Source organism: Streptomyces sp. NPDC059452 (genome assembly GCF_042750035.1).
GTDB lineage: Bacteria > Actinomycetota > Actinomycetes > Streptomycetales > Streptomycetaceae > Streptomyces.
Genome location: NZ_JBHYVE010000026.1, coordinates 1 through 57,671 on the forward strand (window position 1 = coordinate 1; position 57,671 = coordinate 57,671).

The 57,671-nt window shown below is 74.3% G+C and carries 24 protein-coding genes and 3 pseudogenes (1 of these 27 running past the window's edge); 19 read left to right on the forward strand and 8 right to left on the reverse strand.

Annotated elements, in window-relative coordinates:
* Nucleotides 1–54 precede the first annotated feature (54 nt).
* Complete coding sequence (gene trxA / locus ACFW9Z_RS28280) at nucleotides 55–453, reverse strand: thioredoxin (RefSeq protein WP_384645415.1); 399 nt, start codon at nucleotides 451–453, stop codon at nucleotides 55–57.
* Nucleotides 454–569: 116 nt separating this feature from the next.
* On the opposite strand from trxA, the gene ACFW9Z_RS28285 reads away from it, so the two are divergent.
* The 3 genes and pseudogenes from ACFW9Z_RS28285 (at nucleotide 570) to ACFW9Z_RS28295 (ending at nucleotide 2,531) form a co-directional block, all read left to right on the forward strand.
* Complete coding sequence (locus tag ACFW9Z_RS28285) at nucleotides 570–2,006, forward strand: dihydrolipoyl dehydrogenase family protein (protein WP_384645416.1); 1,437 nt, start codon at nucleotides 570–572, stop codon at nucleotides 2,004–2,006.
* Nucleotides 2,007–2,116: 110 nt separating this feature from the next.
* Nucleotides 2,117–2,356 (forward strand): annotated as a pseudogene (locus ACFW9Z_RS28290) (response regulator); the annotation flags it as partial.
* Nucleotides 2,346–2,531, forward strand: a complete 186-nt coding sequence (locus ACFW9Z_RS28295) for an SCO4225 family membrane protein (protein ID WP_384645417.1) — start codon at nucleotides 2,346–2,348, stop codon at nucleotides 2,529–2,531. The pseudogene ACFW9Z_RS28290 and the gene ACFW9Z_RS28295, both read left to right, overlap by 11 nt.
* Nucleotides 2,532–2,577: 46 nt before the next feature.
* Here ACFW9Z_RS28295 and ACFW9Z_RS28300 read toward each other — a convergent pair whose 3' ends face one another.
* The 5 genes and pseudogenes from ACFW9Z_RS28300 to ACFW9Z_RS28320 all read right to left on the reverse strand — a co-directional run bounded on the left by ACFW9Z_RS28300 (nucleotide 2,578) and on the right by ACFW9Z_RS28320 (nucleotide 8,351).
* Nucleotides 2,578–3,840: a DUF6357 family protein gene (locus tag ACFW9Z_RS28300; protein WP_384645418.1), complete on the reverse strand. Its 1,263-nt coding sequence runs from the start codon at nucleotides 3,838–3,840 to the stop codon at nucleotides 2,578–2,580.
* Nucleotides 3,841–3,941: 101 nt separating this feature from the next.
* Nucleotides 3,942–5,723, reverse strand: a complete 1,782-nt coding sequence (locus ACFW9Z_RS28305) for a hypothetical protein (protein WP_384645419.1) — start codon at nucleotides 5,721–5,723, stop codon at nucleotides 3,942–3,944.
* Nucleotides 5,724–5,851: 128 nt separating this feature from the next.
* Nucleotides 5,852–5,945: pseudogene (locus tag ACFW9Z_RS28310) on the reverse strand (TetR family transcriptional regulator); the annotation flags it as partial.
* Between the two features lie 10 nt (nucleotides 5,946–5,955).
* Nucleotides 5,956–7,179, reverse strand: a complete 1,224-nt coding sequence (locus ACFW9Z_RS28315) for an MFS transporter (protein WP_384645420.1) — start codon at nucleotides 7,177–7,179, stop codon at nucleotides 5,956–5,958.
* Nucleotides 7,180–7,277: 98 nt separating this feature from the next.
* A complete protein-coding gene (locus ACFW9Z_RS28320; RefSeq protein ID WP_384645421.1) occupies nucleotides 7,278–8,351 on the reverse strand; it encodes an alkene reductase in 1,074 nt (357 codons plus the stop codon).
* Between the two features lie 276 nt (nucleotides 8,352–8,627).
* On the opposite strand from ACFW9Z_RS28320, the gene ACFW9Z_RS28325 reads away from it, so the two are divergent.
* The 4 genes from ACFW9Z_RS28325 (at nucleotide 8,628) to ACFW9Z_RS28340 (ending at nucleotide 13,801) form a co-directional block, all read left to right on the forward strand.
* Entirely contained in the window at nucleotides 8,628–11,399 is a 2,772-nt protein-coding gene (locus tag ACFW9Z_RS28325; protein ID WP_384645422.1) for a LuxR C-terminal-related transcriptional regulator, read from the forward strand.
* 157 nt (nucleotides 11,400–11,556) lie between these two features.
* A complete protein-coding gene (locus ACFW9Z_RS28330) occupies nucleotides 11,557–12,129 on the forward strand; it encodes a hypothetical protein (protein ID WP_384645490.1) in 573 nt (190 codons plus the stop codon).
* A 401-nt stretch (nucleotides 12,130–12,530) separates the two neighbouring features.
* Nucleotides 12,531–12,749 (forward strand): DUF397 domain-containing protein, encoded by a 219-nt coding sequence (locus ACFW9Z_RS28335; RefSeq protein WP_384645423.1) that lies wholly within the window; start codon nucleotides 12,531–12,533, stop codon nucleotides 12,747–12,749.
* A gap of 80 nt (nucleotides 12,750–12,829) precedes the next feature.
* Nucleotides 12,830–13,801 carry a helix-turn-helix domain-containing protein gene (locus tag ACFW9Z_RS28340; RefSeq protein ID WP_384645424.1) on the forward strand — a complete coding sequence of 324 codons (972 nt, stop codon included), beginning with the start codon at nucleotides 12,830–12,832 and terminating at the stop codon, nucleotides 13,799–13,801.
* Nucleotides 13,802–13,922: 121 nt separating this feature from the next.
* Here ACFW9Z_RS28340 and ACFW9Z_RS28345 read toward each other — a convergent pair whose 3' ends face one another.
* Both ACFW9Z_RS28345 and ACFW9Z_RS28350 read right to left on the reverse strand, forming a co-directional pair.
* Nucleotides 13,923–14,729 carry an SAM-dependent methyltransferase gene (locus tag ACFW9Z_RS28345; RefSeq protein ID WP_384645425.1) on the reverse strand — a complete coding sequence of 269 codons (807 nt, stop codon included), beginning with the start codon at nucleotides 14,727–14,729 and terminating at the stop codon, nucleotides 13,923–13,925.
* A gap of 180 nt (nucleotides 14,730–14,909) precedes the next feature.
* On the reverse strand, nucleotides 14,910–15,356 hold the full coding sequence (locus ACFW9Z_RS28350; protein WP_384645426.1) for a hypothetical protein: 447 nt from the start codon (nucleotides 15,354–15,356) through the stop codon (nucleotides 14,910–14,912).
* Nucleotides 15,357–16,148: 792 nt separating this feature from the next.
* On the opposite strand from ACFW9Z_RS28350, the gene ACFW9Z_RS28355 reads away from it, so the two are divergent.
* The 12 genes and pseudogenes from ACFW9Z_RS28355 to ACFW9Z_RS28410 form a co-directional block, all read left to right on the forward strand.
* Nucleotides 16,149–17,189: a 3-oxoacyl-ACP synthase III family protein gene (locus tag ACFW9Z_RS28355; RefSeq protein WP_384645427.1), complete on the forward strand. Its 1,041-nt coding sequence runs from the start codon at nucleotides 16,149–16,151 to the stop codon at nucleotides 17,187–17,189.
* A 1-nt stretch (nucleotide 17,190) separates the two neighbouring features.
* Nucleotides 17,191–17,424 carry an acyl carrier protein gene (locus ACFW9Z_RS28360; protein WP_384645428.1) on the forward strand — a complete coding sequence of 78 codons (234 nt, stop codon included), beginning with the start codon at nucleotides 17,191–17,193 and terminating at the stop codon, nucleotides 17,422–17,424.
* Nucleotides 17,421–18,176: a 2-oxo acid dehydrogenase subunit E2 gene (locus tag ACFW9Z_RS28365; protein WP_384645429.1), complete on the forward strand. Its 756-nt coding sequence runs from the start codon at nucleotides 17,421–17,423 to the stop codon at nucleotides 18,174–18,176. The genes ACFW9Z_RS28360 and ACFW9Z_RS28365 overlap by 4 nt, the downstream gene beginning before the upstream one ends.
* On the forward strand, nucleotides 18,173–19,312 hold the full coding sequence (locus ACFW9Z_RS28370; RefSeq protein ID WP_384645430.1) for an alpha/beta hydrolase: 1,140 nt from the start codon (nucleotides 18,173–18,175) through the stop codon (nucleotides 19,310–19,312). Before ACFW9Z_RS28365 ends, ACFW9Z_RS28370 begins: the two co-directional genes overlap by 4 nt.
* The gene (locus tag ACFW9Z_RS28375) at nucleotides 19,309–20,103 is read left to right on the forward strand and encodes a thioesterase II family protein (protein ID WP_384645431.1); all 795 of its coding nucleotides are present in this window, start codon (nucleotides 19,309–19,311) and stop codon (nucleotides 20,101–20,103) included. Before ACFW9Z_RS28370 ends, ACFW9Z_RS28375 begins: the two co-directional genes overlap by 4 nt.
* An 18-nt stretch (nucleotides 20,104–20,121) precedes the next feature.
* Nucleotides 20,122–37,989, forward strand: coding sequence for a type I polyketide synthase (locus ACFW9Z_RS28380; protein WP_384645432.1), 17,868 nt, complete (start codon nucleotides 20,122–20,124; stop codon nucleotides 37,987–37,989).
* Entirely contained in the window at nucleotides 37,893–39,269 is a 1,377-nt protein-coding gene (locus ACFW9Z_RS28385) for a beta-ketoacyl reductase (protein ID WP_384645491.1), read from the forward strand. The genes ACFW9Z_RS28380 and ACFW9Z_RS28385 overlap by 97 nt, the downstream gene beginning before the upstream one ends.
* A 144-nt stretch (nucleotides 39,270–39,413) precedes the next feature.
* On the forward strand, nucleotides 39,414–49,859 hold the full coding sequence (locus tag ACFW9Z_RS28390) for a type I polyketide synthase (protein ID WP_384645492.1): 10,446 nt from the start codon (nucleotides 39,414–39,416) through the stop codon (nucleotides 49,857–49,859).
* Nucleotides 49,860–49,989: 130 nt separating this feature from the next.
* A pseudogene (locus ACFW9Z_RS28395) lies at nucleotides 49,990–53,199 on the forward strand (beta-ketoacyl synthase N-terminal-like domain-containing protein); the annotation flags it as partial.
* Complete coding sequence (locus ACFW9Z_RS28400; RefSeq protein WP_384645433.1) at nucleotides 53,196–55,187, forward strand: HAD-IIIC family phosphatase; 1,992 nt, start codon at nucleotides 53,196–53,198, stop codon at nucleotides 55,185–55,187. The pseudogene ACFW9Z_RS28395 and the gene ACFW9Z_RS28400, both read left to right, overlap by 4 nt.
* 184 nt (nucleotides 55,188–55,371) lie before the next feature.
* A complete protein-coding gene (locus tag ACFW9Z_RS28405) occupies nucleotides 55,372–56,358 on the forward strand; it encodes an LLM class flavin-dependent oxidoreductase (RefSeq protein ID WP_384645434.1) in 987 nt (328 codons plus the stop codon).
* A gap of 138 nt (nucleotides 56,359–56,496) precedes the next feature.
* Nucleotides 56,497–57,671: the 5' portion of an ABC transporter substrate-binding protein gene (locus ACFW9Z_RS28410; RefSeq protein ID WP_384645435.1), read on the forward strand. 481 nt of this gene lie beyond the right edge of the window; only the first 1,175 of its 1,656 coding nucleotides appear in the window; it begins with the start codon at nucleotides 56,497–56,499; its stop codon lies off the right edge, out of view.

The window sequence follows — 57,671 nt, forward strand, 5'->3', positions numbered from 1 at the left end:
GTGCCGGATGGCCGGGGCCCTGGGCGCGCTCGCGCCGTGCGCCGGAACGGGCGGCTACTGAGGCTCCGGCTGCCCCTGCCCGGCCTCCGCCGCCCGCTTCTGCTCCTCGACGGACTTGCGCACCTCGTCCATGTCCAGGTTCCGGGCCTGGCCGATGACGTCCTCCAGGGCCGCCTCGGGCAGGGCACCAGGCTGCGAGAACACCGCCACGTTGTCCCGGACGATCATCAGCGTGGGAATGGACCGGATCTCGAAGGCGGCGGCCAGCTCCTGCTGCGCCTCCGTGTCGACCTTCGCGAAGACCAGGTCGGGGTGGCGCTCGGACGCCGAGTCGTAGACCGGCGCGAACTGTCGGCAGGGGCCGCACCAGGAAGCCCAGAAGTCGATCAGGACGAATTCGTTGTCACTGACGACCTGATCGAAGTTTTCCTTGGTGAGCTCGACGGTGCTCATACTCCAGATACCTCTTCCTGTGCCCGTTCGGACCTGTCCGGCACAACGGTGACTGCACGTGCGGTATTCCGCCTGCCCATGTGGCCGGGGCGCACACGCGCGACGACACTGTTTCCATGACAGACACAGTGGATGCTTCCGAGTACGACGTGGTGGTCATCGGTGCGGGTCCGGTGGGGGAGAACGTGGCCGACCGGGCCCGCGCGGCGGGGCTGAGCGCGGCCGTGGTGGAGTCCGAGCTGATCGGCGGCGAATGCTCGTACTGGGCCTGCATGCCGAGCAAGGCCCTCCTGCGCCCCGTGGTCGCCCGCGCCGACGCCCGCCGCGTCCCGGGTCTGAGCGGCGCCGTGCAGGGGCCCCTGGACGCGGCGGCGGTCCTCGCCCGGCGGGACGAGATGACGAGCCACTGGAAGGACGAGGGGCAGGCCGACTGGCTGGAGGGTACCGGCGCCGACATCCACCGGGGTACGGGGCGCCTCACCGGCCCCCGCGCGGTCACCGTCACCGCCCCCGACGGCACGGAGCACCGCCTCACCGCGCGCCACGCCGTCGCCGTGTGCACCGGCACCAGGGCCGTCGTCCCCGCCCTCCCCGGCATCGCGGAGGCCCGCCCCTGGACCAGCCGCGAGGCCACCAGCGCCAAGGAGGTGCCCGGCCGGCTCGTGGTGGTCGGCGGGGGAGTGGTCGGCGTGGAGATGGCGACCGCCTGGCAGGCGCTGGGCGCCCAGGTGACGCTGCTGGTCCGGGGCGGAGGCCTGCTCCCGAAGATGGAGCCCTTCGTGGGCGAGCTGGTGGCCGAGGCGCTGACGGAGGCCGGAGCCACCATCCGTACGGGAGTCTCCGCGACCGCCGTGCACCGCCCCGCACCGGACGGCCCGGTCACCGTGGAACTGGACGACGGCACCCGGATCGAGGCCGACGAGATCCTCTTCGCCACCGGCCGCGCACCCCGCACCGACGACCTGGGCCTGGAGACGGTCGGCCTGGAGCCCGGCTCCTGGCTCACGGTGGACGACAGCTGCCGCGTCGAGGGCACGGACTGGCTGTACGCGGTCGGCGACGTCAACCACCGCGCGCTCCTCACCCACCAGGGCAAGTACCAGGCCCGTATCGCGGGCGCCGCGATCGCCGCCCGCGCCCGCGACGCGGACCTGGACACGGCCCCCTGGAGGCCTTACGCGGCCACCGCCGACCACGCGGCCGTCCCCCAGGTCGTCTTCACCGACCCCGAGGCCGCATCCGTCGGCCTCACCCTCGCCGAGGCCGAACGCACCGGCAGGCGCGTGCGCGCCGTCGACTACGACCTCGCCTCGGTCGCCGGCTCCGCCCTCTACGCCGACGGCTACAAGGGCCGCGCCCGGATGGTCGTGGACCTGGACCGCGAGACCCTGCTCGGCGTCACGTTCGTCGGCCCCGGCATCGGCGAACTCCTGCACTCGGCGACGGTCGCGGTGGCGGGAGAGGTTCCCATCGACCGGCTGTGGCACGCGGTTCCGGCGTATCCGACGATCAGCGAGGTGTGGCTGCGGCTGCTGGAGACGTACCGGGGCTGAGTCCGAACGACAGGTCCCGACCGGGCGACTCCCCGGGCGGGACTCGGTCTGCGCTGGTGAGTGGCCGTCAGGGCCGGTTATCTGAGCAGGTACGCCTTCACGATGGTGACCTGGTAGGTGTTGCCCCGCTTGTCGGTGAGCTTCGCCTTGAGCGAGACCGAGGTGGATTCGCCGCCGTGATCGACGCCGAGGAGGACATGACGGTCGTCGGCGAGACCGCCGACGGTGTCTCCGCCGTACGGCTCGCCGAGGAACTGGCTCCCGACGTCATCATCATGGACGTACGCATGCCTCAACTGGACGGCATGGCCGCCACCCGCATCATCACCGGCCGAGTCGATGGCAGCCGTCATTCCGTTCCTCGCCACCGCCCCCGTCAGTTTCCTGTTCCTCGTGCTGCCGGACAACGGCGTCGTGTTCGCCATCGCCATCGCCATCGCCATCGCCGTCGGAGCGGCTGTCAACGCCACGATCATCGGCTGGTGCACCCGCACACCGCGCCGGGGCGGGCGCCCGGACCACTGACGGCCCGTGCACTCAGGCGGTGGGAGGCCGGGGGAGCGGACCACCACTACTCGGCGTCGCGCCGCCGACGCGCGCGCTCGAACTCGGCGGCGTCCGAAAACCAGGGGCCGTACTGTCCGAGTGCGGCGCAGCCGCCGAGGACGAAGGCACGCACCAGCTTCCGGTACCCGCCGATCCCGTCGACGAGGCTGTACTCGACCCGGTACTCCGGATCCGCCCCGCCCTCGCCCTCCCGCACCGTCGTGACCCGGGCGATGGAGTCCGCGTAGAAGTGGAGCTGGATCCCTTCGCCCATCTCCTCGTCCTCGATGGTGAACACTTCGTTGTCCGCCGCCGAGCGATCGCCGACGAACTCCCAGAACTCCGTGGTGGCGGTGCGGGGATGTTCCCGGACCCACTTCTTCTCGACGTCCTTGTCGTCGGTGAAGGACAGGGCCGTCTTCCTCGCGTCCCCGCCGAATGCGGCGAGGTCGTCGGCATCCGCCTCGTCGTCCTCGATGGGCGCGCTCCTGGAGCGGCCCGCGGCCTCCGAGCACATCAGGAAGCTCACGCTGCGCACCGCGTCATCGGCGAGCTCGGGCCGCGCACGGCGCACGGCGGCTTCGACCGCCGTCGCCATCCGGTCCCAGTCGCGCTTGTCCGTGGCACGTTTCCCCCGCCGTGGATCGCGGCCGATCCGCATCCCGGCACACGCCTGCTCCGCGATGGCGACAACCCGTACGACCTCGGGCAGCAGCGCGGGTTCGACGGCATCGGGCATCCGTCGCGGAACCGTCGAGCCGTGCGGGTACTGGCCCGTGTACTGCAGAACCGCGGCCCCGAGTGGACCGAGCACCACTCCGCGCTCGGCACGACGGCGGTGCGCGTGGTACTCCTGAGCCCGTTTCCCGTCGGACGTCTCGGTTGCCGCGCGCAGGGCCGCGCAGACCTGACCGCGTTCGAGCAGATCGATGTCGGCCCCGTGGGCGATGAGCCGGCCCCTGTCCCACGGGATGCGCCGGAAGAGCGCGTCGACGTCCGCGGTCGCGGAGAGGAGGACCGGGTCCAGGAGCGCGACAGCGGCGCTCTCGTCGAGCCGGCCCCGGGTCCCGGCGGCGTCGCACAGCGGAAGGACCGCACTCCACAGCAGCAGGTGTCTGTCCAGATGCTCCTGGATCACCGCGAGATGGGCTTCCCCGATCGGGAACGTGAACGTGCGCGGCTCGTGGTTGGCGTCGGCCCCGGCCCCCAGCATCAGCTTCAGTTCACCGTCCTCGCGGATCACGTTCGGGATCCAGCCGCTCCGGCGCGTGAAAACGATGTCTCTCATGGGCCCAGTCTTCCCCACCGGCCGAGACCGGGGACCGGTCCGCCGGGACCGGGCGTCTGCCCCAGCCTCCGGGTCGGAGAGGCCGGTTTCGGAGAGGCCGGTTACGGAGTGCCCTTCATGGCGGCCGCTGGGGACGTACCGGGACTGAGGGTGCCGTCCAGGGAGTCGAGCAGTTCGCCGAGGGTGATCTTCTCCTCGTCGTACGCGAACGTCATGGCGGTGGCGAGGGCCGCCCACCGGTCGCCGCTGCGCCCGCAGTGGTCCAGCAGGATCGGCAGCGCGACCCCCGGCTCATGGTCGGAGAGGACCTCATCGGCCGGGAGCTGGAGCAGGTGGTCGAGCGTGCGGTGACGGGACTTGATGAGGGCCCGGTGGATCTCGGAGCGGGAGAGGGTCTCGTCGAGCGCGGGGGAGTCCAGCCAGGACTGCAGGACGGCAGCCGGGTCGGGATACCGGTCGAGCTCGTCGTCGGTCAGCAGCCGCAGCACACCGTCCTCCTCGTCCTCGACCGGTACGGCCGCCGCCGCACGCAGGAACCAGTCGGGGCCCTCGGCCTTCTCGGCGATCCAGGCCAGCTCGGCGGGGTGCAGGCCGGCGAGAGCGGCACGGACGGCGGCGTGCGGGGTGTGCGGATTGGCCGCGAGGGCGGCCAGCGCCTGGACCCGGCGGTGCTCGGAGTGGCGCTCCAGGAGGGCGGCAGGACGGTCCCGGTCGGTGTCGTCACCGAACACGCGGAGGAGAACCGGGCTCGGCGCGGGGGAGACGACGGCCGGCTGACCCAGGGCGGCCACCTGGACACACACCTCGGCCAGGTGCCCGGGGTCGGCGCCGAGGAGCGCCAGGTCCTGGGCGAGGCGCAGGACGCGGTTGTCGAACGCGTAGTCGTCGTCCCGCTTCTCGGCCGGGCCCAACAGCCGGCCGCGGCGTACGAGGGCATCGGCGGCGGCGCGCAGCTGACCGGTGGCGAGCTCGGCCAGGCGCGGATTGTTCCGGACCCGGTCGGCGATGTGGTGCAGGGTCCTGCGGGCGGTCGCCGCCGGGTCGGGCAGTTCGGACAGCTCGGGCAGGCACAGCGCCGGAAGACAGGCGAGCAGCAGCTCCTCGCTGAGCGCGGGTGCAGGGCCCTCCGCGGCGGAGGGCTTCTCTTCACCAAGATGGGAACCGGTGGCGGAGTGGACCCATGCGTCTTCGCGCGCCTGGATCTCCGCCCGGTCCAGCAGCAGATGACGGACGGCGGCCCCGAGCGTGGGGTGTGCGACGAGCTCCGCCCACCGCTCGGGGCACCTGGCCAGCATCGCCCAGCCGGTATGGCCGCCCAGCTCCAGCGACCAGTCGTCGGAGAAGGAGGGCACGGTCTCCCAGCCCTCTTCACGCCGGGGGAGCAGCAGGAACGCCGCGAGAGGAGCGAGGGAGGCTTCCAGTACGGCGTCGAAGAGGGACCGCGGAATCGGCGGAGCCGGTGCGTCCCCTTTCCCGCGGGTGTAGCGGCCGGGGTCCCAGTCCCGGACGACCTGCTCCAGTTCCCCGGCGGTGAGGCGGGGCAGCAGGGCGATGGCCGCCCCCACCTGTTCCGGGTGCCGCGCCAGTCCGGTGACGAGCCCGGCCCAGACCCGGCGGGTACGCAGGATGGCGGGCAGGTCGGCGACGGTCACCGTGCCCGCGACCGCCAGGGAGCCGATCAAGGTCTCGTCGGCCTGCGCCAGGAGCCGGCCCCGAAGCCGCTTGGCGGACGTGCGGGCCAGCAGCGCGGGCAGCGCGGCCCGCAACGCCTCCTCCCGCCACTGTTCGTCCCGGGAGTCGAAGTGGTGCGGGCGTCGCCCCGCCGGGAGGCACAGGGCGTCGATCACCGTCTTGAGAGCTTCCTCGGGAAGGCTCTCGCTCATCGCGAGATCCCGCCACAAAGGGTACGTACGGGCATGGACCATCGTTGGATCCCCTCCCACTGCCTGACCGGGTGTCACCACCCGGTTGCCATCCGTGGAACGACAGTAAGGCGCACACCGGCCCGGACGGACCCGTTTCTCACTGGTGGGGTCGCAGGGCTCCGCGAACACCGCCCGGAACAGGGCCGGGTGCTCCCGTGCGAACCGTACGTGGGCGACAGCCCCGGGCGGCCTACAGCAGCGAGACGACCGCCGGTCCGAAGGCCGCGCCGAGCAGGTAGCAGAGGTTGAACAGCCCGATCGCCGCCGGGCGTTCCTCCTCCGGCACGGCCCCGGTGGAGTGCACCGCGAAGACGCCCTGGCCGGAGGCCGCCGCGATCGAGGCGAGGGCCTGGGCGAACAGCAGGAGCACCGCCACGACGCTCAGCGAGGCCAGCGCCACCCCGGCGATGCTCAGGGCGACCAGGGTGATGACGACCGGCTGCCGGCCGACCTTCGCCGAGAGGGCGACCACCACCCACGACAGCGCACCGCCCAGCAGCAGGGGCCAGAGCATGGCCGCTCCGATCCGGCCGCTCGACCAGGAGGTGTGGTCGGAGAGGGCTTCCGGGACCGCGAACACCATCCCGAAGTTGACCGCCGCGAGCAGGAACGCCAGGGCCGAGGAGAGCAGGAAGACGGGGCTGCGCACCACCACCGCCGGTACGAACCCCTGCGGCCTGCGCCGCAGATGCCACAGGAGCGCACCCACCGTCAGCACCGAGAGGATCCCGGCGACCGGCGGGTAGTGGGGGACGAAGACCAGTGCCGTGACCACCGCCGTGAGCAGCACCGCGCCGATCCCGTCGAAGGCGGCGGTAGAGGTCGGCCTGCTGGAGACCCGCCGGATGACCACGAGCAGACCGATCAGGCTGATCGCGGGCAGGGCAAGGGTCGCCTGCCAGTTGAGCGCGTCGTTGACCAGCGAACCGGCCAGCGGGGCGGTGGAGCCGACCACCGCCAGCGAGGCGGTGACGAAGCCCATCGAGCGGGCGGAGTCCGTCAGGCTCATCGCGATGGACGTCAGCCCGGCGGTGCCGAGCGCCTGGAGCGCGCAGCCGATGATGACGGCCGGCAGCAGCGGCACGGTGAGGACCAGGAGGGCGCCGAGCAGTACCAGCGCTCCGCAGGCGCTGAGCGCGGCCCGTGCCCCGCGGTGCCGCAGCAGCCCGGTCATCAGGGGCGTGCCCACCGCGATGCCCCAGCCGAAGGCGGTCACGCCCCAGGTGACGGTGGAGGTGGAGGTGGACAGGTCCCAGGCGATGTCCTCCAGGATCAGGGCGGGCCCGGCGATACCGAACGAGAGCGGGCCTGCCATCAACCCCAGCCAGTAGGTGGGGATACGGGCGCCGCCCGGCGCCCGGGAATCCGCGTCCGCGGGGCGGGCGGCGCCCGGCCCCGCGAGGGAGTCACTCATCAGTTCTCCAGTGTGAGGGAGGGGGAGGGGGCGGGCGGTGTTGTGTCTGCGCGGTCCCGGCACACCGGCACCGCCCGGTGTGCCGGGCCGTCATCAGGTCAGGCGGACAGCGTCGGGTAGTCCGTGTAGCCGCGGTGGTCGCCGCCGTAGAAGGTGGTCGGGTCCGCCTCGTTGAACGGGCCGCCGACCCGGATGCGCCGGTCCAGGTCCGGGTTGGCGAGCCAGAGCGAACCGAGGCTGACCGCGTCGGCGAGGCCGTCCCGCAGGACCTCCAGCGCGGCTTCGGCGGTCACGGAGGCCTCCGTACCGGTCCGGTGCGGGTTGAGGATCAGCGTGCCCGGCCATTCGGCCCGGATCAGCTCGGTGACCTCGCGGTGGCCGAACTCCATGATGTGCACGTAAGCGAGGTTGTACGGAGCCAGCGTGCGGATCAGCGTGCGGTACAGCCCGGCCGGGTCGCTCTCGCCGACGCCCTCGCTGGTGGAACCGGGGGAGAGGCGGATGCCCACCCGCTCGGGCCCGATCGCGTCGCCGACCGCCCGCGCCACCTCGTCGGCGAACCGCACCCGGTTCTCCACCGAGCCGCCGTACACATCGGTGCGGTGGTTGGAGCCGTCGGCCAGGAACTGCTGGATCAGATAGCCGTTGGCCCCGTGCAGCTCCACCCCGTCGAACCCGGCGTCCACCGCGTACTTGGCGGCGGCGACGAAGTCCTCCACCGTCCGCGCGATGTCCTCCAGGGTCATCTCGCGCGGCACGGGGTGGTCCAGCTTGCCGCCGGGGGTGTACATCTGCCTGCCGGTGGCGATGGCCGAGGGCGCCAGCGGAAGGGCCCCGTCCGGGTAGAGGCTGGGGTGGCCGACCCGGCCGGAGTGCATGAGCTGTACGAAGATCCGCCCGCCCGCGTCGTGCACGGCGCCGGTCACCACCCGCCAGGCCGCGGCCTGTTCCGGCGAGTGCAGACCGGGGGTGTCGATGTAGCCCTGACCGATCACGCTCGGCTGGGTGCCCTCGGTGATGATCAGCCCCGCCCCGGCGCGCTGGGCGTAGTACTCGGCGGTCAGCGCGTTCACGGAGCGGTCGGCGGAGCGGCTGCGGGTCATCGGTGCCATGACCAGGCGGTTCGGCAGGGATATCTTGCCCAGCCGCAGGGGTGTGAACAGCTCGTCCATGGTCTCTCCAGAGATCGTGATCAACAGCGGTTGTTCTGATCACGACGGTAGGAGCGGAGCTCGCGCGGCGAATCCGTAGGCTCTACTGCTCCGGTTACGTAGACAGGGGGCCGCTCCGGTTACGTAGGCGCGGGGCCGCTTCAGTTACGTAGGCGTGGTGCTGCTCCGGCTGCGTGGGCGCGGTACCGCTCCGGGTACGTAGGCACGAGTCAGTAGCATGGGGCCGTGGACCGATGGCATGCGGGCGGGTCCTCGAACGGGTGGAGGGGGACGTCGGTGCTGTACGGGCGAACCACCGAACAGGAGCGGCTGGAGCGGCTGGTGGCCGGGGCGCGCGCCGGGCGCAGTGGCGCTCTCCTGGTGCGGGGCGAGGCGGGCATCGGCAAGACGGCACTGCTCGACCGGCTCGCCGGGACGGCGGTGCAGGACGACGGGAACGACGCCGGGACGGCAGGGCGGGACAAGAGGAACGACGCCGGGGCGGCGGGGCAGCACAACGCGAACGACGGCGGGACGGCAGGGCGGGACGAGGGGAACGGCGGCGGCGCGCTGCGCATCCTGCGGGTCACCGGTGTCGAGCCGGAGGCGGATCTCGCCTTCGGCGGTCTGGTCCAGCTCCTGTGGCCGGTACAGGAACGCCTGGACGCCCTGCCCGCACCGCAGGCCGCGGCCCTGCGGGCGGTCCTCGGCACCGGACAGGAGCGCGGACCGGACCGTTTCCTCACCGGTCTCGCGGTGCTCACCCTCCTCGCGGATCTCGCCGAGGACGGTCCGGTGCTCTGCCTGGTCGATGACGCCCAGTGGCTGGATCAGGCCACGGCCGAGGCCCTGCTGTTCGCCGCCCGCCGGCTGTCCGCCGAGGGTGTGGCCATGGTGCTGGCCTGCCGGGAGGACGGCTTCGCCGCCCCGGGAATCCCCGAACTGCGGCTGTCCCGGCTGGGCTTCGAGGACTCCTCGCGGCTGCTGGCCGCACGGGGCCGAGCGCCTGCCCTGCGCTCCCAGATCATCACCGAATCCGCGGGGAACCCGCTCGCGCTCATCGAGTTCGACGCCGCGCGGCGCGACCAGCAGCACCAGCACGTCCCGCTTCCGGTCGCGGACCGCGTGCTCTTGGGGTTCCGCTCGCAGATCGGCGGACTGCCGGAACGCACCCGGCTGATGATGCTCGTCGCGGCGGCCGAGGGGCGCGGTGATCTGCCCCTGCTGCTCCGGGCGTCGGAGCTGCTGGGGGTGGGCCTCGGCGACCTGGAGGAGGCCGAGCGGACCGGACTGCTGTACGTCATGGACGGCACCGTCACGTTCCGGCACCCGCTGATCGCCTCGGCGACGTACCAGGGATCGGTGCTCGCCCGCCGGATCGCCGTGCACCGGGCGCTGGCCGAGGCCGCCGAGGACCCCGACTGCCGCGCCCGCCATCTGCTGGCGGTGGCCACGGGACCCGACCAGAAGATGGCCCTGGAACTGGCCGCGGCGGCCGAGCGGGCCCGGGGCCGTACCGCGTACGCAGCGGCCTCGGGGCTGTTCCGGCATGCCGCCCGGATCGCCACCGACCACCGGCAGCGCGCCTCCTGGCTGGCCGACGCGGCCACGCTGGCACTCGCCGCGGGCCACGCCGCCCAGGCGGACCGACTTGCCCAGGAGGCCGATGAGCTGACAGAGGAACCGGCCCTCGGAGCCCGGCTCGCCTCGGTGCGCGCGGCGGTCGTCTTCGAGCTGGGCGACCGGAGCGAAGCCGCCCGCGGCCTGCTGGCCCGCGTCGGGGACGCCGCCACTACGGAGACGGCCGACACCCTCCGTACCGCCGCCGCCTACGGCTGGCTGGCCGGTGACCGGGACGCGGTGCGCGCCGCCGCGGGCCGACTCGCGGCGGGCGGTCGCGCCGATCCGCTGGTCGAGGGGCTGGAACGGCTCTGCGAGGACGACGCCGAGCACGGACTGCCGCTGCTCGCAGGGTTCTTGGCCGGACGGCTCGACGCACCCGACGGACCCGAGGCCGGTGAACAGGCCGTCCGGATGCTCGCGCTCACCTGCGGCGCGCTCCTCGGCGACGACGAGGCGGCGCTCGACCTGGCCTCGGCGGAGGTGCGGTGGTGCCGCTCCCACTCCCTGATCGGTGAACTCCCGTACGCCCTCGGTATCCTGACGGAGATTCAGGTTCTGGCGGGGCAGCATCGGGATGCCGAGGCCGGGGTGGCGGAGGCGGAGGAGATCGCCCGGGACACCGGGACGAGCCGACGCCTGGCCCGTCTCGGCGCGGTGCGCGCACGGATCGCGGCCATCGAGGGGGACGCGCGACGCGTCCGTGAACTCGCGGAGACCACGCCCGGGGGGCCGCACACCGGAGTGGAGTGCGCACGCGTCCTGCTCGACCTGGGGCTGGGCGATTTCGAGTCGGCACTCACCCGGCTGGAGCCGCCGCCGCCCGGCCCGGACCGGTACACCTGGCTGTCCCTCTCCACCGCCGCGGATCAGATCGAGGCCGCGGTGCGGCTCGGGCAGCCGGAGCGCGCCGAGGAGGCGCTGCGCCACTTCGAGCGCTGGACGCGGTCCACGACCACCACGCCCTGGGCACAGGCGGTGGCACTCCGGTGCCGGGCGCTCATCGGTGACCGGCCGGAGCACTACACGCAGGCGCTGCACCTGCACGAGAAGGGCGGCCGACCCTTCGAACGCGCCCGCACCGAACTCCTGTACGGGGAGTGGCTGCGCCGGGCCCGGCGGCGCAGCGAGGCGCGCGACATGCTGCGGTCCGCGCTGGCCACCTTCGAACGGCTGCGGGCGGAGCCCTGGATGCGGCGGGCCGGTGCCGAACTGCAGGCCACCGGGGAGCACAGGGCAGCGGTGCGGATGCCGGCGGACAACCCGATCGACCGGCTGACCCCGCAGGAGCTCCAAGTGGTGCGGCTGGCCAAGGACGGCAGCAGCAGCCGGGAGATCGCCGCGCAGCTGTTCCTCAGCCCCCGCACGGTCGAGCACCACCTCTACAAGGCGTATCCGAAGCTCGGTGTGGGATCGCGGCAGGAGCTCGTACGCCTCGACCTGGCCTGACCGCGCTCCGGAGGCCGCCGCCGCCCTCCCCGGCAGGTTCGGGAAAGGCCGGACCGCACCCTTCCCGGCCTGGCACTGTTCTGTCCGGGGGAGCGGAACGTACCGCTCGGAGCGGCTGGGCGGTGAGAACAACAGTGGCGGAGAGGCGGTGGGGACCATGTGGTCGACCGAGGAGTTTGAGGCATCCCACGAGGGGCGGCCCGGGGTGATGCTGGCGGACGGCACCGAGCCGGGGCCGGTCTACTTCGACGCCGGCAGCGGACCGAACGTCCATCGGAGCACCGACTGGTGGGTCTACGACGGGACGCTCGGAGCGCCTCTCGCGACGCGGATGCGGGGAGCGTGCTCGTGCGGCTGGCGGGGCGAGACCCTCTACCCGATCGACTGGGACCGGGTGGACCGGTGGCAGCCCTACGATTTCGACACCACGGGCCCGGAGGAGGAGTGGGACCGGCACGTCGCCGAGGTCGAGGCCGGAGCCGTACCGCTGCCCGACGACGTCGTCGAACTGCTCGACCGGATCGAGACACGGCTGGACCGTCTCGCGGCCGATGCTCCGCTGGCCGCGATCCGGGCCATCGCGGCCCTGGAGCGGACCACCTGCTACATCGGCCGGACCGCCGCGCTCCACGCGGAGGCCGACGACCCGCTGGGCGAGCGGATGGGCACCGCCCTCGGCCTCACCCCGGAGAAGGCCCGCTCCCGGCTCTTCCACTACGGCCGCCGCTGACCGACCCGTTACGGGCCGCCGCAGCTCGCGGCGGCCCGTAAGAGAGGGGGAGGGCGCGAGAGGGGCCGCAAGGCGGGGAAGGAAGGCACAGGAGGGGTGGTCGGGAGGCCGGGAAGGCACGGAAAGGGCCGGGAGGCCGACAGGGTGCGGGAGGCGCACGCGTAATTCGCCATGGTGTTACCCGCCATCCGTGCTCTGCGCGCCCCTAGGTCCACCCTTACGTGGGACAGCCTTGTTCGATTTCCTGCCGCTAGCATGTGATTCCGCCGGGCCATGAAATTGCATCACGGGATTTCACGGGGCCTCCACCAGGCGGTCTCGTGTGCCACGGCGAGGAAGACAGAGAAAATAGGATCATCGAACAGGGAGGGTGGATTCCTATGCAGGAGTTCACGAACGGCATGGCTGCTGACCTCATCCCGGGCCGGTGGGTGAAGAGCCGTAAGTCCGAAGCGAACGGCATGTGCGTGGAACTCGCCGCGCTGCCTCAGGGCGGCATCGCGATCCGTAACTCGACCGACCCCGCGGGGGCCGCGCTGATCTTCCGGGGCGCGGAGTTCGAGGCGTTCGTCGACGGCGCCAAGAGGGGCGAGTTCGATTCCCTCTGCACTCTCAACTGAGCATCGGAGCGCATAAGTTCGGGCGACACCCCCGGCTTCGGCATGCCATCATGTGATGACTGTCCGTTGAAGGAGAAGGCGTGTCCCCGGATCCGATTCCCATTATCCGTCCGGCCCGGCGTGCCGCCGGGCCGGACGCCACGAAGACAGCGGCCAACATCATGCTGGGGCTTGCCGTCAAGGATTTCCGTGACGCGGCCGGCCTCACGCAGACGGCGCTGGCAAAAGCGGCCCTCGTATCGAATTCAACGATCAGCCGCCTGGAGAATGCCGAGACCACGCCCGAGCGGCGTACGGTCGAGGCGGTCATGCGGCATCTGCGTCTTGACGGACCGCAGTGGGAAGAGCTGACGATGCTGCTTTCCCGCGCGGTGGAACCGGAGTGGTTCCAGGACAGGTTCGGTGACTTCACGGCCGAATACCTGCGTCGGCTCCTGGGCCTTGAGTCCATGGCCATCGGGCTCACCACGTATGACGTGCGTCTGGTGTCGGGCCTGCTGCAGACGGCGGAGTACGCGAGCTGCGTCATCCGCACGGGCCTGCACATCAGCGAGTGGGACGGCCCGGAGATGGCGGCCCGCGTCGCCCTGCGCCAAGTACGCCAGGAGCGCGTGTTCGAGCAGGCCGACCCGCCGCGCTGCGTGTTCCTGATGGACGAGTCCGTCCTGTTCCGCCGGGTCGGTCCCGATGCGGTGATGCGCGAGCAGATGCTCCACCTGCTGGAGATAGCCGACGACCCGCACGTCACCATCCGGTTCGTGCTCCTCGACCGCATGATCGCGGGCAACGAGGCATCGATGGCGGGCGGTATGGCCCACCTCCAGTTCGGCCGCGGCGGACTGCCCGACCTCGTCTACGTCGAGGGGTACGGCAAGGCCGACTACTACACCAAGCCCGCACGGAGCGCCGAGGAGCGCGCGAAGCCGTGGCCGACCAAGGACAACGAGTTCGAGCGCCACCTCCAGCTGCTCCTGCGCATCCAGGGCGAGGCGTGTGCTTCCCCGGTGGCGAGCCGGCGCATGCTGGAGGCGGCCGCCGAGCGGTACTCCTAGCGCCTCGCGTTCGGATCATGCCGGTCACGTATGACGAGCGGCACGGGCCGGAGTGGTCCGGGCAAGCACTCCGCAGATCACTTACGGGCACCTCCTGCCCGGGCACCTCCTGCCCTGGCGCCTACTCCCGGGACGGCACCCTCCCCAGCCCGCCGAACTCCGTCCACTCGATGCTGCGTCGGCGCTGCTGGAGCTCGGAATCGGGCCGCCAGTCGGTCACATCGACGAGCCCCGGCTCCTCCACGAGGAGACCCTCGAAGATCTCCTCCACATCGGCCTTCTCGCGGACCCTGCCCCAGTTGTCCCCGGTCTGCGTCTTCATGAGGTCGGTGACGTCGTCACGGACCTTGGCATCGTCACTCACCAGCTGGCACACCACGACGAAGCTGCCCGGGACGAGGCGGTCGATCACCCGCTCGACCACAGCCCTGGGACCGGCGCTGTCGGGCAGGCAGTGGAGCACGGAGACGAAGAGGGCGGCCACCGGCTGGGAGAGGTCGATGAGCCGGGTGAAGTCCGGGTGCCCGAAGATGGTCTCGGTGTCCGTCATGTCGACCGGCAGGATCGCGGTCTGGTCGTTCTCATCCAGCAGGGACTGTCCCAGAGCCAGGACGACAGGGTCGTTGTCGATGTAGACGACGCGGGCCCCGGACTCGGCCTCCTGCGCGATCTGGTGGACGTTCCGCTGGGTCGGCAGCCCGGAGCCGAAGTCGACGAACTGCCTTACGCCGTGCTCCTCGGCCAGCACCCGGACCACTCGCTGGAGGAACCACCGGTTGTTCAGCGCGAGTTCACGCGAGGTCGGGGCCGCTTCCAGCAATAACTCGCAGGCTGCCCGGTCCACTTCGTAGTTGTTGTTCCCGCCCAGCAGCCAGTCGTACATCCGTGCCGCACTCGGCAACGACAGATCGACATGCTTTCTCTCCACCAACGGCCCGTCCCCTCACCGATTTCCGCCCCGATCGGAGTGAAGTCGCCCATCTTAGGAGGGCAGCACACGACAGCACCACCACCGGTAAGAGGGAAGGGTGGCGCAAGCTGGCGAAAAGTGGCGCATCCGAGCAGGAAGGGCCGAAGGGTGAATATGCCAGAGGGATTTACGGATGTGTCAGGGGTGCCCTCCCTCGACGAATTCCGGCAGCGCGCGCCGGGCGATGGCGAGAGCGGCCTCGACCGCGGGTGTCTCGACCCCCATCAGCTCGGCCGCCTCGCTGACGTCGAAGCCGAGCCGGCAGCACAGCACCACACTGTCGGCGCTCCCGTCCGGCAGCTGTCCGTACAGGACGGCCAGGGCCGGGTCCCGCGGCCCGTTGCCACCGGCCTGTCGGCCCACCCGGAGGCGGAGCTCCTGCCAGACCTCGGCCGCGGGGCAGGGTCGGCTCAATATGAGGCCCCAGCTGTTCCGGGCGGACGCCAGGGTGGCGGTCACGGCGGCGGCGGAAGCGTCCTCGGCAGGCAGGTGCGCCCGTGCGTAGCGCAGGTAGCGCGGTGTGTTGCGTTCGACGAAGGCCGCGAACCCGAGGTCCACGGCCGCCGCGGTGACCTCCATCGGCACGGGGCGGCGACGGGGGAGACGGCCGTACGGCGGGACGGAACGGAAGGGGGAGGGGATGAGGGCTCCTCGGGGCGTGGGGCCGTCGGAGGCGGACGCCCGCATGTCAGATGAGGCCGGGCGGGGCGGCGGCGGGAGCGCCGACGGAAGCGGCACTCCGTCGCGTTGCCGCATTGCTCCCCGGGTCATCGGGAATCCCCACGGGAAGGATATTGAAACTGGTACCGTGAAATTGCCCGGAGGGCAGCTGTAAGCGCCCTCGGCGAATCGGCTCGATCACTTGTCTGTTTCCCTGTCGATCTGTTTCGTTCCCCGGGTCGTGACTCCACATCACTTCCCGGGCGGGCCTTCGGGTGGGCCCGAAAGAAAGCTATCGCGTCGAACAAGAGGGACGGGCCCTCAAGGCCCTCCATGCAAAGTCATTCTTGCGCACATGGCCTCCCGATCAGCAGGGGTCGATTTCTGTCGCGATTCGACCGTGATCATTGGCAAGAATAGGCAACTCCGAGCTTCCTCGATCACATTCGATCGGTGCGCCGTCGGAGGGAGAGGGAGAGGGGGAGAGGGAGAGGGGGAGCGGAAGGCCCGTGGCGGCTCGCCCCGGCGGAGTGGCCGACCGCGACCACCGGGTGGCCGAGGCGGACCCGGCCCGACCGGCGGGGGCGGCTCGACCGGCGGGCCCGACCAGCGGGGGCGGCTCGGCACCACGGGCACCGACGAGCGGGAAGAAGCACTTAGTTCGGCTTTAGGCGGCGACCTTAGCGTCCGGAATCGGTAACGCGAAAGGAGTCCGCCATGAGCGACCGCACGGTGCGTGTCCTGTCGGTGGGATCGGCTCTGCCGGGGCCCCCGATCGGCACCGCCGCCTTGGCCGCACGCTTCGGAATGGACCAGCTCTGGGAGAGCTGGGTCGACACGTTCATCGGGACGAGGACCCGGCACCTGGCCATCGACCTGGCCACCGGCCGTCCGGGCCAGTCCCTGGCGGACCTCGGCGAGATCGCCGCCGCGCGTGCGCTGGCCGGGGCCGGACTCTCCGCCGGGGACATCGATCTCCTGGTGCTCGGCACCGCGACCCCCGACACCCTGATGCCCGCCACGGTCAATGTGATCGCCGACCGGCTCAGGATCGACGGCATCCCGACGTTCCAGCTTCAGTCCGGCTGCTCGGGCGCCGTGCAGACCATCGACGTGGCCTCCTCGCTGCTGGCCACCGGACGTTACCGGACCGCCCTGGTCATCGGGGGCGACGTCATCGCCAAGCACTACGACGTCACCGCCGACCTCAAGTCCCTGCCCCCGGAAGAGCTGGTGAACTACCTGCTGTTCGGCGACGGGGCGGGCGCCGCCGTACTCACCACCGACGAGCGGCCCGGCGCCCCGGAGATCCGCGCGGTGCTGACCCGCCTGTGCGGCCTGGACCGGCAGCCGGGACAGATCCTGCACTGGTACGGGATCGCGGACCGTCACTCGGGACGGGCACCGGCCCAGGAGGACTACAAGGCCATCGAGGAGCACGTACCCGAACTCGCCGAAGAGGTCGTACGGGAACTGCTCGACGACCTCGGCTGGGAGCGGGACGAGGTGGACCATCTGCTGCCGCCGCAGCTCTCCGTCACGATGACCGAGAAGATCGTCAAGCGGCTCGATCTGCCGCTCGCCCAGGAGATCAGCCTCGTCGGCGACACCGGGAACAACGGCAACGCCCTGCTCTTCCTCCAGTTGGAGAAGCTCCTCGCCCGGATGACCGCCCCCTCACGGGCCCTCGCGGTCGCCATCGAGTCGAGCAAGTGGACCAAGGCGGGCCTCGCCATCGAACTGGGCGGAGGCGACTGACATGAGCGATGTCCTGACGCGCGACGAGTTCACGGAACTGGTCCGGGACCAGACCGGCATCGAACTCAAGGAGGGCGACCTGCACCTCGCGCTCGACCAGCTGGCCGGCTGGGACTCCGTACAACTCCTCGGACTCCTGGTGGCACTGGAGAGACGCGTGGGGCGACAGCTGTCCCTGCCGGACTTCCTGGACGCCGGTGACCTGGGGTCCCTCTACGAAATGGTGATCCGTTGACCGGCCGTCCGTTCCCCACCCAGCGCAGGCACACCCTGTTCTTCCTCGACCAGATACGGGACTTCGCCCCCGTCCACCTGGACACCGAGGTCGACGCCACCGCCCTGGTCGCGGCCCGGCACCGCGCCCGCGAGGCGGGTCCGCGCCGCTCGGTCGTCTCCTACGTCGTGCACGCGGCGGCCGGTGTCCTGGCGAAGCACCCGCAGGCCAACGCGGCGATCCACGGACGGCTCGATCCGAGAGTCGCCACCTTCGACACCGTGAGCGCCAAGGTCACCCTCGACCGGGTGCTCGACGGGCAGCGGGTGGTCCTCGCCACCGTCATCCCCGGGCTGGAACACGCGGGGCTCGCGGAGATCCAGGAACACCTGGACCGGGTCGCCGCCCAGGACCCCGACACCGCAGAGGAGTTCGCCGCCATCAGGCAGCTGCGCCGGCTGCCGTTCCAGGAGGCCCTCGACCGGTTCCGTACGGCAGCAGGCCTGCTGGAGCGCCGGCCCGGGACCACCGGAACGTTCAGCGTCACCTCGCTCGGCCACCGGGCGGTCGACGGGTTCCACTCCGTCGGCGGCACCACCGTCACCCTCGGCGTCGGCCGGATCACCGACCGGCCGGTGGTCCGCGACGGAGCCGTCGCCGTGGCCCCGGTGCTGCGCCTCTCCCTCACCTTCGACCACCGGGTGATCGACGGAGCCGAAGCGGCGGACGTCCTCACCGAGATCAAGGACGCACTGGAGGCGGTCCCCGCATGAGCGAGACCCGGCAGCACCGAGGAACCGGCCCGGCCGCGCCCGGCACCGGGGGGAACGACCTCGCCGAGCTGAAGCGGTTCGTCGTGGCCCACGCGATATCGCAGGAACTGCCCGCCGACCACTACGCGGACCTCCTCGACCGGATCACCACCGACACCGGTGACGGCCCCGGCTCCTGGGCCCACGAATGGGTCCGGGCGGGGGAGGAGCGCGACGCGGCCGGGGACGTCCTGGCCGCCGCACAGCTCTACACCATGGGCCGCTTCCCCTATGTCGACGGCCCCGCCCGCGCCCGTGCCCTCGAACGGAGCGTGGACGCCTTCGACCGGTGGAGGCGGGCCTCGGCGACCGGCATCGAACCGGAGACCGTACTCGTCGACGGCGTCCCGGTACGGATCTGGACCGCCGGGCTCGACGCCGCGCACCCCCGGCCGCTCCTGGTGATGACCGGCGGCATCGTCAGCACCAAGGAGCAGTGGGGGCCCGTCCTGCCCCGGATCGTGGCCCTCGGCCTGGCCGGTGTCGTCGCGGAACTCCCCGGGGTGGGCGAGAACCCGCTGGTCTACGGCCCGGACAGTCACCGCCTGTTCCCCGCCGTGCTCGACGCGCTCGCCGGTCGTGCGGACGTCTCCCGGACCTATCTGCTGGCGCTCAGCTTCAGCGGCCACCTCGCCGTCCGCGCCGCACTGGCCGACCCCCGTATCCGGGGCATCGTCGGCAACGGCCTGCCCGTGCACGACTTCTTCACCGACACCGCGTGGCAGCGGCAGGTCCCCGGGATCACCCGGGACACCCTCGCCCATCTGGCGGGCGTGGCGGCCGGTGAGGTCTGGGAACGGATACGCGACTGGGCGCTCGGCGACGCCGAACTCCGGGAACTGTCCGTGCCGTTGGCCGTGGTCACCGCCCGGCGCGACGAGATCGTCCCGGCCCGGGACGCGGAACGGCTGGAGAAGAACGTGGCCGATCTGCGGCAGTTGGTCCACGACGATGTGCACGGGGCCCCGGCGCATCTCGCCGAGACCCGGCTGTGGAGCCTCCTCGCCGTTCAGCTGATGCGCCCGGACGCCGACCCCGCCGTCGTCGAACACCTCTCCCGCGCCGTCGAGGCGGCCCGCGCGGAGGCCGTCCGGTGAGCGGCACCGAGACCGTCCGCCCGGCGGCCGCACCGCCCGGCCGCGACACGGCGGACGACTGGCTCAGGGAGTACGCGCCCGCCGACCCGGGCGCCCCCGTCCTCGTGGTGCTGCCGCACGCCGGGGGCTCGGCGGCCTTCTTCGGACCGTTGGCCCGCGCCCTCGCCCCCGGCGTACGGGTCCTCGTCGTGCAGTACCCCGGCCGGCTGGAGCGGCACCGGCACCGGCCCGTCGAGGACATCGGGGAGCTCGCCCGGCACACCGCCGAGGCCGTCGCCACCCGTACCGGCGGGGCGCCCGTCGCCTACTTCGGGCACAGCATGGGCGCACTGGTGGCCTACGAAGCGGCGCTCCTCGGCGAGCGGGGCCTCGGCCCGCGCCCCCGGGCGCTCTTCGCCTCGGCCGGCCGGGCACCGGGGCTCACCCATGTCGACCCCGCCGTACTGCGCGACGACCCCTCCCTCATCGAGCACGTGCTGTTGCTGGGCGCCACGTCGCGGGCCGCCCTGGACGTCCCCGACCTGCGGGAGCTGATCCTCCCGGCCCTGTGGTCGGACTACCGGGCCCTGAGCGCGTACGTCCCCGACCACGATGCCCGGATCGCCTGCCCGGTGACCGCGCTGATCGGGGACCGGGACCCGCTGGTGCCCGTCGAGGACGCGGCCCGCTGGCGGGACCACACCACGGGCGCCTTCCAGCTCCAGGTGCTGCCGGGCGACCACTTCTACCTGACACCACGGCAGGCCCGCGTGACGGAAACCGTACGCACGGTGCTCACCGAACTGTCCTGAACGAGAACGAGGTGTGAGTTGAGCGGCAACGGCAACGACACAGAGGCGGCCCGGAACACCGGCACCACGGGGCCCGCCCGGGCCCCGGAGCGACCGGACCGGCCCGTGGCCGTGATCGGCCTGGCCTGCCGGCTGCCCGGAGCACCGGACCCCGGGGCGCTGTGGCGGCTGCTCGGTGACGGGCGCAGCGCCGTCCGCGAGGTGCCGCGGGACCGGGCCGGGACGACGGTCGACCGGCTCTCCCGCTCCCACCCGGGGACCGGGTACGGCGGCTACCTGGACTCCGTCGACACCTTCGACGCGGAGTTCTTCGGTGTCTCCCCGCGCGAGGCGGCGGCGATGGACCCGCAGCAGCGGCTGATCCTCGAACTGAGCTGGGAGGCGCTGGAGCACGCGGGTGTGCTTCCCGGCTCCCTGCGGGCCACGCGCACCGGGGTGTTCGTCGGTTCCCTCGCGGACGAGTACGCCGCCCTGTCGCGCGGGGACGCCCTCGGCAGACACACGCTGACCGGCACCACCCGCGGCATCATCGCGAACCGGGTGTCGTACACCCTCGGTCTGCACGGCCCGAGCATCGCCGTCGACACCGCGCAGTCCTCCTCCCTGGTCGCAGTGCACCTGGCCTGCGAGAGCCTGCGGCGCGGCGAGTCCCGGCTCGCCCTCGCGGGCGGCGTCAACCTGATCGTCGCGCCCGAGTCGACCGCGGCCGTGGCCCGGTTCGGCGGACTGTCGCCCGACGGGCACTGCTACACCTTCGACCGCCGCGCCAACGGCTATGTACGGGGGGAGGGGGCCGGTCTCGTCCTGCTCAAACCCCTCGACGAGGCGCTGGCGGACGGCGACCGGGTGCACGCGGTCATCCTGGGCAGCGCGGTCAACAACGACGGGGCCACCGACGGGCTGACCGTCCCGAGCAGCCGGGCCCAGGCCGAGGTGGTCCGGCTCGCCTGCGAAGCGGCCGGGGTCACCCCCGGGGACCTCCAGTACGTCGAACTGCACGGCACCGGGACCCCGGTCGGCGACCCCCTGGAGGCGGCGGCACTGGGGCTGGTCCGCGGCCTCGGCGGGACCACCGGAGTGAACGGCACGGCATCTGCGGCCCCCGGCGGCGAGGCACAGGACGGGCCGCGGCCGCCGGTCCTCGAAGTCGGCTCCGTCAAGACCAACGTGGGCCACCTGGAAGGGGCCGCGGGGATCGCCGGGCTGCTGAAGACGGTTCTGGCGGTGGCACACCGGGAACTGCCCGCCACCCTCGACCACGTCGAGCCCAACCCCCGGATCGACCTCGTCGGGCTGCGGCTGGCGGTCCGCACCGCGCACGGGCCCTGGCCGAGACCCGGGCAGCGGCTCGTGGCAGGCGTCAGCTCCTTCGGCATGGGCGGCACCAACTGCCACCTCGTCCTCGCCGAACCACCCGAGCCGGAGGCGTCCGAGCCCGAACCGCCCGAGCCCGAGCCTGAGGCCCGCGAGCCCGAGGAGCCCGCGCCCCGGCCCGCGCCCCGGCCCGAGGACCTGCCCGAGGACCGGCCGGCCACCGGGCTGCCCCTCCTGCTCAGCGCCCGTACCGAGAACGCCCTGCGCGACCAGGCCGCCGCCGTCCGCGCGCTCGTCGCCGCGCACGGCACCGTGCCGCGCGGTCTCGCCCGCTCGCTGGCCACCACCAGAACGGCGTTCGGGCGGCGGGCGGCCCTCACCGGAGACGTGCTCGCGGGCCTCGACGCCCTCGCGGCGGGCCGCCCGGCGCCCGGCGTACTGACCGGCGACGCGACGGACGCCCCCCTCGCGGTCCTGTTCCCCGGACAGGGCAGCCAGCGGAGCGGCATGGGACGTGCCGCGTACGAGCGCCACCCCGCCTGGCGCCACGCCTTCGACGAGGTGGCCGGGGTACTCGACGGGCTGCTGCCGCGCCCCCTGGCGGACATCCTGTGGGTGGCCCCGGACAGCGCCGAGGCGGAGCTGCTGAACCGGACCCTGTACACCCAGCCCGCGCTCTTCGCCGTCGAGGTCGCGACCTACCGGCTGTACGCCTCGCTCGGTCTGCGGCCCGGATTCGTCGCCGGGCACTCCATCGGGGAAGTGGCCGCCGCCCATGTCGCGGGCATCCTCGACCTGCCGGACGCGGCCCGGCTGATCACCGCGCGCGGCCGGCTCATGGACGCGCTTCCCGAGGGCGGCGCGATGCTCGCCGTGGCCGCCCCGGAGCCGGAGGCCGCGGAACTGCTCGCGGAGCTCGGCGGACAGGCGGCCATCGCGGCGGTGAACGGACCGGCCTCGGTGGTGGTCTCCGGCGCGGCGGACGTGCTCGACGCGCTCGCGGCCCGCGCCGCCGGGCGCGCTCTGCGGACCCGGCGGCTGCGGGTCAGCCACGCCTTCCACTCGCCGCTGATGGACCCGATGCTGGAGGAGTTCCGCGCCGAGCTCGCCTCCCTCACCTTCGGCCGGGCGACGATCCCGTTCGTCTCGACGGTGACCGGGGACCCCGTCACCACCACCGACGCCGCCTACTGGACCGAGCACGCCCGGTCCCCGGTGCGGTTCGCCGACGCCGTGCTGCGGCTGCGGGACCTCGGAGCCGGTGTCTTCGCCGAAGCGGGCCCCGGCCGTACCCTCTGCGCCCTCGGCCGCGAACTGACCGGCGGGGCCGCCGTCCACGTACCCCTGCTCGGCAAGGACGACGACATCGACCGCGCGGTGGGCGCGCTGTTCACCGCCGGACACCCCCTGGACCCCGACCGGGTGTTCCCGGCCGACGGGCCACGGGTCGACCTGCCCACCTACCCCTTCCAGCGCGAACGGTACTGGCTGGACCAGCTCGACGGGGGCCCGCCCGGCACCCCGGACGGGCCACCGGCCGACCTCGCCGCCCGCACCGGACCCGTACCGTCAGACGAGGGAACGTACGGCACGGACGGTACGTACGAAACGGATGGTACGGGCGACGTGGGCCGCACGGACGATGTGGGCGGCACGGGCGGCACGGGCGGTACGGGCGACGCGGGCGGCATCGGCGGGAGCAGCGGCACCGCCGCCGGGGACGAGGTCGAGCGCCGGGTCCTGGAAGCGCTCGCCGCCGTCCTCGGGCACAGCGACCCCGCCCGTATCGACACCGGGGCCGGGTTCAAGGACCTCGGGATCGACTCGCTCGGCCTGGTCGAGCTGAGCGAACTGGTGGGGCAGGGCCTGGCGACCGCGCTTCCGGCGGCCGAGCTCTACAGCCATCCGACCGCCGCCGCCCTCATCGCCCACCTGCGCGGAACCCTGGCCGCCGACGCCGGTCACCGTGCTCCCGCCCGGCTCTCCCGGACCACTGCCCCCGCCACGGCGGACCCCGTGGTGATCGTCGGCATGGCGTGCCGCTACCCCGGCCGGGTGGCCTCCCCGGAGGACCTCTGGCGCCTGGTCGCCGAGGGGACCGACGCGATCTCCGCCTTCCCCGACGACCGGGGCTGGGACCTCGGTGAACTCTTCGCCGGTGATCCGGACCGGCCGGGGACCTCCGCCACCCGGTACGGCGGATTCCTGACCGGTGCGGCCGAGTTCGACGCCGAGTTCTTCGGGATCAGCCCCCGGGAGGCCCTGGCGCTCGACCCCCAGCAGCGGCTGCTGCTCCAGACCGCCTGGGAGGCGCTGGAACGCACGGGCCTGGACCCGCGCTCCCTGAAGGACACCGACACTGGGGTGTTCATCGGAGCGACCGCCTCCGACTACGCCCCGCGCCTGCACGAGGGCGACGGCTCATCGGACGGCTACCTCCTCACCGGATCCACCATCAGCGTGGCCTCCGGGCGGATCTCGTACGTCCTCGGACTGCGCGGCCCCGCCCTCACCGTCGACACCGCCTGCTCCTCGTCCCTGGTCGCGCTCGACCTCGCGGTGCGGGCCGTACGGTCCGGCGAATGCTCCATGGCCCTGGCGGGCGGAGCCGCCGTGATGGCCTCGCCCGGCATGTTCGTGGAGTTCTCCCGTCAGCACGGCCTCGCCGAGGACGGCCGCTGCCGGGCCTTCGGGGCCGACGCCTCCGGCACCGGGTGGGCGGAAGGCGTCGGCACCGTCGTCGTCGAACGGCTCTCCGCCGCCCGCCGGAACGGCCACCGGGTCCTCGCCGTCGTCGAGGGCACCGCCGTCAACCAGGACGGGGCGAGCAACGGCCTCACCGCCCCCAACGGCCGTGCCCAGGAAGAGGTCATCGCCCGCGCCCTGGCCGACGCCGGGCTGGCCCCGCACCAGGTGGACGCCGTCGAGGCGCACGGCACCGGCACCCGGCTGGGCGACCCGGTCGAGGCCCGGGCGCTGGCCGCCGCCTACGGGCGGGACCGGACCGTGCCCCTGCTCCTGGGCTCCCTGAAGTCCAACATCGGGCACAGCCAGGCCGCCGCCGGGATCGGCGGGGTGATCAAGACCGTACTGGCGCTGAACGCGGCCGTGCTCCCGGCGACCCTGCACGTCGAGGAGCCCTCCCCGCAGGTGGACTGGGAGGGGTCGGGCGTACGGCTGCTCACCGAGCCCACGCCGTGGCCCGCACACGAGGGGCCCCGGCGGGCGGGTGTGTCCTCCTTCGGGATCAGCGGGACCAACGCCCATGTGATCCTCGCCCAGCCGCCCGAACTGCCCGAACCGTCCGAGCCGCCCGCCGCTCTTGGGGACGCCCCCGGAGACCGGGCTCCGGCCACCGGCATTCCGCCCCGGCCCGTCCTGGTGCACGGCAACGGGCCGGAGGCCGTCCGCCGTCAGGCCGCGGCGCTGGCCGCGCATCTGGACCGCCGGCCGGAACTCGGGGCCGGCCCCCTCGCCGCGCAACTGGCCACCCGTACCCCGTTCGGCCATGGTGCCGCCGTGCTCACCGACGATCCGGCCGTCCTGCGCGAGGCGCTGGCCGAACTGTCCGCGGGCGGGGTGCATCCGGCGGTCCACACCGGGGAACGGGCGGCCGGACGCACCGTGTTCGTCTTTCCCGGACAGGGCTCCCAGTGGGCCGGGATGGCCCGTGAACTCCTCGGCACCAGCCCGGTGTTCCGGGCCTCGATCGAGGCCTGCGCCGAGGCGTTCGCCCCCTTCACCGACTGGGACCTCGGGGCGGTTCTGCGCGGTGAGCCGGACGCACCCCCGCTGGAGCGCGTCGACGTGGTCCAGCCGGTGCTGTTCGCCATGATGGTGTCGCTCGCCGCCCTGTGGGAGGCCGCGGGTGTCCGGCCGGACGCGGTGGTGGGCCACTCCCAGGGGGAGATCGCCGCCGCCCATGTCGCGGGGGCGCTGTCGCTGCCCGACGCGGCCCGGCTCGTCACGCTGCGCAGCCGGGCGCTGGTGCGGATCGCGGGGGACGGCGGGATGGTCTCCGTGGCGCTCGGCGCCGAAGCGCTCGCACCGTTCCTGGAGCACCATCCGGAGGACCTGGAGATCGCCGTACGCAACGGCCCCCGGTCCACGGTCGTCGCCGGGGCCGCGGCAGCCCTCGACGATCTGCTCGCCCGCTGCGAGGAGCAGGGCGTACGCGCCCGGCGCGTGCCCGTCGACTACGCCTCGCACACCCGGTTCGTGGATCCGCTGCGCGACCACCTGATGGAGCTGGGCGCCGCGCTGGAGCCCGCCCGGGGGGACACCGCCTACTACTCGGCCGTCACCGGGGGGCGGATCGAGGACACCTCCGCCCTGGACGCCGGGTACTGGTACCGCAACCTGCGCGGCACGGTGCGCTTCGAGGAGACGGTGCACAGCCTGATCGACAGCGGCCACCGGCGGTTCGTCGAGATCAGCCCGCATCCCGTGCTCACCTACGCCGTCGAGGAGATCCTCGGCGACCGGGGCGTCGGCGGCTTCACCGGCGGCACCCTGCGGCGCGAGGAGGGCGGAGTGCCCGCCCTGCGCCGGGCGCTGGCCCTGGCGGACCTCGGCGGCGTACCGGTCCGCTGGCCCGCCCCGGCCGCGCCGGTCACCGGCGTGGACGAACTTCCCACCTACGCCTTCGCCGCCGACCGGTACTGGCTCACCGGCACCGGATCCGGCGGCCGTGCCGGGGCGTCCCGGCTCGGCCTCGCCCCGGCCGGACACCCGCTGCTGAGCGCCCGCATCCCCCTGGCCGACGGCGGCCAGGCCCTGACCGGCCGCATCGACCCCCGCAGCCACCCCTGGCTGCTCGACCACAGCGTCCTCGGCCGACCGGTCCTGCCCGGCACCGGGTTCGCCGAACTCGCCCTGCACGCGGCCCGGCTGACCGGTGACGACGAGGTCGCCGCCCTGACGGTCCTGGCCCCGCTGCCGCTCGCCGACGACCGGGCGCTCCAGCTCCAGGTGCTGATCGGCGCGCCCGACGACGAGGGCCGCCGGTCCCTGTCCATCCACGCCCGGTCCGCCGACGACCAGCCGTGGACCCGCTACGCCTCGGCGACCCTGGGCCCGCACACCGACCCGCCCCCGGCCGCCGTCGTGGTGCCCGCCACCGCCGTACCGGTCGGGCTCGACGAGGTGTACACCGCTCTCTACCGGCTCGGTTACGACTACGGGCCCGCCTTCCAGGGCCTCGTGGCGGCCCACCGGCTCGACGGCACCCTGTACGCGGAGATCGCGTCCGGCGGAGACCTCGCCCCGGCGGGGCGCGACGACTTCGCCGTCCACCCGGCTCTGCTGGACGCGGCCCTGCACCCTGTGGTCGCCGGGCTCACCGGCCGGCGCGAGCCCGACCCCGAACGGCCTCTGCTGCCGTTCGCCCTCGAACGTGTCCAGTTGCTCGGTACGGCCGCCCGGACCGGGAACCTGCGGGTCAGGATCCGTGAACTCGCGGAGGACCGTTACGAGTTCGTCGTCGCCGACGAGGACGGGCAGCCGCTCGTCCGCATCGCCTCCCTCGCCTTCCGCCCGGTGCGACGCGAGGAGCTCGCACCGCCGCAGGACCGGCCGGACGCCCACCGGGTCGACTGGCGGCCCGTCACGGTGCCCACCCTGCCGGTGGGCCCACCGGTTGTCCTCGCCGGGTACGGGGACACGGCACGGATCACCGGAGCCCGTACGTCCTTCGCCGGAGCCGACGAACTGATCGCGGCGGGACCGGGCGCCGCGACGGTCCTCGTCCCGTTCGGCGCCGGGGACTTCGGGGACTTTGGGGACTTCGGGGCCGAGCTGGACCTGGGGGCCGAGCTGGACCCGGGGGCCGGGCCGAACCCCGGGGCCGGGCTCAACTCGGAGGACGGGCCGGACCCCGTCGAAGCCGCCCACCGCCACGCCGCCGCCCTGCTGGCCCTGCTTCAGCGCTGGCTCACCGAACCCGCCCTCGCCGAGAGCCGTCTGCTCGTCGTGGTTCCGGCGGGGGACCTCGCGGTGGCTCCGCTGAAGGGGCTGCTGCGCACCGCCGCCGCCGAACACCCAGGCCGGTTCGGGTGCGTGGAGACCGACGCCCCCGCCTCCGCCGCCCTGCTCGCCGCGCCCTACGGAGAACCCGAGGTCTCCGTCCGCAGCGGCGTCCCCCACGTGCCCCGCATCACCGGGCACCGACTCGCCCCGGCCGCCCCGGTCGCCCCGGCAGGACGGGAATCCGTCACCGGACCCCGTACGGTACTGATCACCGGCGGCACCGGAGCCCTGGGCGCCCTCGTCGCGCAGCGGCTCGCCGGGCAGACCCCGCCGCCGCACCTGCTGCTCGTCAGCCGCTCGGGTCCGGACGCCCCCGGCGCGGCCGAACTCGCCGCCCGGCTGCGCGAGCGGGGAGCCGGGGTGAGCGTCGAGGCCTGCGACGTCACCGACCGGGCGGCCCTGGCCGCGCTGCTCGACCGGATCCCGCCGGACCGGCCGCTGCGGTCCGTGGTGCACACCGCCGGGGTGCTCGCCGACGCGACCGTGCACGACATGACGCCCGGACACCTGCGCACGGCTCTGCGGCCCAAGGTGGACGCCGCCTGGTACCTGCACGAACTGACCGCCGGTACGGAGCTGGACTCCTTCGTCCTCTTCTCGTCCGCCGTGGCCACCTACGGCGTACCCGGACAGGGCAACTACGCGGCCGGCAACACCTTCCTGGACGCCCTCGCCGCCCACCGGCACGGCCGGGGACTCCCGGCGGCCGCCATCGCCTGGGGGCTGTGGGACACCTCCGGCGCCATGACCGGACACCTCGACGACCGCGACCGGACCCGGCTCGCCCGGTACGGCATCGGCGCGGTCACCGGGGAGCAGGGCCTGGACGCCCTGGACCGGGTGACCGAGGCGCACACCGTCCTCTCACCGCTCGACGGGAGCGCGCTGCGCGAGGAGGCGGCGGCCGGACGGCTGCCCGCGATCCTCTCCGGCCTCTTCACGGTCCCCGCCGCCGCCCGCCGCGGCGACACGGCCGGTGGCGCCTGGGCCCGGCGCATCGCGGCCGGGCCGCCGCAGGAGCGGCTCCGGACCCTCGTGGCACTGCTGCGGGAGCAGGCGGCCCAGGTGCTCGGGCACGAGGAGGCGGACGGCATCGACGCCGAACGTCCCTTCAAGGAACTCGGGTTCGACTCACTGACCGGGGTCGAGCTCCGCAACCGGCTCACCGCCCTGACCCGGCTCCCCCTCCCCGCGACGATCGTCTTCGAACACCCGACGGTCGGCAGCCTCGCCGCCCACCTGCTGGAGGCGTTCGAGCACCGGACGCCCCCGGCCGCCGCCGCGGCCGTCACCGGGCGCGCCGACGCCGACGACCCGGTGGTCATCGTCGGAATGGGCTGCCGCTTCCCCGGCGAGGTCGCCTCGCCCGACGACCTGTGGGACCTGGTCGCCTCGGGCACCGACGCGACCGGTGACTTCCCCGCCGACCGGGGCTGGGACCTGGAGGCGCTGTACGACCCCGACCCCGACCACAAGGGCACCACCTACACCAGACGTGGCGGATTCCTGCACGGGGCGGCCGAGTTCGACGCGGACTTCTTCGGCATGAGCCCGCGCGAGTCCCTCGCCACCGACCCACAACAGCGGCTGCTGCTCCAGATCACCTGGGAGGCGCTGGAGCGGGCCGGTATCGACCCGCACTCCCTGAAGGACTCCGACACGGGCGTCTTCATCGGCGCCATGTACGACGACTACGCGTCCCGTCTGCACCGGTCCCCCGAAGAGGTCGAGGGGCTGCTGCTGGCCGGGAACCAGTCGAGTGTGGCCTCGGGCCGGATCGCCTACGTCCTCGGCCTGCGCGGACCCGCCCTGACCGTGGACACGGCCTGCTCCTCCTCCCTCGTCGCCCTCGACCTCGCCGTCCGCGCCGTACGGTCCGGGGAGTGCGCGACCGCGCTGGCCGGCGGGGTCGCCGTGATGGCGTCCCCCGCGACCTTCGTGGAGTTCTCCCGCCAGCGCGGACTCTCCGCCGACGGACGCTGCAAGGCGTACGGGGACGGGGCCGACGGCACCGGCTGGTCGGAGGGCGCGGGCATCCTGGTCGTCGAGCGGCTCTCCCGCGCCCGCCGCCTCGGCCACCGGGTCCTCGCCGTCGTCGCCGGAACGGCCGTCAACCAGGACGGGGCGAGCAACGGCCTGACCGCCCCCAACGGCCGGGCGCAGGAAGAGGTCATCGCCCGCGCCCTGGCCGACGCGGGACTCGCCCCGCACGAGGTGGACGCGGTGGAGGGACACGGCACCGGGACCCGCCTCGGCGACCCGATCGAGGCCCGCGCACTGAGCGCCGCCTACGGGAAGGACCGTACGGCCCCCTTGCTGCTCGGCTCGCTGAAGTCGAACATCGGGCACGCCCAGGCCGCCGCCGGAGTCGGCGGTGTCATCAAGACCGTCATGGCGCTGCGCCACGGCGTACTGCCCCGCACCCTGCACGCCGGTACCCCCTCCGGCCATGTGCCCTGGGAGGAGTCGGGGCTGGCCCTGCTCCAGGAGTCCACCCCCTGGCCCGACCACGCCCGGCCGCGCAGGGCGGGTGTGTCCTCGTTCGGCATCAGCGGCACCAACAGCCACGTCATCCTCGAACAGGCCCCCGGCCCGGTGACCGCCGGGGCGGAACCGGATCCCCTCGACCCTGCTCCCGCTCCCGCCGGGCCGCCCCCCGCGCTGCTCCTCTCCGCGAAGACCCCGGCCGCGCTGCGCACCCAGGCGGCCCGGCTGCACCGCCTGCTGGCCTCGGACCGGCCCCCCGCCGTCGCGGACGTCGCCCACACCCTCGCCCGCCGTTCCCGCTTCGGCCACCGGGCACTCGTCCACGCGGGCCCCGACCTGCTCGACGCCCTCGCCGCCGTACGGGATGGAGAACGCCACCCCGCCGCGTACACCGGCCACGCCGCGCCCGAACCCCGGCTCGCGGTCCTGTTCTCCGGGCAGGGGGCCCAGCGCATCGGGATGGGCAGCGGGCTCCTGGAGTCCTCACCGGTCTACGCCGCCGCGTTCGACGAGGTGGCCGCCCACCTCGAACCGCTCATCGGCACCGGCCTGCGCGCCCTGCTGACCGGCGACCCGAAGGTCCTGCGGCGCACCGAGTACGCGCAGCCCGCCCTCTTCGCCGTCGGGACCGCCCTGTACCGGCTGGCCGAACACCACGGTCTGCGCCCCGACTTCCTCATCGGCCACTCCGTCGGCGAGGTCGCCGCCGCGCATGTGTCCGGCATCCTCGACCTGGCCGACGCCGCCGCGCTGGTGGCCGCCCGGGGACGGCTGATGGGGTCAGCCCGGCCGTCCGGCGCGATGGCGGCGCTCGCGGCCACCCCCGAGCAGGCGGGCGAACTGCTGGCCCCCTTCGGGGGAGCCGTGGAACTCGCCGCCGTCAACGGGCCGGAGGCCGTCGTGGTCTCCGGCGACGCCGACGCGGTCGCCGCCGTCACCGAACGCTGGAAGGGCGAGGGGCACAAGGCCACCGCGCTCGCGGTCAGCCACGCCTTCCACTCCGCCCACATGGACGAGGTCCTCGGCGCCTTCCACGAGGAGCTGTCCGCCCTGACCTTCGCCGCACCCTCGGTACCGGTCATCTCCACCGTCACCGGCTCGCCCGTCGACGCGGACGAGATGGCACGGCCGGAGTACTGGACCGGGCAGATCCGCCGGCCTGTGCTCTTCCACGACGCGGTCACCAGTGCTCTCGCGCTCGGCGTGAGCGCCTTCGCCGAACTCGGCCCGGACGGCTCGCTCGCCGCACTCGTCCAGGACCGGCCGGAGGCCCGGGCGGCCGTCTCCGTCCCCCTGCTGCGCAAGGGGCGGCCCGAGGCGGACACGGTGCGGGCGGCGCTGAGCCGGCTGCACATCGCGGGAACACCGCTGGAGCCGGCCCCCGACGCCGCGCCGGGACGCCTCGTCGACCTCCCCGTCTACCCCTTCGAGACCCGCCGGTACTGGCTCGACGACCCCGGCCCGGCCCCGCTCGGCACCGCCGGGGACAGCCACGGGCTGGACGCCTCGGCCCATCCGCTGCTCACCGCGAGCACCGGCCTCCCCGACGGCTCCACCCTGCACACCGGAGTGCTCTCGACCGGGCTGCACCCCTGGCTCGACGGCCACCGGATCGACGGGCGGACGCTCCTGCCCGCCGCCGCCCTGCTGGAACTGGCGCTCACCGCGGCGCACGCCGACGGCCGGGGCACCCTCCGCGACCTCGTCGTACACGCGCCGCTGGAGCTGCTGCCCGGCGACACCACCACGATCCAGGCGGTCGTGGCCCGGGACGGCGAACTGACCGTACGCTCAAGCACTTCAAGCACTTCCAGCACCCCCGATGGCCCCGGTACTCCCGACGGCCCCGGCACCCCCGGCGGCCGCTGGACGGTGCATGCCACGGCGGTCCTCACCGGCGACCAGGTCACCCCCGAGCCGCCCGGCACCGAGCCGCCCGACACCGCGTACACCGGCGAACCCCTGGCCCCCGACGGCCCCGAGGACGCTTATCGGAGGCTCGCGGAGCGCGGGTACGAGTACACCGGAGCGTTCCGTTCCCTGACCGGGGCGTGGCGCACGGACGGGGTGCTGCACGCCGAGGCCGTACTGCCCGCACCCGACACCGCGCAGGCCTCCCGCTACGGGCTGCACCCGGCGCTCCTCGACGCAGCCCTGCACACCCTCCCGCTGAGCACACCGGGAGGGGAGACCCTGGTGCCGTACGCCCTCGAAGGCGTCCGGCTGCACCGGGCCCACGCCTCCCGCGTACGGGCCACGATCACCGCGCTCGACCCCGGCAGCCACCGCGTCGAACTGGCCGACGAGGACGGCCGCCCGGTGCTGACCGTGGAGCGGCTGAGGCTGCGGGCCCTGCCCCCGGGCGGCGGGCTGTACCGGCTGGAGTGGCGGCCCGCGCGGCGCGAGGAGACGCCCGGATCCACCGGAGATCCGACCTTCGTCCACCTCAAACCCGGTCAGGGCGTCGCCGAGGCAGCCGAGTTCGCCCGTGCCACGGTCGGCTCCCACCTCGCGGCCGGTCCGGACGGCGACCGGCTCGTCCTCGTCACCCGGGGGCTGGCCGTCCTGGCGGGGGAGGAGGCCGATCCGGGCACCGCCGCGCTCTGGGGGTTCGTCCGGGCCGCCCGGTCCGAGCACCCGGGCCGGTTCGCCCTGGTGGACACCGACGACAGCGGCGCCGACGACCCGGAGCTCCTGGCCGCGGCCGCCCGCTCCGGCGCGCAGTCCGCCGTACGCGGGGGTGAGATCCGCACCCCCCGGCTGGTTCCGGTGGACGAGGCCCCGCCCTCCGGCGACGGGGTGCCCGGGTGGGAGCGCAGCGCCGCCGGGGGCACCGTACTGATCACCGGCGGTACCGGCGCCGTGGGCCGCGCCACCGCGCGCCATCTGGTCGAGCGGTACGGCGTACGCCGGCTCCTGCTGGTCTCCCGTCGCGGCCCGGACCACCCCGACGCCGGGGCCGTCCGCGAGGAACTGACCGCCCTGGGCGCCGAGGTGACCGTCACGGCCTGCGACATCGCGGACCGGCGGGCGCTCGCCTCGCTCCTGAACGGTCTCGACCGGCCGCTGTCCGCTGTGGTGCACGCCGCCGCCGTCACCGAGGACTCCGTCGTCGAGCGGCTGTCGCCCGAGGCCCTGCGCGCGGTCCTCGACGCCAAGGCGGTCGCGGCGGAGCACCTGGACGAACTGACCCGCGACGCCGGGCTGGACGCGTTCGTGCTGTACGGCTCCGTCGCCGCCGTGCTCGGCACGGCGGGCCAGAGCGGCTACAGCTCGGCCAATGCGGCGCTGGAGGCCGTGGCGCACCGGCGCAGGGCCGCCGGGGCGCACGCGCTGACCGTGCACTGGGGCCTGTGGGACCTGGCCGACGGACTGGCCGCGCGGCTGACCGGTCGTGACGTGGACCGGCTGGCCCGTGCCGGACTCCGGCCGCTGCCCCCGGCCGCCGCCCTCGCGCTCCTGGACCGCGCGCTGCGCCCCGACGGCCCGGGGCCGGTCACCGTGGTGGCCGCCCGGCTCGACCTCCGTACGGTGAACGGCGCGGCCCACGACGACGGGCCCGCGAGGCCGTCCCGTCGGGCCGTCGCGGCCCCGGGCGCCACGGACGTGACGGCGACCGTGCTGGCGGCGGTGGCCGAGGTGCTCGGCCACCGGCAGCCCACCGCCATCGATCCCGAACGCCCCTTCACCGACCTCGGCCTCGACTCGCTGACCGCGGTCGAACTGCGCAACAGGCTCGGCGAGGAGCTGGGGCTGCGGCTGCCGGGCGCGATCGTCTTCGACCACCCGAACCCCGGCGCGCTCGCCCGCCACCTGACGGCCCTGGCCGCGCCGGGGCCGGACCACGCCCCGGCCCCGGACACCGGGCCCGTACCCCGGCCGGAGACGGCCGGGGAGGACCCCGTGGTGATCGTCGGGATGGCCTGCCGCTTCCCCGGCGGCGTACGGACCCCCGAGGAGCTGTGGGAGCTGCTGGCCTCGGGCACCGACGCCACCACGCCGTTCCCCACGGACCGTGGCTGGGACGGCGACCTGTTCGACCCGGACCCGGACCACCTCGGCACCTCGGCCACCGGGCGCGGGGGATTCCTGCACGACGCCGCCGACTTCGACCCCGAGTTCTTCGGCATCAGCCCGCGCGAGGCACTGGCCGTCGACCCCCAGCAGCGGATCCTGCTCCAGACGGCCTGGGAGGCGGCCGAGAGCGCCGGGATCGACCCGGCGAGCCTGCGCGGCTCGCGCAGCGGCGTCTTCGTCGGTGTCATGTACTCCGACTACGGCGCCCGCGTCCACCAGCACCGGGGCGCCGCCAAGGACCTGGAGGGCTATCTCGTCAGCGGCAGCGCGGGCAGCGTCGCGTCGGGGCGGATCTCCTACACGCTCGGCCTCGAAGGCCCGGCGGTCACCGTCGACACCGCCTGCTCCTCCTCGCTGGTGGCGGTCCATCAGGCCGCCCAGGCGCTGAGGCTGGGCGAGTGCACCCTGGCTCTCGCGGGCGGCGCCACCGTGATGGCGAGCCCAGCCACGTTCATCGAGTTCAGCCGGCAGCGCGGGCTGGCCCCCGACGGCCGCTGCAAGCCGTTCTCGGCCGACGCCGACGGCACGGCCTGGGGCGAGGGCGCCGGGCTGCTGGTCCTGGAGAAGCTCTCCGACGCCCGGCGCAACGGGCACCGCGTCCTCGCCGTCGTGCGGGGCTCCGCCGTCAACCAGGACGGGGCGAGCAACGGCCTGACCGCGCCCAACGGGCCCGCCCAGGAACGGGTCATCCACAGCGCCCTGAACACCGCCGGACTGCGCCCCGGGCAGATCGACGTCCTGGAGGCGCACGGCACCGGGACCAGGCTCGGCGATCCTGTCGAAGCGGGCGCGGTGCTGCGTACCTACGGAAGCGGGCGCGGGGAGCGCGGCCCCCTGCTGATGGGCTCGGTGAAGTCGAACATCGGCCACACCCAGGCCGCCGCCGGGATCGCCGGGATCATCAAGATGGTGCTGGCGATGGACCGGGGCCAGGTCCCGGGCACCCTGCACGTCGCCCGGCGCTCCGAGCACGTCGACTGGTCCGGGGGAGAGGTGGACATCCCGGAGACCCTGTCCGACTGGCCGGACACCGACGGGCCGCGGCGCTCCGCCGTCTCCTCCTTCGGGATCGGCGGCACCAACGCCCACATCGTCCTGGAGGAGGGCGGCACGGCCGTGCACCCGGCCGTCACCCGGGCGGAATCCGTAAACGAGCCCGTAAACGAGCCCGTAAACGAATCCGTGGAGGAATCCGCGAGGGAGGACGGCATCCCCACGCGGGACCGGCGGCCCGTCCCCTGGGTCCTCAGCGCCCGCACCCCCCGGGCGCTGCGCGAACAGGCCACCCGCCTGATCGCGCACCTCGGCGCCCGGAGCGAGGTGCGCGTCCGCGACGTGGCCCTGTCGCTGGCCACCACCCGTACCGCCTTCGATCTGCGCGCGGTGGTCGTGGGCCACGACGCGGCCGAACTCCTGGCGGGCCTCGGGCACATCGCCCGCGGCACCTCGCCGGAGCCCGGCACCTTCCCCCTCGTGGTCACCGGCGCACCCGTGCGCGGCCGGACGGCCGTGCTCCTCACCGGCCAGGGCAGCCAGCGCACCGGCATGGGGAACGGGCTGTACCGCGCCTACCCGGCGTACGCCCGCGCCTTCGACGCCGTACGCGCCGAGTTCCGCCGGGCCGAGAGCATCGACGTGGCCGCCGCGATCGAGGGCGGCCCGGACGGCGGCGCGCCCGATCTGGACGCGACCCGCTACACCCAGGCCGCCCTGTTCACCGTCGAAGTGGCGCTGTTCCGGCTGCTGGAGAGCTGGGGGCTGCGGCCGGAGCTGTTCGCCGGACACTCCGTCGGGGAGATCACCGCCGCGCACCTCGGCGGCGCGCTCGGCCTGCGTGAGGCCGTACGCCTGGTCGGCGTGCGCGGCCGGCTGATGCAGGAACTGCCGCCCGGCGGCGCGATGCTGGCCGTCGAAGCGGGCGCCGCGACCGTCGGGGAACTGGCCGGCGACCTGACCGGGGTGGACATCGCCGCGGTCAACGCCCCCTCGGCGACCGTCCTGTCCGGGGACGCCGAAGCGATCGAGCGGATCGGCGCGGCCCTGTCCGCCGCCGGGCAGCGCGTCAAACGGCTCACGGTCAGCCACGCCTTCCACTCCGCCCGGATGGACCCCATGACGGAGCCCTTCCGGGCCGCGCTCGGCCGACTGACGACCGGGCCCCTCGACGGTGTCCTCGTCTCCACGCTGACCGGACGGGAGGCGGACGCCGAACAGCTCGCCTCCGCCGCGTACTGGGCCGACCAGGTCCGCTCCACCGTCCGGTTCGCCGACGCGCTGCGGCGGCTGCGGGAACTGGGCGCCGCCCACTTCCTGGAGATCGGCCCGGACGCCTCGCTGACCGCCCTCGCGGACCGGTGCGACCTGGGCGCGGACACCGCCGCGTTCGCCTTCCTCGACCGCAGGAAGGACGATGTGGCGGCCCTGTGGACCGCCGTCGCCCGCGCCCACACGGCGGGCGTCGCCTGGGACTGGCCCGCCCTCATCGGCGGCGACGCCCGGCCGGTGCCCCTGCCCACCTACCCCTTCCAGCAGGAGCGCCTGTGGCTGCTGCCGCCACAGGCCGAGGACGGCACCGCGCACGGCATCGGCGCGGACGACCCCGGCCTGCCGCTGCTGTCGGCCGCCCTCACCGACCCCGACGGCACCCACACCGTCTACACCGGAGTGCTCTCCCACCGGCGGCAGCCCTGGCTCGGCGACCACGCCCTGTTCGGCACGCCCCTGCTGCCCGCCACCGCGCTGGTCGAGCTCGTCGGGGCACTCGCCGTCCGGCACGAGAGGCCGTCCGTCGAGGAACTCACCCTGCACGCCCCCGTGGTGGTGGAGGAGGAGGCGGAGATCCAGCTCAGGGTCACCGTGACCGGTCCGGCGGTCCGCGTCCACGGCCGGACGTCCGGCCCGGCGCCCTGGACCCTGCACGCCGAGGCCACGCTCACCGCCGGGACCGACGGGCCCGCCACCGAGAGGGCCGCCGACCGCCCGGCGGGAGCGGTCCGGGTGCCCCTCGACGGGCTGTACGGCAAGCTGGCCGACCGGGGGTACGACTACGGTCCCGGCTTCCGGGGCCTGCGGGACCTCTGGCGCACCGAGGACGCGCTGTACGCCGAGGCCGACACCGGCCGGTCCCTGGCCGCCGGGCTGCTCGACTCCGTACTCCACGCCTGGCTCGCCCGTCCCGAGGGCGGCCCGGGCGAGGAGTCCGGCGGCAGCGGGGCGCCCCGCCTCCTCGTCCCGTACGGCTGGTACGGGGTGCGGCTGCACGCCGACCCGGCCGGTCCGCTCCGTGCGGTGATCACCCCGCGGTCGGACACCGCCTTCGCGCTGGAGGTCACCGACGAGCGGGGCGGCCCCGTCCTGACCGTCGAGGAGGTACGGCTGCGCCCGGTCTCCACCGACGCGCTCGCCTCCGCCCGGAGCGGCCCGCCGCTGCCCCACACGGTCCGCTGGGACCCCGAACAGCTCACCGAGGACGCGTCGGCCACCGGCCGGACGGTCGCGCTGGTGACCGGTACGGCGCCCGACGGGCTGCCCTTCCCCGTGGTCGCCGAGCCGGACCCGGACGCGGACGTCCTGGTCGCCGTCCCCGCCCACGACGACATCCGGCGCAACCTCCTCGACGTACGGGATCTGATCAACGGCCTGCCCGAGCGTACTCATCTGACCGTCCTGACGACCGGGGCCGTCGCCGCGCTCGACACGGACCGGGTACCGGGGCTCGCCCAGGCCCCGCTGTGGGGTCTGCTGCGCTCCGCCCAGCACGAACACCCGGGCAGGATCAGCGTCGTCGACAGCGACGGGCACCCGGACTCGCTCGCGCTGCTCCCCCGGCGGTGGCCGCCCGGAGCGGCCAGCTCGCCCTGCGCGGGGGGCAGGCGTACCGGCCGGTGCTGCGGGAGGCGGAGCCCTCGTACGGGACACCGGCGGACCGCCCTGCCGAAGGGGCCGGGCCCGTCCCGCCGTTCGGCGGCGGAACCGTCCTGATCACCGGGGCCGGCGGGGCCCTCGGCTCCGCGGTCGCCCGGCACCTCGTCGAGAAGCACGGCGTCGGCAGACTGCTCCTGGTCAGCAGGCGTGGGGCGGCCGACCCGGTCCTGCGCGCCCTCGCCGAGGAACTCGCCGACCGCGCGGACACCCGGACCGCCGCCTGCGACCTCGCCGACGGCCCGGCCGTCGAGCGCCTGCTCGACGGGATCGACCGGGCGCACCCGCTGACCGCCGTCCTCCACACGGCCGGAGCGCTCCAGGACGCGGTGCTCACCAACCTGACCGCCGGCCAACTCGACCTCGTACTGCGCCCCAAGACCGACGCAGCCGGTCATCTGCACCGGCTCACCCAGGACCTGCCCCTCTCCGCGTTCGTCCTGTTCTCCTCCGTCGCGGGGGTGCTCGGCAACGCCGGCCAGTCCGCGTACGCCGCGGCCAACAGCTACCTCGACGCCCTCGCCCAGCACCGCAGGGCGGCCGGTCTCGCGGGCACCTCGCTGGCCTGGGGACTGTGGGAGAGCGCCGACGGCGGCGGGATGGGCTCCACGCTCGACGCACCCGCCCGCGCCCGCATGGCGCGGCTCGGCATCCGGCCGCTGAGCGTCCCCGACGGGCTGGCCCTGCTCGACCGGTCCCTGGAGGACTCCCGTACGACCGGGCGCGCGCTGTTCGTCCCCGTCAGGTTCGACCGCTCGGCGGCGGCCGGGCTCACCGGAGGCACCGCCCCCGCCGCGGCCCCCGGGACACCTGCCGGGCCCGGCACCGACGCGCCGCCTCCCCTCGTACGCCGTACCGCCGGACTGGCCCCGGACGCCGTGCGCGAACTGGTGCACACCGTCGTGACCACGGAGGTGGCGGAGGTCCTGGGCATCGCCGGGGCGGGCCGGATCCCGGGGGAACGCGGCCTCTTCGACCTGGGCCTCGACTCGCTCACCGCCGTAGAGCTGCGCAACCGGCTCTCGGCCCGGGCCGGTGAGCAGCTGCCCGCCACGCTGCTGTTCGACCACCCGACCGTACGGGCGCTCACGGACCACCTGGCGCGGCGGTACACCGCCGAACGGCCCGTCTTCGACGCCGCGTCCCTCGACGGCTGGGTGGACGCGGCCTCGGCCCTCGCGGACGACGACACGGGACGGGCCGGGCTCGTGGAGGCCCTGAGGACCGCCCTCGGCGCCCTGGACGGCACGGCGACCGCAGGCCGGGAGGGCTCCTTTGGAATGGATTCAGCCACCGATGATGAGCTGTTCGGGCTGCTGGACCGAGAACTGAGCGACTGACGCCGCGCCCCGCACCCCGCCCGCCCGGCCCCGCCGGCCGGGGGCCGGGGCGGGCGCGCCCCACCGGGCACACACACGGAGAGCGGATCACCGATGGCGAACGAAGACAGGCTCCGGGACTATCTGCGCCGGACCACCAACGACCTGCTCCGCACCCGGGCGGAGCTCGAAGAGGCCAAGCAAGCGGCGCGCGAGCCCCTTGCCATCGTCAGCATGGCCTGCCGCTACCCGGGCGGTGTCACCTCACCGGAGGACCTCTGGCGGCTGGTGGCGGACCGGACCGACGCGATCACCCCCTTCCCGACGGACCGGGGCTGGCCGCTGGACCGGCTCGTCGACCCCGACCCCGCGAAGGAGGGCACCAGTTACGCGGGCGAGGGCGGCTTCCTCCACGACGCGGCCGACTTCGACCCCGGACTCTTCGGGATCAGCCCCCGCGAAGCGCTCACCATCGACCCGCAGCAGCGGCTTCTGCTGCGCGCCTCCTGGGAGCTGTTCGAACGGGCCGGTCTCGACCCGGCCTCCCTCTCGGGCCGGTCCATCGGCGTCTTCGCCGGAGTGATGTACGACGACTACGGCTCCCGCCACACCACCGCGCCCGAGGGCTTCGAGGGGTTCATCGGCACCGGCAGCGCCGGGTCCATCGCCTCGGGGCGGATCGCCTACACCTTCGGTCTCGAAGGGCCCGCCGTCACCGTCGACACGGCCTGCTCCTCCTCGCTGGTGGCCCTGCACTACGCGGCCCAGGCGGTGCGCGGGGGCGACTGCCGCATGGCGGTCGCGGGCGGCGCCACGGTGATGGCCACCCCGGCCACCTTCATCGAGTTCAGCCGGCAGCGCGGACTCTCCCCGGACGGCCGGTGCAAGGCGTACGCCGCATCGGCCGACGGCACCGGCTGGGCGGAGGGGGTCGGCCTCGTCCTCGTCGAGCGGCTCTCCGACGCCCTGGCGGCCGGGCACCGGGTGATCGCCGTGCTGCGCGGCAGCGCCGTCAACTCCGACGGGGCCAGCACCCAGCTCTCCGCCCCCAACGGCTCGGCGCAGCAGCGGGTCGTCCGCGCCGCCCTCCAGGACGCCGGGATCGGCCCGGGGGACGTGGACGCCGTCGAGGGCCACGGCACCGGCACCGGGCTCGGCGACCCCGTCGAGGCCGCTGCGCTCATCGAGACGTACGGCAGCGCCCGCACCGCGGACAATCCCGTCTGGCTCGGCTCGCTGAAGTCCAACATCGGGCACACGCAGGCCGCCGCCGGGATCGGCGGCGTGATCAAGATGGCGCTGGCCATCGAACACGGAGTGCTGCCCGCCAGCCTGCACATCGACGAGCCGTCACCGCACGTCGACTGGTCCGGCGGCCTGTCGCTGCTCACCGAGGAGCGCGCCTGGCCACGGACCGACCCCGACCGGCCGCGGCGCGCGGCGGTCTCCTCCTTCGGCATCAGCGGCACCAACGCCCATGTCATCATCGAGGCCGCTCCTGCCGTCCCGGCCGCCTCGGCCCTACCGGCCGCCTCGGCCCCTTCGGCTCCTCCGGCTGCCCTGGCCTCAGCGGCCTCACCAGCCGTCCCGGCTCCTCCGGCCGCCTCGGCCCCACCAGCAGCCTCGGCCGCCCCGGCCGCCCCCGCCCCGGAGGAGGCCCGCGACGGAGAGGCGCAGCCCCCCGTCCCGTACGTCTGGCTGCTCTCCGGCCGGACCGCCGCCGCACTCGACAGCCAGATCGAGCGGCTCCGCGCCCATCTCGCCGACCGTCCCGGGCTCGCCCCCGGCGACATCGCCCACACCCTGCGCACCGGGCGCGCCGCGCTGCCGCACCGGGCGGTCGTCGTCGGCACCGGACGTGCCGCCCTCGACCGGGAACTGGCCTCGGCCGCGGAGCGGCTGCCGTCCCCCGGTACCGCCTTCGGAGTGGCCGAGGGCGGTGGGCGCCCCGTCTTCGTCTTCCCCGGCCAGGGCTCCCAGTGGGCCGGGATGGCCCGCGAACTCCTCGCCGGATCAACGGTGTTCCGGGACGAGATGCACCGCTGCGCCCGTGCGCTGGCCCCGCACACCGACTGGGACCTCATCGACGCGGTGTCGGGCGACGACGACCGTGCCCTCGGCCGCGTCGACGTCGTCCAGCCCGCGCTGTTCGCGGTGATGGTCTCGCTCGCCGCGGTCTGGCGCTCCCTCGGGGTCGAACCCGCCGCCGTCGTCGGCCACTCGCAGGGCGAGATCGCCGCCGCCCATGTCGCCGGAGCCCTCACCCTCGACGATGCGGCGGCCCTGGTCGCCGGGCGGAGCAAGGCCCTGCTCGACCTGGCGGGGCAGGGGGCGATGGCCTCCGTGGAGCTGCCGCCCGAAGAGGCGCGAGCCCGCTTCCCCGGCTCCGGCGGGATCGGCGTCGCCGCCGTCAACGGGCCCAGGGCCACCGTGGTCTCGGGCACGGCCGACACGGTGGCCGCCTTCGTCGAGGACTGCCGGAAGGACGGGATCCGGGCCCGGCGGATCCCGGTCGACTACGCCTCGCACTCCCCGGCGGTGGAGAGCCTCCGCGCCACCCTGCTGGACCGCTTCGCGGCGCTGCGGCCCCGGCCCTCGTCCGTGCCCTTCCACTCCACCGTCACCACCGCCGAGACCGACACCACCGGCCTGGACGCGGCCTACTGGTACACCAACCTCAGGGAGCCGGTACGCCTCGCCGACACCGTGGCCGCCCTCGCCGGGGCGGGCCACACCCTCTTCGTCGAGATCAGCCCGCACCCGGTCCTCACCAACGCCCTGCGCGACACGTTCGAGACCCGCGGACTGCCCGCCCACGCCACCCCCACACTCAGCCGGGACCACGGCTCCCTCGCCGCCCTGCTCGCCTCCGCCGGTGACCTGTACGCCCACGGCGGCCGGGTCGACTGGTCGTCGGCCACCCGGGGCCGCACCGTGGACCTGCCCACGTACGCCTTCCAGGAGCGCCGGTTCTGGCTCGACACCCACCACGGCGGCGGCGTCCCCGCACCGCCCCCGGCGGCCGGACCGCACCCGCTGATCAGCGAGGTGCTGGAGCGTGCCGACGGCGGCGGGGTCCTCTTCAGCGGCGCCGTACCGGCGGGGGACGACCGGTGGAGCGGCCAGCACCGGCTGGGCGAACGACTGTTGCTGCCCGGCAGCGCGCTCACCGGACTCGCCCTCGCGGCCGGTGCCCGGCTCGGCCTCGGTCACCTGGAGGAGATCACCCTCCTCGCCCCGGTCACCGTCCCCGGCGGCGGAGCGCCGCTCGAACTGCAACTGGCGGCCGACGCCGATCCGGACGGCGCCTCGTTCACCGTGCACACCCGGGCCCCGGACGACCCCGGGGACGGCTGGCGGCTGCACGCCACCGGTCTGCTGCGCCGGGCCCCGGACCAGGACCCCGCCCCCGCCGCGCCACACCCCGCCGACGCCGATCCGCTGGACACCGACGCCGGTTACGCGACGCTGGCCGGGCACGGCGTCCACTACGGACCGCGCCTGCGCACGGTCGCCGCCGCACGGGCGGACGACACCGGGCTGTACGCCGAGATCACGGGCGGAGCCGACGGCGGCCACCACCTCGCCCCCGCCCTGCTCGACGGCCTGATCCAGGCCGTGCTGCTGGGCCGGGTCCTCACCGGGGGGCCGGACCGCGGCGACGACGTCACGGTGCCGTTCAGCTGGAGCGGGGTCAGGCAGTACGCGGACCTCCCCGCCCGGCTCCACGTCCACATCGCGGCCACGGCCCCCGACGCGTACACCCTGACCGCCGCCGACGAGGACGGCCGTACGGTCCTCACCGTCGCCGAACTACGGCTGCGCACGCTCGAAGCGGCCCCGGCCACCCCGGCGCCCGGGCAGCGGAAGGACCGCCCGGCCGCACTGCGGCTGCGCACCCTGCCCGCCGTCGGCGCCGCCGAGACCGAAGCCCCCGACGCCCTCGCCGCCCTGGACCCGGACGAGCGGGAGGAACGGCTGCGGGCGACCGTGGTCCGCGCCGTCGCCGCCATCCTCGGCTACGACTCGTCCGAGGAGATCCGCCCCGACCGCCCCTTCCGCGACCTCGGCCTCGACTCCATGACCGCGGTACGGCTGCGCGACCACCTCGCCACCGTCACCGGCCGCAAACTGCCCGCCACCGTGGTCTTCGACCACCCCTCGCCCCGGGCGCTCGCCGCGCACCTCGCCGGGCCCCCGGGCCCCCGGGCGGCCACCGGACCCCGCCCGGCCCCCGTCCCGCACGACGACGACCCGGTGGTGATCGTCTCGATGGGCTGCCGCTACCCGGGCGGCGTCAGCACCCCGGAACAGCTCTGGGAACTGCTGGAGCGCGGGGGCGAGGCCATCGGCCCCTTCCCCGAAGGGCGGGGCTGGGACCTGGACCGCCTCTTCCACGACGACCCCGACCACCCGGGCACCTCCTACGCCCGGCAGGGCGGATTCCTGCACGACGCCGCGGCGTTCGACGCGGAGTTCTTCGAGATGAGCCCGCGCGAGGCCACCGCCGCCGACCCCCAGCAGCGCCTGCTTCTCGAAACCTCCTGGGAGGTCTTCCAGCGCGCCGGGATCGACCCCGCGTCACTGCGCGGCTCGCGCACCGGCGTCTACGTCGGCCTGATCTACACCGAGTACGGCGCCCGGGCCCAGGCCGACCCCGGGGAACACGGGGGATACCTCGGCACCGGCAGTGCGGGCAGCGTCGCCTCCGGCCGTATCTCCTACAGCTTCGGCCTGGAGGGCCCGGCCGTCACCGTGGACACCGCCTGCTCCTCCTCCCTCGTCGCCCTGCACCTCGCCGCCCAGGGGCTGCGCGCGGGCGAATGCGACCTCGCACTCGTCGGGGGCGCCACCCTGATGGCCACCCCGTCCACGTTCGTCGAGTTCAGCCGCCAGCGCGGACTCTCCCCCGACGGCCGCTGCCGGGCGTTCGCCGACGAGGCCGACGGCACCGGCTTCAGCGAGGGCGTCGGGCTGCTCCTGGTGGAACGCCTCTCGGACGCCCGCCGCAACCAGCACCCGGTACTCGCCGTGCTCAAGGGCTCCGCCACCAACCAGGACGGAGCCAGCAACGGACTCACCGCCCCCAACGGCCCCGCCCAGGAACGCGTCATCCGGGCCGCCCTGGACAACGCGGGCCTGACCCCCGCCGACGTCGACGCGGTCGAGGCCCACGGCACCGGAACCACCCTCGGCGACCCGGTCGAGGCCCACGCCCTGCTGCACACCTACGGCGCCGACCGGGCCGGACAGCCACCCCTGTACCTGGGCTCGCTCAAGTCCAACATCGGCCACACCCAGGCCGCCGCCGGAGTCGGCGGCATCATCAAGATGGTGCAGGCCCTCGCCCACCGCATGCTGCCGCGCACCCTGCACGCCGACACCCCCTCCCGGCACGTCGACTGGGACCGGGGCGCGATCGCCCTGCTCACCGGCAACACCCCCTGGCCGCAGGGCGAACGGCCGAGACGCTTCGGCGTCTCCGCGTTCGGGATGAGCGGCACCAACGCCCATGTCGTCCTGGAGGAACCGCCCGCCGCCGACACCGCGCCGGTCCCCGCGCCGGAGCGCCCCGTCGCCCCCGTCGTCCTGGTCCTCTCCGCTGGATCGGCCGGATCGCTCGCCGGGGAGGCCGACCGGCTGTACGGCTACCTCCGCGACCACCCGGACACCGGCCTGGCCGACATCGCCGCCGAACTCGTCCACACCCGCGGCGTCTTCGCCCACCGGGCGGTCGTGGTGGCCGAGGACCGGCAGCAGGCGCTGGACGGGCTCCGGGCGGTCGCCGACGACGTGCCGTCCCCGTACGCCGTCACCGGCCACGCCACCGAACCTCGCACCCCGGTCTTCCTCTACCCCGGCCAGGGCGCGCAGTGGGACGGCATGGCGAGCGAACTCCTCGACACCTCACCGGTGTTCGCCGACCGGATCGAGGAGTGCGCCCGGCTGCTCGACCCGCTGACCGGGTGGTCGCTCCTCGACGTCCTGCGGGACGGGACCGGACCGCACCGGGTCGACGTCGTCCAGCCCGTGCTGTGGGCCACCATGACCGCGCTGACCGCCGTCTGGGAGTCCTTCGGGGTGCGCCCCGCCGCCGTCGTCGGCCACTCCCAGGGGGAGATCGCGGCCGCCCTCGCCGCGGGCGCGCTGACCCACGCCGAGTCCGCGGCCGTGGCGGCCCTGCGCAGCAAGGCGCTCACCGCGCTCGCCGGTACCGGCGCCATGCTCTCCGTCGCCGCGTCCGAGGAAGCGGTGCAGGCGGTACTGGAGAGAACCGGCGCGGCGGCGGGCGTCGCCGCCGTCAACGGCCCGGAATCGACCGTGGTCTCGGGGGGAACGGAGGCGGTCACCCGGGTCCGGGAGGTGTTCGAGGAGACCGGCGTACGGGTCCGGCTGATCGACGTCGACTACGCCTCCCACTCCGCGCACGTCGAGGCGCTGGAGGAGGAGCTGCGGGCCGTGCTCCCCGAACCGCTGCGGCTCACCGCCCCCACGGCGGAGATCTTCTCCACCGTCACCGGACGCCTCGTCGACCCCGGGGACCAGGCGTTCGGCACCCCCGGGTACTGGTACGAGAACCTGCGCCGGACCGTGCAACTGGCCCCGGCGGTCCGGGCGGCCGTCGAGGCGGGACACCGGGTCTTCATCGAGGTCAGCCCGCACCCGGTCGTCGGCGTCGGCGTCCAGGACGTCCTGGACGCCGACGGGCCCCGCCGCACCGCCGTACTCGGCACCCTCCGCAGGAACGAGGGCGGCACGGCCCGTGTGCTGCGCTCGGTGGCCGAGGCCTGGGTGAACGGCGTACGGATCGACTGGCGGTCGCACACCGGCGCCCGCCGGGCCGGACTGCCACCCCTGCCCACCTACGCGTTCGACCGGCGGCGGTACTGGCTCGACGCCGCGCCCGCCGCGCCCACCGGCATCCCGCTCCCGGGCACCCGTCAGGTCGCCCACCCGCTGCTGACCGGTGCGGTACGGGCCCCCGACGGCGACGGGGTCCAGCTCTTCGGACAGCTCTCGTCCACCGCCCCGCCCTGGCTGGCCGACCACACGGTGGACGGCACGGTGCTGGTACCCGGCGCCGTGCTCGCCGAACTCGCCCGGTACGCCGGCGAACTCGCCGGAGCGCCCCGCGTCGACGAACTCGTCCTGCAACAGCCCCTGGTGCTCACCGGCGAACCGGTCGAGATCCTGCTGACGGCCGGTCCCGCCGAAGCCGACGGACGGCGGCCGATCGCCCTGCACGCCCGCACCGCGGCCGACTCCGGCGGACCGCTCGGCGAGCCCTGGACCACCCATGCGCGGGGCACCCTCGCCCCCGCCACCGGCCATCACACCGCCGGGTCCTGGCCGCCCGCCGACGCCGAACCGCTCGACGTCACCGGCCTGTACGAGGAGCTCGCCCTCAAGGGGTACGGCTACGGCCCCGCCTTCCGGGGCGTACGGGAGGCCTGGCGCTCCCCGTCGGGGAACGAGGTGTACGCGGAGGTGTCGGCCGGCACCCCGCCCGAACCCGGCTTCGCGGTCCATCCGGCCGTCCTGGACGCGGCCCTGCACCTGGCCGCACACGCCGGGGACTTCCCCGACGACGGCCGGGTCCGGCTGCCGTTCGTCTGGCGCGGCTACGAGAGCCGCGGCACACTCCCGGCCACCGTCCGCGTACGGCTGACCCGGGACGGGACGGACGGCGTCTCGGTGACCCTGGCCGGTCCGCAGGGCGAACCGGTCGCCTCGATCGAGGCGGTCACCTTCCGCGCCACCGACCGCGACCCCGGTGAACTGCTCCACGAACTGCACTGGGAGACGAGCGGACTGGCGCTCCCCACGGACCCTGCTGCCGCTGCCGCTGCCGCTGCCGCTGCCGCTGCCGCTGCCGCTGCCGCTGTCCCCGCCACCGCCACGGCCACTGTCCCCGTCACCGCTGGATCCGAGGCTGTGGACGCGCCGGTCGCGCACCTGGCCGGGGCGGGCGGATCCCTGGCACTCGCCCCGCTCCTCGAAGCCCTCCACCGGGGTGAGGACGCGCCGGGAGCCCTGGTCATCGACGGGCCGGGAACGGAGGCTGGCTCCGGCCCCGGCTCCGGCTCCGGCTCCGGCGACGAGGCTCAACTGCTGCGGGAGGGGCTGCTGTCCGTCGCCCGCGTTCTGCGCGACGCCCTGGCCGAGCCCAGGCTGGCCTCGGTGCCGCTGCTCGTCCGCACTCGTGGTGCCGTCGGCGCGGTGCCCGGTGAACGGGCGGGCAGCCCGGTGGGCGCGGCGCTGTGGGGCCTGGTCCGCAGCATCCAGTCGGAGGAGCCGGGCCGGGTCTTCCTGCTCGACCTGCCGGAGTCGGCAGCCGACCCGGCGGCCGAACGCGCGGCGACCGCGCTCATCACCTCCGGCGGAGCCGGGACCGAACCCCAGCTCGCTCTCCGGGGCCAGGAACTGCTGGCCCCCAGGCTGCGCAGAGCCCCGGGGGACCTGCCTCCGCGCACCGGGAACTGGCGGCTGGCGCCCGGCGGCAGCGGGTCCGTGGACGATCTGGTGCACACCGCCGTCTCCGAGGAACCGCCGGGACCGCACGAGGTACGGATCGCCGTCCGCGCGGCCGGGCTGAACTTCCGTGACGCGATGCTCGCGCTCGGGATGTACCCGGGCGAAGCGGAGCTCGGCACCGAAGGCGCGGGTGTGGTCCTGGAGGTCGGGGACGCGGTCACCGGACTGCGGCCGGGGGACGCCGTCATGGGCCTGATCCCCGGAGGCATCGGACCGGTCGCGGTCACCGACCACCGGCTGCTGGTCCCGGTCCCGGAGGGCATCGGCTTCGCCCGGGCCGCCACGATCCCCGCGGTCTTCCTGACCGCCTACTACGCGCTGCGGGACCTCGCCGACGTACGGCCGGGGGAGTGGCTGCTGGTGCACTCCGCCGCAGGCGGGGTCGGCGGCGCCGCCCTCCAGCTCGCCCGGCACTGGGGCATCGAGGTGTTCGGTACGGCGGGACCCGCCAAATGGGACGCCGTACGGGCCGCGGGCCTGCCCGGCGCCCGCATCGCGAGCTCCCGGGACCTGTCGTTCGTGCAGGCCGTCCGCACGGCCACCGGGGGCCGGGGCGTGGACGTCGTCCTCAACTCGCTCGCCGGTCCCTTCACCGACGCCTCCCTCGAACTCCTCGCTCCGGGCGGGCGGTTCATCGAGATGGGCAAGACCGACGTCCGCAGCGTGTTCGCGGTCCGGGCCAGGTACGGCGTCGGCTACCGGGCGTTCGACCTGATGGACGCCGGACCCGACCGGATCCGGGAGATCCTCGGTGAGCTCGCCGGGCTGTTCCGGGCCGGAGTCCTCACCCCGCTGCGGGTCACCTCCTGGGACGTCGGCCGGGCGCCCGGGGCGCTGCGCCACCTCAGCCTCGCCCGGCACACCGGCAAGGTCGCGCTGCGGCTGCCCCGCCCCCTGGACCCGGAGGGCACCGTGCTCGTCACCGGAGCGGCCGGCGGGGTCGGCCGTCTCGTCGCCCGTCATCTGGTCACCCGGCACGGCGTCCGGCATCTCCTGCTGGCGGGCCGACGGGGCCCGGAGAGCGGGACCGTACGCCGCCTGGTGGCCGAACTCGCTGCCCTGGGCGCCGAGGTGACCGCCGTCGCCGCCGACGTGGCCGAGGCGGAACAGGTCGCCCGGCTGCTCGACGGAATCGACCCCGCCCATCCGCTGACCGGTGTCTTCCACGCGGCCGGAGTCCTCTCCGACGCGACCCTCGGCTCGCTCGATGCGGCCGGTCTCGACGCCGTACTACGGCCGAAGGCGGACGGTGCCCGGCACCTGGATCGGCTCACCCGCGACGCCGACCCGGCGGCCTTCGTCCTCTTCTCCTCCGCCGCCGGGGTCGTCGGCAGCCCGGGGCAGGGCGCCTACGCCGCGGCCAACGTCTACCTCGATGCCCTGGCCGCCGCACGGTCTGCCGACGGGTACGCGGCCACCTCGGTCGCCTGGGGCCTGTGGCAGTCCGACAGCGCCATGACCGGCGGCCTCCTGGACACGGACCGGGCGAGGATGACCCGCTCGGGGATGCTCCCCCTGCCCGCCGCCCAGAGCCTCGCCACACTCGACGCGGCGCTCGCATCGGGCGGCCCCGCCCTGTTCGCGGCCCGCCTGGACCTGGCGCGGCTGGCCCGCGGCGCCGACCCGGCACCGCCGTTGCGCTCCCTGGTCACCGCCCCGGCCGCCTCGCCCGCCGCCGGAACGGCCGAGGCCGGGGACGCCCCGCAGACCCTGGCGGACCGGGTCGCCGCGGCCGAACCCGCCCGGCGGCGCGAACTGGTCGCCGCGACCGTCATCAGCCATGTCGAGACCGTGCTCGGGCGCAGCGGGGGCGACGGCTCCGGGTACGACGGACGCAGCTTCAAGGAGCTCGGCTTCGACTCGCTGACCGCGGTGGAGCTGCGCAACCGGCTGGGCCGCGCCACCGGGCTGCGGCTGGGCGCCACCCTGGTGTTCGACCACCCCACCCCGGACGCGCTCGTCGGCCATCTGCTCAGCGAACTCGTACCGGAAGAGGCAGAACCCGATGTACCCGCCGGACCACCGGCGGACGCGGAGGAGCTGTTCCGGTTCATCGACTCCGAACTCCGACACTGAGAGGCACCCGACCCCCATGGCGGACGAGAAGAAACTCATTGAGTACCTGCGCTGGACGACCGGCGAACTCGCCCGGGTGAAGGCCGAGCTGGCGCTGGCCACCGGCCGGGACGGCGCGGCGCGGCGGCCGGACGCGGTCGCCGTGGTCTCCGCGGCCTGCCGCTTCCCCGGCGGCATCCGCTCGCCCGAGGACCTCTGGAGGACCGTGGCGGACGGCACCGACACCATCGGCCCGCCGCCCGGCGACCGGGGCTGGCCGGAGACGGCCGCCGGGTACGCCGCGGCCGGAGGCTTCCTCGACGACGCCGCGGGGTTCGACGCCGCGTTCTTCGGCATCGGCCCCAAGGAGGCCGCGGCGATGGACCCCCAGCACCGGCAGCTCCTGGAGCTGGCCTGGGAGGCCCTGGAGCGCGCCGGGATCGTCCCCGCGACGCTGCGCGGCAGCGCGACCGGTGTCTACGCGGGCGTCATCTACCAGGACTACGCCCCTCCGGCGGACGAGACCCCGCCCGGATACGAGGGGTACGTCATGACCGGCAACGCGTCCAGCATCGCCTCCGGGCGGCTCGCCTACACCCTGGGTCTCGAAGGCCCCGCGCTGACCGTGGACACCGCCTGCTCCTCCTCACTGGTCGCCCTGCACCTGGCGGCCGAGGCGCTGCGCGGCGGCGCGTGCGATCTCGCGCTGGCGGGCGGGGTCACGGTGATGGCCACACCCCGGGTGTTCACCGACTTCGCGGTGCAGGGCGGGCTCGCCGCCGACGGCCGGTGCAAGGCCTTCGCGAAGGGGGCGGACGGCACCGGGTTCGGCGAGGGGGCGGGGCTCCTCGTCCTGGAACGCCTGGCCGACGCCGAACGGCTGGGCCACCCCGTGCTGGCGCTGCTCGCCGGTTCGGCCGTCAACTCCGACGGGGCCAGCAACGGTCTGACGGCGCCGAGCGGCCCCGCCCAGGAGAAGGTGATCCGGGCGGCCCTGCGCAACGCCGGGCTGACCCCGGCGGACGTGGACCTGGTCGAGGCCCACGGCACCGGCACCGGCGACCCGATCGAGGCCGGTGCGGTGATCGGCGCCTACGGGGCGGACGACCGCCCGGCGCCGCTGCTGCTCGGTTCGGTCAAGTCGAACCTCGGACACACCCAGGCGGCGGCCGGGGTCGCCGGGGTCATCAAGGTACTGGAGGCGCTACGGCACCGAGTGCTGCCCGCCACCCTGCACGTCGGCGAACCGTCCCCGCTGGTGGACTGGGACGAGGAGCGAGTGGCGATCGCCACGACCGCCCGCCCCTGGCCGTCCGGGTCCGGAAGGCCGCGCCGCGCCGGGGTGTCCTCCTTCGGCATCAGCGGCACCAACGCCCATCTCCTCGTAGAGGAGTACGTCCAGGCCTCGCCCGGCCCGGAGAACACAGCCCCCGCCGGACCGGGCTCGGGCCCCACCGGCAGGGACGCCACGGAGGGCCCCGCCACCACGTCCGGCGGTACGGCGCCCGCCTCCACGTCCGGCACCGCGGACCCCGCCGCCACGTCCGGCGGTACGGTGCTCGCCTCCAGGTCCGGCCCCGGGGACTCCGTCCTCACGTCCGGCGGTACGGCGCCCGCCCCCGCGTCCGGCACCGCGGACCCCGCCCCCACGCCCCCCGTCGTGCTCTGGCCTGTCTCCGGGCGGTCTCCGCAGGCGGTGCGGGAGCAGGCCGGGCGGCTGGCCGTGCTGCTGCGTGAGCGGCCGGAGACCGATGTGGCGGCGGTGGCCAGGACCCTGGCCACCGGCCGTACCGCGTTCCGCCACCGGGCCGTCGCGGTCGGCACCGGCCCACGGGAGCTGCTCGGCGAACTGGACGCGCTCGCCGGTCCCTCCGCGCCCCTCGCCGAGGCCCGGCCCGTACCGGTGACGGCCTTCGTCTTCAGCGGCCAGGGCACCCAGCGCCCCGGCATGGGCGCCGGACTCGTACGGCACTTCCCGGTCTACGCCGACGCCTTCGCGGAGGCCTGCGCCGCCCTGGACCGGGCCCGCTCCGAGGCCCGCGCCGAGTACGCCCCGCCGCTGTCCGAACTCGTCCTGGCGGCGGCCGGGACCCCGGAGGCGGAGCTGCTGGGGCGCACCGAGTTCACCCAGCCCGCGCTGTTCGCCACCCAGCTCGCCCTGACCCGGCTCGCGGACTCCTTCGGCCTGCGGCCGGCCGCCGTGCTCGGCCATTCCGTCGGTGAGGTGACCGCCGCCCATGCCGTCGGGGCCCTGGGACTCCAGGACGCCGCCCGGCTCGTGGTGGCACGTGGCCGGGCCATGCAGGTCACCCCGCCGGGGGCGATGGTGTCGCTGCGGGTCCCCGAAGCCGAGGTGCGCGAGTCGCTGGCACCCTACGGAGACCTGCTGGCCGTCGCCGCCGTCAACGGCCCCCGGTCGACCGTGGTGTCCGGCGACCCGACGGCCGTACGGGCGCTCGCCGCCGCCTGGCGTGCCGAAGGGGCCCGGGTCAGACCCCTGCGGACCGCCCATGCCTTCCACTCACCGCACATGGACGCGGCCCTGCCGGAGATCGACCGGGCCGCCGCGGCGCTGACCTTCGCCGAGCCCGCGGTGCCGCTGATCTCCAATCTGACCGGCGGGCGGGCCGGGCGCGCCGCGCTCGCCGCGCCCGGTCACTGGTCCGCCCAGGTCCGGGGGACGGTGCGGTTCCGGGAAGGGGTGGGCGCCTTGCGGGAGCTGGGCGCCGATCTCTTCGTCGAGATCGGTCCCGACGCCACGGTCACCGCGATGACCGCGGACTGCCTCGGCGGCGACCCGGGGCGCCCCGTCGTACTGCCCCTGATCCGCCGGCCGGCGGACGAGGCCCACTCGGTGCTGCACGCCGTCGGCCAGGCGCACGCCCACGGGGCCGCGGTGGACTGGGACGCCCTGCTCGGACGCGGGCCGGCGGCACCGCCCCGGGACATCCCCGTCTACCCCTTCCAGCACACCCCCTACTGGCTGCCCAGAACCCCGGCCGCACGCGTCGGCCGGGAGCCCGCGGCGGCCGGTCCGCCGCCCGCCCCGGCCCAGGCCGGGGAGGCGGTGCCGTCCCTGGCCGCGCTGGAACCGCACGACCGGGTTCAGGCGGTGCTCGGCCACATCCTGGTCGTCGTGGACGAGGCGCTGGGCCATCCGCCGGGCACGACGGAGGCCGACACCGATCTCACCGAGGCCGGGATCACCTCGTTCGGGTCCCTGGAGATGGCCACCCGGCTCTCCGCCCGTACCGGGATCGACGTCCGCGCCACCGATGTCTTCGAGCACCGCACCGCCCGGGAACTTGCCCACCACCTGGGCCGGCTGCTCCCCGTCCGACAGCCGGAGGCCGTCCGATGACCACCCCCACCCCCCTGGCCACCCTGCGCCTGCTCCACCGCGAAGGCACCCTCGCCGCCCGCTTCGACGAGGTGGCGGCCCTGCTCTCCGCCCTCGGGCCGGACGACCTCGCGGCGGCCTCCCGGCTGCTGGCCCGCACCGATCTCGGCGAGGCCGCCGGGTACCACCCCGCGCTGCCGACAGTCAGTGTCGCGCTCACCGGCAACGGGACGCTGGAGGCCCTGCGCACCGCGCTCGTCGGAGAGCTCGCCCGCCACGGCTATCTGCCGGACGTGCGGCTCACCGACTTCGGTTCCTACGTCTTCGAGCTCGGTGACCCCGACTCCTCGCTGTACTCGCGCCCCGCCGACTTCACGGTCTGTGTGCTCGACCACGCCACGGTCTTCGACGAGGTGCCCGTCCCCTTCACCGCCGACGACGTCTCCCGGGTGCTGAGCGAGAAGACCGCACTCTGGCGTCGGCTGGCCGAGGGCTTCGCCGCGCGGGGCGGCGGCACGCTGGTGCTCAACACCGTGCCGCTGCCCCGCACCCGGCAGGTCCAGCTCCTCGACCACACCGCCCGCGCCCGCCTCGGAGTGCTCTGGCGCTCCGCCAACAGCGAGCTGCTCGCCCTCGGCACCGAGGGCGGCCCGGCCGTCACGGTCGACATCGACCCGCTCCTCACCACCGGCGCCGTGCTCACCGAGCCGAGGTTCGAGGTCTACGCGGGCGCCCACCTCGCCGACCCGCTGCTCGCGGCGTACGCCCGGGAGCTGGCCCACCTCGTCCGGGCCAGGACCGGCCGGGCCAAGAAGGTGCTGGCCCTGGACCTGGACGGCACGCTGTGGGGCGGGGTCCTCGGGGACGACGGGGTCGAGGGCATCGAGGTCGCGGACGGACGGCAGGGCGCCGCCTTCCATGCTTTCCAGGGGGTGGTCAGACAGCTCCAGTCCCAGGGCGTCCTGCTGGCGGCGGTGACCAAGAACGACCGCGCCACGGTCCTCGACGCACTGCGCGAGCATCCTGAACTGAGGCTGCGCGAGGAGCACTTCGTGGCCGTACTCGCCGACTGGCAGCCCAAACCCGGCCATCTGGGGAACCTGGCCCGGGCGTTGAACCTGGGGGAGGACTCCCTCGTCTTCGTCGACGACAACCCCGGCGAGTGCGCGGCGGTGAGCGCCCAGCTCCCGGACGTCACGGTGGTTCCGGTCGACGCCGATCCGGCGTTCCACACCGAACGGCTGCTGGCCGACGGATGGTTCACCAGCACCGGGGTCACCCAGGAGGACCGGGTGCGCACCCGCCTCTACCAGGAGGAGTCGGCACGCGCGGACTTCCTGGGTGCGGCGGGATCGGCGCGGGAGTTCCTCGCCGGGCTTGGCGTCCGGCTCGAACTAGCTCCCGTCTCCCCGGCGCAGATACCGAGGGTGGCCCAACTGACGCAACGTACCAACCAGTTCAACCTCACCACCGAACGGCTGACCGCCGACGAGGTGCGCGCGAGGGCGGCCGAGGCGGACCGGTCCGTGGTGGTGCTCTCCGCCGCCGACCGCTTCGGCTCCAACGGCATCGTGGGCGCCCTGTTCCTGCGGGCCAACGAGGAGGCCCACCCAGGCGATTCAGGCGACCCGGCCGGCCCAGGCGACCCGGTTGACCCTGGCGGCCCCGGCAGCCCCGGCAGCCCGGGCGGCCCCGGCGGCCCCGTGCTGGAGATCGAGAACTTCCTGCTGAGCTGCCGGGTGTTCGCCCGGGGCATCGAACAGGCCTCCCTCTCCGCGGTGCTCGGCCTGGCCCGGCGGGCCGGCTTCGCCGAGGTGCGCGGCACCTACCTCCCCACGCGCAAGAACGCCAAGGTCGCGGACCTCTATCCGCACTACGGCTTCGTCCCGAGGGAGGGCGCAGGCGCGGGCCGGTACGCGCTGGGCCTCGCCGGGGAAGAGGCGCTGCCCGGTGTCCCCGGGCATCTGGAGCTCGACGTGGCCGACAGTCTGCTGCCGAAGCGCCCATGACGCACTGACCGTAGACGCATGGACCATGTGACGCATGGACCATGCGACGCAGGGACCACAGGACGCATTGACAAGGCGAGGCATCCTCGCCTTAACTGATCGTGACACTAAAGTGAGGTCGCCTCAGGATGTGATCGGGGCGGCGCGGGCCACCGTACGGCCCCACCGACCCGAGGAGCGGGCCTTGACCCAGGAAATCGCGATCTCCGTGCACGACACGGCGCCGGTCTGGCGGGGCGACCGGGCGGGCGACGCGCTGCGCCGCAGCATCGATCTGGCCAAGGCCGTCGAGGACTTCGGCTACCGGCGCTACTGGGTGGCCGAGCACCACAACACGCCCGCGCTCGCCACCTCCAGCCCGGCCGTCCTCGCCGGACCGATCCTGGCGTCCACCCGGTCCCTGCGGGTCGGATCCGGTGCCGTCCTGCTGCCCAACCACTCCGCGTACGCGGTGGCCGAGCAGTTCGGCGTACTGGCCTCCCTCTACCCCGGCCGCGTCGACCTCGGACTCGGCCGGGCGACCGGTGGCTCGCCGGCCTCCGCCGCCCGTCTCGGCGACCCCCGCGGCACCGACTTCGACCAGCAACTCGCCGAACTGCGCGGGTACTTCAGCGGCGGACACGAAGGGGTCCGGGCCGTCCCCGAACCCGAGACCCCGCCCGCGCTCTGGCTGGTCGGCTCCAGTGTGAGCAGCGCCGTGTACGCGGCACGGCACGGACTGCCCTACGTGTACGCCCACGCCATCGTCGGCGGCGGAGCGCCCCAGGCGCTGGACGCCTACCGCAAGGCGTTCCGCCCCAGCGCCTCCCAGCAGCGGCCGCACGCCTCCGTCGCGGTGATAGCGGTGGTGTCCGAGAGCGACGAACGCGCCGCGCGCCTCGCCGAGTCCTTCGTGTACGGGCAGATCCTGATGCGCACCGTCGACCCCGGCTCCGTACTGCCGACGGAGGAGGAGACGGCCGCCCACCGCTTCACCGACCGGGAGGAGAACTTCCTGCGCTCCCGGATCGATCCGCAGTTCGTCGGATCGCCGGACCGGGTGGCGCCGCGGCTCGGCGCGTTCATCGAGGAGACCCGGCCCGACGAACTGTTCGTGCTGACCCAGGTGCCCGACCACGCGGCCCGGATCCGCTCCTACGAACACATCGCGAAGATCGTCGCCTCGGTCTGACCGGGAAGGTCCCCCGGCACCGCGCACCGCGCACCACGCACCGCGCAGGCGCTCGCAGACGCTTTCAGAGCGGGTTTAGAACCGCCGTGCACTGTGACGGCCGAACGTCACTGCGAAGCGAATGCGATGAGGACCAGGATGGACTCCGGTAGAAGACCGCGCACGAACAGGCCCGCCGCCCTGGTGGCAGGAGCCACCGCCGTACTGATGACCCTGCTGGCCGCCTGCTCGTCCGGTGGGGCCGGCGAGAAGGCCGCCGGCACCGCGCCGAAGGCGGGCGGGACCCTGCGGCTGGCCATCGAGAAGGAACCGGAGTGCCTGGACCCGCACCAGAGCCCGACCGCGTCGGCCCGGCTGCTGGCCCGCCCCCTGGTGGACTCCCTCGTCCACCAGGACGCCAAGGGCGCCTTCCAGCCCTGGCTGGCCAGCCGCTGGACCGTCTCGGCCGACCGCCTCACCTACACCTTCGAGCTCCGTGACGACGTCCGTTTCACCGACGGCACCGCCTTCGACGCGGCGGCCGTCGTCGCCAACCTCGAACACGTCGCCGACCCCGCCACCAAATCGCTGCTCGCCTCCAGCCTGATCTCCGCCTACGACTCCTCGCGCGCCGTCGCCCCCCACACCGTCGAGGTCAAGCTGAAGCGGCCCGACTCCGGCTTCCTCGGCGCCCTCGCCCTGCCCAACCTGGGAATCGAGGCGCCCGCCACGCTCAAGGGCTCCCCGGCCTCGCTCTGCCAGAAGATCATCGGCACCGGGCCCTTCCGCAGCGACACCGGCCTCGTCGCCCAGAAGGGCATCGAGTACACCAGGAACGCCGACTACGCCTGGGCCCCCAAGGGAGCGGCGCATCAGGGCAAGGCCCACCTCGACGGCATCGAGGTCAAGATCGTCCCCGACAACGCCTCCCGGTTCGGCGCCCTCAGCAGCTCGCAGGTCGACGCCGTCACCGGGCTCGCCCCCACCAGCCTGCGCGAGCTCAAGTCCACCAGCGGCTTCGCCCTGCACAAGTCCCAGTTCCCCGGCATCAACTACAGCTACTGGCCGAACACCGAGAGCGGACCGCTCGCCGACGTCCGGGTCCGCAAGGCGCTGCGGGCGGGAATCGACTGGCCGCAGATCGTCAAGCGCGTCCACTTCGGCGAGTACGAGGCCGCGGCCGGCGTCCTGTCCTCCCGCACCCCCGGCTACGCCGCCGAGCTCGCACCCGACTACGCCCACGACCCGGACGCCGCGGCGAAGCTGCTCGACGAGGCGGGCTGGAAGACCCGGGACGCCCAGGGGTACCGGACCAAGGACGGCAAGCGCCTGAA

Excerpts from the sequence above, each read along its gene's own strand:
- ACFW9Z_RS28320 (WP_384645421.1), bottom strand. The coding sequence starts at position 8,351 with ATGGACGAGCTGTTCACACCCCTGCGGCTGGGCAAGATATCCCTGCCG.
- ACFW9Z_RS28355 (WP_384645427.1), top strand. The coding sequence starts at position 16,149 with ATGAGCGACCGCACGGTGCGTGTCCTGTCGGTGGGATCGGCTCTGCCG.
- ACFW9Z_RS28315 (WP_384645420.1), bottom strand. The coding sequence starts at position 7,179 with ATGAGTGACTCCCTCGCGGGGCCGGGCGCCGCCCGCCCCGCGGACGCG.
- ACFW9Z_RS28335 (WP_384645423.1), top strand. The coding sequence starts at position 12,531 with ATGGCTGCTGACCTCATCCCGGGCCGGTGGGTGAAGAGCCGTAAGTCC.
- ACFW9Z_RS28360 (WP_384645428.1), top strand. The coding sequence starts at position 17,191 with ATGAGCGATGTCCTGACGCGCGACGAGTTCACGGAACTGGTCCGGGAC.
- ACFW9Z_RS28330 (WP_384645490.1), top strand. The coding sequence starts at position 11,557 with ATGTGGTCGACCGAGGAGTTTGAGGCATCCCACGAGGGGCGGCCCGGG.
- ACFW9Z_RS28295 (WP_384645417.1), top strand. The coding sequence starts at position 2,346 with ATGGCAGCCGTCATTCCGTTCCTCGCCACCGCCCCCGTCAGTTTCCTG.
- trxA (WP_384645415.1), bottom strand. The coding sequence starts at position 453 with ATGAGCACCGTCGAGCTCACCAAGGAAAACTTCGATCAGGTCGTCAGT.
- ACFW9Z_RS28300 (WP_384645418.1), bottom strand. The coding sequence starts at position 3,840 with ATGAGAGACATCGTTTTCACGCGCCGGAGCGGCTGGATCCCGAACGTG.
- ACFW9Z_RS28370 (WP_384645430.1), top strand. The coding sequence starts at position 18,173 with ATGAGCGAGACCCGGCAGCACCGAGGAACCGGCCCGGCCGCGCCCGGC.
- ACFW9Z_RS28285 (WP_384645416.1), top strand. The coding sequence starts at position 570 with ATGACAGACACAGTGGATGCTTCCGAGTACGACGTGGTGGTCATCGGT.
- ACFW9Z_RS28400 (WP_384645433.1), top strand. The coding sequence starts at position 53,196 with ATGACCACCCCCACCCCCCTGGCCACCCTGCGCCTGCTCCACCGCGAA.
- ACFW9Z_RS28305 (WP_384645419.1), bottom strand. The coding sequence starts at position 5,723 with ATGAGCGAGAGCCTTCCCGAGGAAGCTCTCAAGACGGTGATCGACGCC.